The sequence below is a fragment of the Nocardioides sp. YIM B13467 genome, from assembly GCF_042788075.1.
Classification (GTDB): Bacteria; Actinomycetota; Actinomycetes; order Propionibacteriales; family Nocardioidaceae; genus Nocardioides.
On the sequence record NZ_JBHZPJ010000046.1, the window covers coordinates 2,718,382 to 2,774,332 of the forward strand.

Consider the following 55,951-nt stretch of genomic DNA (forward strand, 5'->3'; position numbering starts at 1 on the left):
CGCTCTCGGTGATCGAGTCGACGTCACCGGAGGGCACCAGCGACAGCACGATCTCCTCGGGGTCCTCCGCGGGCGCGGTGCTGTCCTCACTGCCGCCGCAGGCGGCGAGCGAGAGGGCGAGCGATGCGGCGGCACCGACCGCCAGCAACCGGTTCCTGGGGGTTCTCAACATTGGACAGACTCCTTGAGGGGGTGAGCTGCTATGAAGGATGACGGGTCACTCGACCAGTCCGTGACTGCGGGGTACAGGTCCACGAACGATCCTGCACGAACGTGGGCCGGTCCCTGCCGGCGGTCGAAGGCGTCAACGTATGCAGCAACACAACCACGCTCGACGGCGGGGGCAAGGTCATTGCGCCAGATGTCGCCGACCGACATCAACCACTCCGGCGTGTCGGCGGCACCGACGTGGTCGAGGAACGCGTCCAGGTGACCCTTCATCCTGGTCGGCTTGAGCGCGTCGGTGCACACCTCGTCGACCACGTCGCGTACGCCGAGGTGCTCCAGGATCGCGTCGAGCCCGCTGCCGCCGGGCGAGTTGGTCAGGATCACCCGGTGCGCGTCGATCCCGTCGAGCAGGTCGATGAGCCCGTCGGGCGTGCGGATGTCACCCGGTTGCTCGCTGATCGCCTCCCGGCTCGCGACGTACGCAGCGCTGAGCTGCTCCTCGGAGACCCCGGCCGCCAGGCCGAGGATCTTGACCGCCTCATAGCCGTCCTGAGCGCCTGTCAGCGTCTTCGGAGCGGTCTCCGGCAGTCTCTGCCCGAGGAAGGCCGCTGCGGTCTCCAGGAGCGCCTCAGGGGCGTCGGTGAGGTCTGCCACCCGGGTGGCATAGAGAAGTGCCGGTGTGTCTCCGAGACACACCGTGCCGTCCAGGTCGAGCACCAGCACAGGCCGAGGCAACGAGTCCACCTTCCAGGGCGGCGCGGGCCGTCGGGGTCGGCCCTGCGCAACGCGATTACGTGTTAGATGGAAAGTAAGTAAAGGGGCTGACGATGGCAAGCATCAACCGCATGATGTCGCACGCTAATTGCTGCAATGCACAACATCGACTCAGGCGAGTGCAGACCCCGCCCGGTATTCCTCGTAGGAGGTGTTCCAGTCGCCCCAGCCGTTGCTGAAGGTCATCTCGCGGTTGGTGCCGACGGTCTCGACGACGTCACCGCGGCGGGTCATGTCGTAGAGGAACTTGGCGTTCTCGTCGCTCATCCCGGTGCAGCCGTGGGAGACGTTGGCATTGCCCTGCTGCGCGACCGACCACGGCGCGCCGTGGATGAACTCACCGGAGAACGTCAGCCGCATGGCCCACTTCACGCCCTCCATGTTGTAGTACTCCCGGTCGCCCTGGTTGATCCCGATGGTCTCGGAGTTCATGGTCTTGCGCTTGAACTTCTCGATGATCACCTTCACGCCGCTGCGGGTGATGAACCCTTCCTTGCCGGTCGTGATCGGGATCGTCTTGATCTTCTGCCCGTTCTTGAAGACTTCCATCTGGTGGGTCTGCGCGTTGGCCCGGTAGATGTGGGCGTCACCGGTCTTGAACGTGATCTCGCGGTCCTTCTGGCCGAAGATGCCGCCACCGGCGGGGACCGAGTTGATGTTGAGCTTCACGTTGATCGTGGAGTTGGCCTGCCAGTAGGTGCGCGGGCGGTAGTGCACTTCCTTGTCGCTCACCCAGTACCACGACCCCTCCTGCTTGGGGGTCGACTCGACGATCATCTTCTTCTCGAAGGCGGCCTTGTTCTTCACCGGCAGGTCGTACGTCACGATGATCGGCATTCCGACGCCGACCGTCTCGCCGTCGAGCGGCGCGATCGACGGGAAGGTCTGGCGGTCCAGGCCGAGATCCTCCGTGGAGAACTTGATCTCGCTCGTCTGCTCCAGACCGTCGTCACCGGTGGCCGTGACCGCGAGGGTGTAGGAGGCGGTCGGCTCGAGCACCTCACCCGCGCTCCAGCTGAGCCCGTCCTCGGTGATCGTGCCCCGCACCTTGGTGCCCTTGGCGCCGGTCAGCATGACCTCGTCGAGACGCCCCTTGGCCACATCGACCTTGACGACCTTGTCGACCGCGACGCCGGTGGCGTTGTCCTCGATGTTGGGCGTGATCTGCACCGTCGGCTCGGCGGGCTTCTTGGGCTCCTTCGAGGCCGGGTCCGCCCCGCACGCGGCGAGCACCGGCGCGAGGGCCGCCGCTGCCGTGGTCAACAGCACCCGGCGACGGGCGAACACGGACGGGCGGCGAAACGGTGACTGCGTTGACACGGTGAGACTGCTCCAGACCTGATTCATTTACCCCGACGCCCTGAACCGGTACGTGGGCGCGATAACCCTACCGGGCATCACCAAGAGCTTCCCAAGAAGGGAAGCGGGGCCCGATCCATCTCGGATCGGGCCCCGCGTACGTTCATCTGCTCAGTGCTTGAACTCGCCTCGGTAGTACTCGAAGTTCCAGCCGGCGAGGGCCAGCAGGCCGAGCACGGCGGCGATGATGAGGAGCCACCACGCGGCCATCGCGACGGCGAGGACCACCAGACCGAAGGTGAGGCCGGCCCACAGCGGCCACCAGGAGAACGGCGGGAAGAAGCCGTACTCCCCGGCACCCTCGGCGATCTCGCCGTCCTCACGGTCCTCGGGACGCGGGTCCATCTTGACGGCGTGGAAGCCGAGGTAGACGGTGATCATCGCGAACAGCAGCGTGCACATCACCAGCGCCGAGGTGCCGGTCCAGTCGCCACCCTCCTCGGAGGCCGCGGTGACGAACCAGTAGGCCGGCGTGACCAGCACCATGAAGACGGTGCAGACCACGAACATCCAGGCTTCAGACTTCATCGTGGTCAGCCTTCCTTGTTGGAGCTGGTCGAAGCGAAATCGTCCTCATCGTGCTCGAGCGCGGCGATCTCCGGGTGGTGGAGGTCGAAGGCCGGGGACTCCGAGCGGATCTTCGGGATGGAGACGAAGTTGTGGCGCGGCGCAGGGCAGGCGGTGGCCCACTCCAGCGAGCGGCCCCAACCCCACGGGTCATCCACCTCGACCTTGGGGGCGTTGCGCGAGATGTAGAGGTTGTAGAAGAAGGGCAGCATCGACAGGCTCAGCAGGAACGCGCCCACCGTCGAGAACTGGTTCAGGAAGGTGAACCCGTCGCTGGGCAGGTAGTCGGCGATGCGTCGCTGCATACCCTCGACACCCAGCCAGTGCTGGACCAGGAAGGTCGCGTGGAAGCCGACGAACAGCAGCCAGAAGTGAACCTTGCCGAGGCGCTCGTCGAGCATCCGGCCGGTCATCTTCGGCCACCAGAAGTAGAAGCCGGCGAACATCGCGAACACGACGGTTCCGAAGACCACGTAGTGGAAGTGCGCGACCACGAAGTAGGAGTCGGAGACCTGGAAGTCGAGCGGCGGGCTCGCCAGGATGATGCCGGTCAGACCACCGAAGAGGAAGGTCGTCAGGAAGCCGATCGACCAAAGCATCGGGGTGTCGAAACTGACCGATCCGCCCCACATCGTGCCGATCCAGTTGAAGAACTTCACGCCGGTGGGCACTGCGATCAGGAAGGTCATGCCGGAGAAGAACGGCAGGTTGACTGCGCCGGTGACGAACATGTGGTGCGCCCACACCGCCACCGAGAGGATCGCGATGCCGAGGGTCGCGGCGACCAGGCCGATGTAGCCGAAGATCGGCTTGCGGCTGAAGACCGGGAGGATCTCGGAGATGATGCCGAAGAACGGCAGCGCGATGATGTAGACCTCGGGGTGACCGAAGAACCAGAACAGGTGCTGCCACAGGATCGGGCCACCATGGGCGGCGTCGAAGACGTGGGAGCCGAACTGGCGGTCGGACTCGAGCATCAGCAGGGCGGCGGCCAGGATCGGGAACGCGATCAGCGCGAGCAGCGCGGTGATCAGGGTGTTCCAGGTGAAGATCGGCATCCGGAACATGGTCATGCCCGGCGCCCGCATGCAGATGATCGTGGTGATGAAGTTGACCGAGCCGAGGATCGTGCCCAGACCGGCCATGTAGAGACCCATGATCCACAGGTCGCCACCGACACCCGGCGAGTACTGCGCGCTGGACAGCGGCGTGTAGGCGAACCAGCCGAAGTCGGCCGCGCCGGTCGGGGTGAGGAAGCCGCTGGCCGCGATCAGGCTGCCGAAGAGGTAGAGCCAGTAGCTGAACATGTTGAGCCGCGGGAAGGCGACGTCAGGTGCGCCGATCTGCAGCGGCATGATCACGTTGGAGAAGCCGAAGAACAGCGGCGTCGCGAAGAGCAGCAGCATGATCGTGCCGTGCATCGTGAACAGCTGGTTGAACAGCTCGTCGTTGACGACCTGCTGTCCAGGGAAGGCCAGCTCCGAGCGCATCAGCAGCGCCATCAGGCCGCCGATCAGGAACCAGACGAACGACGTGACCAGGTACATCTTGCCGATCAGCTTGTGATCGGTGGTGGTCAGCAGCTGGTAGATCTGCGTTCCGAGCGGCTTGCGGCCCTCGGTGACCGGGCGCGCAGCGGTGGCGGTCACTCGCCCTCCTCCTCGTGAGTGGGGATGTCGTCGGCGGGGCGGGTGGACTTGCCACCACCGAGCAGCGGGCGCTCGGCCTCGAAGCCGTTCTGCGCCAGCGTGTCGACGTAGGACTTGTAGTCGCTCTCGGAGAGGATCGCGACCTTGAAGATCATCCGGGCGTGGTAGACGCCGCAGAGCTCGTAGCAGGCGCCGCGGAAGGTGGTGCCCTCGATGAGGTCCTCCGCGCTCGGGTCGAAGGTGGCCGTGGCCTCCTTCGTGGTGATCGAGTAGTGGTTCACCCGACCCGGGATGACGTCCATCTTCATGCCGAAGTCCGGGATGCCGAAGTTGTGGATGACGTCGGCCGAGCGCAGGTTGAACCGCGTGGTGGTCTTCTCCGGGAGGACCAGCGTCGGGATGTGCGAGCCGGTGCCCACGACGTAGCCGTAGCTGTCGTAGGCGAACTCGTCGTCGACGAGGTTCTCGTCCGCGCTCAGGTCGGGCTCACCGATGCCGTGGTTGAAGGTCCACTGCCACTGCTGGCCGGTCACCTCGATCACGTTGGTCGGGTTGCCGTCATCCAACATCTCGTTCTGGACCTTGACGGTGTGATCGAAGAACACGATCACCATCAGGACCGGGGCGATCGTGTAGAAGATCTCCAACGGCAGGTTGTAACGCGTCTGGACCGGGACGTCGGAATCGCTGCGGCGCCGGTAGCGCCAGATCGCCCAGAAGATGAGCCCCCAGGTCAGGACACCCGTGATCAACGCGGCGATCCATGCGCCCTGCCACAGGGCGAGGTTGTGCTCCCCCTGCTCAGAACGTGGCTCGGGGAAGCCGAAACGCGCCGCCTCGTCCGAACAGCCACTCAGCAGGAGGGCGCCGGCCGTCAGCGTCGCCACCAGCGCACCACGTCGGGCGCGGGCGTGGGACGGAGTCGTTCCGGCCCCTGGCAAGTGCAGACCCACTACGAGCCTCTCTCTCATGCGAACACTCAGATGTCGGCAGACTACCGCGAGCGCCTCCGGATTCATCTTCAGGGGTTCCTCATGTCGCGTATGGCTACCGTTGGGTTCTGTGACCGACCGCTTCACCTACCTCGACGCCGCCTCGGCCGAACCGCTCCATCCCGCCGCGCGGGAAGTGCTGCTCGCCGCGGCGGATCAGGGGTACGCCGACCCCCGCCGCCTCCACCGGCCGGCCCGCAACGCCGGGCTGCTGCTCGCGAACGCCCGCGAGGTCGTCGCCGAGGCGCTGGGGGTGCGTCGAGATGAGGTGCTTTTCACATCCTCGGGAACCGCCGCCGTGCACGCGGGCCTCCTGGGGCTCGGATCACGTGGCATAGGTCACAGCGCCGTCGAGCACCAGGCCGTCATCGACGCCGCGCGTTGGTCGCAGCGCTCCCCCGTCACCGAGCTGGCCGTCGACGGCGAGGCCCGGGTCGAGGTCGCCGCCGTCCGGGACGCGGTGCAGACCGGGGACGTCGACGTGATCGCCGTCCAGCAGGCCAACCACGAGGTCGGCACGCTCCAGCCCCTCGACGAGGTCGCCTCCGCCGCCGGCCCGGCGTCCCTCTTCGTCGACGCCGGCGCCGCCATGGGGCGGCTGCCGCTGCCGTCGGTCGGAGATGCGATCGCAGGCTCCGCCCGCAAGTGGGGTGGCCCCGGTGGCGTGGGAGTGCTGGTCGTACGCCGGTCCGCCCGGTGGCGCTGGCCCTTCCCGGGCGATGAGTGGTCGCGTACGGATCAGGGGTTCACGAACATCCCCGGGGCGCTGGCGGCCGCGGCCGCGCTCCAGGCGGTCGTCGCCGAGCGCGAGGAGGTCAACGCCCGCCAGCACGAGCTGGTCGCACTGGTCAGGGAACGGGTCAGGACGGAGATCCCGGACGTGGACGTCGCCGGCCCTGCCGAGGGCCGACTCCCCCACCTGGTGACCTTCTCGGCGCTGTACGTCGACGGCGAGGCGCTGGTGACCGCGCTGGACCGCATCGGCGTCGGTGTCGCCAGCGGCTCTGCCTGCACCTCCGACACCCGCGAACCTTCTCGGGTGCTTGCTGCCATGGGAGCGCTGACACACGGTAACGTTCGGCTATCGCTGACCCGCGACACGACGCGAGAGGATGTGGAGCGCGTGCTCGACGCACTGCCCGGGATCGTCAAGGACCTACGCGCCGAGGCCGGGCTGTGAGCGCCCCGACGGTCACCCTCGACTGCCGCGGCCAGGCCTGCCCGCGACCGATCATCGAGCTCGGCCGCCACCTCGGCGACGTCGAGGTCGGCGAGGTCATCGCCGTCGCCGCCGACGACGTGGCCGCCCACCACGACGTACCCGCCTGGGCCCGCATGCGCGGCCAGGAGTTCGTCGGCGAGGCGGAAGCCGAAGACGGCGTACCCGTCTATCGGATACGCCGTCTGAGCTGAGCGGAAGGAATACCCGGTTAACCGGGTATTCCTGCACTTCTCTGGCGTTGCATTGCCCGAGAAGTGCAGGAATTGCCAGAGAAGTTCAGGCCTTGATGTGCGGGGCGATCTGGTCCGCGGCGGTGTCGCCGTAGGACTCACGGACCCGGGCGACGAACTCCTCGGCAGTGAAGGAGTACTCCTGCGGGCCGACGGTCTCGACGCAGTAGGCGGCGAGGACACAGCCGACCTCGGCGGCCTGCTCGAGCTCGCAGTCCCAGGCCAGCGCGGCCAGGAAGCCGGCCCGGAAGGCGTCGCCGACCCCGGTGGGCTCGACGGCGTTGACGTTCTTCGCGGCGGGCAGCTCGATCGCGTCCTCGCCCTTGCGCTGGATGCGTACGCCGTCCTTGCCGAGCGTGGTGACCTGGGTGCCGACGCGGGCGAGGACCTCGTCGGCGGACCAGCCGGTCTTCTGCTGGAGGACGTGCGACTCGTACTCGTTGGTGAACAGATAGGCGGCGCCGTCGACGAGCTCGCGGATGAGCTCACCGTCGCCGAAGGCGAGCTGCTGGCTCGGGTCGGAGATGAAGGTGTAGCCGCGCTGGCGGGCCTCCTGGGTGTGGCGCTTCATCGCGTCGGGGTCGTCGGGCGCGATCAGCACGAACGACGGCTCGCCGACCTTGTCGGCGATCGGGCCGAGCTCGATCTCGCGCGCCTCGGCCATCGCGCCCGGGTAGAAGCTGGCGAACTGCGCCATCGCGGTGTCGGTGGTGCACACGAACCGCGCGGTGTGCAGCGTCTCGGAGACGTGCAGGTGGTCGCAGTTGACGCCGTGGCGCTCGAGCCAGGAGCGGTAGTCGGCGAAGTCCTCGCCGACCGCACCTACGAGCACCGGCGCCAGGCCGAGGTTGGCCAGGCCGAAGGAGATGTTGGCGCCGACGCCGCCGCGGCGGATCTCGAGGTCGTTGACCAGGAAGCTCACCGAGAGCTTGTCGAGCTGGTCGGCGACCAGCGAATCGGCGAACTTTCCACCGAAGCTCATCAGGTGGTCGGTCGCGATGGAGCCTGCGATCAGGAGTGAACCGGACATGCGCGGAACCCTACCGGCGAGACCTCGGGCGACGTTAAGGCTCGACCGTAGACAGCAGATGAAATATTACCGCTGAGTCGGCCTTCTTCTACCCGTTGGTAGTGCTTACCGTCGTTTGCATGACAGACATGCGCGTTCCGTACGACGACCTCGACAGCCCCGCGCAGCTCTGCGCCGACTGCGCCGCCGCCGACAGCGCGCTGCGCCTGCCCGCGCCACGAGTGCGCGAAGCGGCCCGCCCAGCACCCGCAATGCGGATGCAGGCCCGCGAGCCGGGCGACACCGCCGTGCTCGAGGCCTGCGGACACGTCGCCGATGACCTCGCCCTGACCTGATGGTTTCGGCCTCCTGGAATGTGGAGGCCACCAAATACCAGCAGCCCCTGCCGCGTAGGCAGGGGCTGCTGACGTTCTGGGACTCAGTGGAAGGAGTCTCCACAGGCGCACGAGCCGGTGGCGTTGGGGTTGTCGATGGTGAACCCCTGCTTCTCGATGCTGTCCACGAAGTCGATCATGGCGCCGTTGAGGTAGGGAACGCTCATCCGGTCGACGACGACGGAGACACCGTCGAAGTCGGTGACGACGTCACCGTCGAGGGTGCGCTCGTCGAAGAAGAGCTGGTAGCGCAGGCCGGAGCAGCCACCGGGCTGCACGGAGATGCGCAGGCTCAGGTCGTCGCGGCCTTCCTGCTCCAGGAGGCTCTTCACCTTCGCGGCGGCAACGTCGCTCAGGTTGATGGAGTCGGCGCGGCGTTCGGTAGTCTGCTCGGTCATGTAGCTGGGCTCCCTGTGCGTGGGTGCGGGTGTGTCTTAAGGCTCAATCGTCGCACATCATCGGTTATTCCCGCTGGTCGGCGGACCACGTTCGGGCCACTCTGGCGGCGACCTGGACCAGGGAGTCGTACGCCTGGCCGAGCGCCTGCTCCTCGCCGACGCTGTCGACGAGCGAGTAGGCGGCGTCGATGCCGAGCGTACGCATCTCCCGCCCGCTCATGCTGACCTTGCCGGCCAGCACGATGCAGGGCCGCAGCGCCTGCTCGGCCAGTCTGGCTACCCCGGCCGGCACCTTCCCGGCCGCGCTCTGCGGGTCGAAGGAGCCCTCACCGGTGATCACCAGGTCGGTCCGGGCGGCCAGCTCGGGCAGCCCCAGCAGGTCGGCGACGACGTCGAACCCCGGCCGCCGGGTGGCACCGAGGAGCAGCAGCGCGAACCCGATCCCGCCGGCCGCCCCCGCGCCCTTCTCGGTCGCGGTCTTACGCGATGTGGCGGCGGCCAGGTCCTGGAGCACACCGTCCCAGCGGGGCATGGTCTCCTCGGCCAGCCCCTTCTGCTCGCCGTAGACCTTGATCGCGCCGAAGAGCCCGGTCAGCGGGTTGTCCACGTCGCTGGCGATCACCATCTCGAGGCCGAGCGGCTCGGGGAGCGTGACCTCGGTGATGCCCTCGAGTCCGGCGACACCGGCATCGAGCGGCCGGTCCGCAGTGGCGCCGAGCGCGGCGAGCAGCCCCGCTCCCCCGTCACTGGTGCCCGAGCCGCCGAGGCCGATCACGACCCTGCTCGCGCCGGCGTCGCGGGCGGCGAGGAGCAGCTGGCCCACTCCGTACGAGCTCGCCTGCTCCGCTCCCTTCCCACCGGTCAGGTGCACGCCGGCGGCCTGGGCCGACTCGACGTAGGCGGTCTCGCCGTCGACCAGCACCTGCGCGGTCACCGGCTCACCGTGCGGGCCCCGGACCTCGACCTCGTGGAGGTCGCCACCGAGGACGTCGTGCAGCAGCTCGAGGAATCCCGGTCCGCCGTCCGCCATCGGCGCGAGCGAGAGCTCGTCGCGGGGCGCCGTACGCCGCCAGCCCTCCGCGATCGCGGCGGCCGCCTGGGCGGCGGTGAGTGTGCCTGCGTACTTGTCGGGGGCGATCAGCACTCGCATGGCCGAAACCTACCCGCGCACGGAAGCACCAGGTGTTCCACCTGACGTTTTCAGTGTCGTAACCATTCCGCATGCGTCGCGTTAAGGTCGTTTCGTGCGGATCTTCGGGCGGCGCGGCGCCGGCGACTCAGAGACCAGGCGGATCAGCGGCTTCTGGAGCTGGTGGGCCCAGAAGGGCGCTCTGGCCTGCGGTGCGGCGCTGGACGCCGACGACCAGGACGCTCTCGTCGCACTGCTGGCCAGACGGATCGACGCGATCGAGGCCGGTCTGAGCTGGGAGGTCGGCCCCGGGCCGTTGGGCGGCCGGCTGCTCGTCGTCTCGGCCGGCGGCAACCCTGACCATCGTGCGCTGGCACGCCGCTGGCTGCTCGCCGCCCCCGAGCCCGACGGCGTCTCACTCTGGGAGTTCAGCGACCAGCGCCCGCCCGTCGACGATCCGGTCGAGGCGGTGCTCACCACCCCCGGCGGCGCCGCGATCCGGCTGGCCGACGTGCTCGTCACCGCCCGGCAGAACGGCGCTCACTTCGACCTCACCCTCTTCCACCCGGCCTTCTCCGACCTCGCCGACGACGCCCGTCTCCAGGTCGCCTTCCACGCCCTCGACACGACACTGGGCGAGTCCAGCACCGAGCTGTGGATCGGCGAGGTCGATACCACCACCGCCCGACCCCGCGACGGCTTCGGGCTCGACGGGCTGCGCGTCGCCGTACGCAACCTCCGCAAGGAGTACGTCGACCCCGACGGCAACCCGGCCTGGGTGCTGCTCCACGGGGAGAGCCCCCAGGGGCCGGTGATCGCGAGCGCGGTCGTGCCCCTGCACCCGGTCACCGCCCCCAATCTGACCCATCATGTCGGCGTGGTGGTCCCCTACATCGGCTTCGCCGAGCGGGGCCTCCCCTCGGCCGACGCCCTTCGCGAGCTCGGTCAGCTCGAGGACCGGCTCGCCTCGACCCTCGGCCCCGACGGCCGCGTCGTGGCGCACGAGACCACCAACGGCGTACGCCTTCTCCACGCCTACGTCGACCCCACCACCTCGGCCCCGCAACGGCTCGAGGAGACGGTCGACGGCTGGGTCCACGGCGACGTCGTCACCCGGGTCGACACCGACCCGGCGTGGGATGCCGTACGCCCGCTGCGGGCCTGATCCATACCACCATGTGACCCATGCCACGAGGGCGCCGAGCCGTCGACATGTATTATCGTCATCATGACGACTGTCGACCTCCCGCTGCTCCCCCTGGGGCGTGGCACCGACCTGAACTCCGAGCGTGGCGTCGAGTGCCCCGGCGATCTGCCGGCCGCCTCCGACCCCGACCTGGTCAAGCGCGCGCTCGCCGCCAAGGAGAAGCTCGGCGAGAAGGTGTTCGTCCTCGGACACCACTACCAGCGCGACGAGGTCATCCAGTTCGCTGACGTGACCGGGGACTCCTTCAAGCTCGCGCGCGACGCCGCCGCCCGGCCGGACGCGGAGTACATCGTCTTCTGCGGCGTGCACTTCATGGCCGAGTCGGCCGACATCCTCACCTCGCCCTCGCAGGCGGTCATCCTGCCCGACCTCGCAGCCGGGTGCTCGATGGCCGACATGGCGCGCCTGGGCCAGGTCGAGAAGGCCTGGGAGGCGCTCTCCGAGGCGGGCGTGGCCGAGCAGGTCGTGCCGGTGACGTACATGAACTCCTCCGCCGACATCAAGGCGTTCTGCGGGCGCCACGACGGCGTCGTGTGCACCTCCTCCAACGCGCAGGCCGTGCTGGAGTGGGCCTTCGACCAGAAGGACGATGCCAAGGTCCTCTTCTTCCCCGACCAGCACCTCGGCCGCAACACCGCCGTCCTCAAGCTCGGTGTGTCTCTGGGCGACTGCGTGGTCTGGGACCCGCTCAAGCCCGGTGGCGGCCTCAGCGCCGAGGAGCTGCGGGCGGCGAAGGTGATCCTGTGGAAGGGCCACTGCTCGGTCCACGGCCGCTTCTCCCCCGACACCATCGACGACCTGCGCGCCGAGATCCCGGGTGTGCAGATCCTGGTCCACCCCGAGTGCCAGCACGAGGTCGTCCTCAAGGCCGACCTGGTCGGCTCGACCGAGTTCATCATCTCGACCATCGAGGCCGCTCCCGCCGGCTCGGCCTGGGCGATCGGCACCGAGCTCAACCTGGTCAAGCGCCTCGCCGACGCCCACCCGGACAAGCGGATCGTCTTCCTCGACCGCACCGTCTGCTACTGCTCGACGATGAACCGCATCGACCTCCCCCACCTCGTCTGGGCCCTCGAGTCCCTGGTCGAGGGTCAGGTCGTCAACCGCATCGAGGTCGACCCCGACACCGAGCGCTACGCCAAGCTCGCCCTCCAGCGCATGCTCGACCTCCCCGGGCTCAGCCCAACTCAGGCACAGGACGACTGACTCGTTCGTCCGCCCGGCGCCGAGAAGGCGCCGGGTCAGGTGTCGTTGAGCCAGGCCAGGACGGCGAGCACGCGACGGTTGTCGTCGCTCGCCTGGGGCAGGTCGAGCTTGGTGAAGATGGAGCTGATGTGCTTGCCGACGGCCTTCTCGGTGACGAAGAGCCGGGCGGCGATGGCGGCGTTGGAGCGCCCCTCGGCGATCAGCGTCATCACCTCGCGCTCCCGCTCGGTGAGCCGGTCGAGCGGGCGTTCGCGGCGGGTGAGGAGCGCGGCGACGACCTCAGGGTCGAGGACGGTCCCGCCGCCGGCGACCTGGCGCACCGCCCCGAGGAAGGCGTCGACGTCGGCGACCCGGTCCTTGAGCAGGTAGCCGACCGCGCCCTCTCCCCCGGCGAGCAGGTCGCGCGCGTAGAGCGGCTCCACGTACTGGCTCAGCACCAGCACCGGAAACCCCGACCGCGCCTGTCTGACCTCGATCGCCGCGGTGATGCCCTCGGTGGTGAAGGACGGAGGAAGACGTACGTCGACCACCGCCGCGTCCACGTCTGGCCGGACCAGGGCCCGAGCCAGGGCGGGAGCGTTGTCGACGGCCTCGACGACCTCGATCCCGCCCGCTTCGAGGATCCGGGTGAGGCCGACGCGGAGCAGCGCCTGGTCCTCGCCCAGGACCACCCTCAGATCCGGCAAGGCACCTCCAGGGTGATCAGGGTCGGACCGCCGGAGGGGCTCTCGACCTCGACGGTGCCGTCGAAGGCGGCCAGCCGGGTCGCGACCCCGGCGAGCCCGTGCCCGGTCGCGTCGGCGCCGCCGCGGCCGTTGTCGCCCACGACGATACGCAGCCGCTGCCCGTTGTGGCTGCCGCGTACGAACGCCCGGTCGGCACCGGAGTGCTTGACCGCGTTGGCCAGGCACTCGGCCACCGCGAAGTAGGCCGCCGACTCGACCGGGTCGGGCAGGCGCCCGGGCAGCTCGATGGCGACGGTGACCGGCAGCGGCAGTCCGGCGGTGAGGGCCTGGACGGCTCCCACGAGGCCACGGTCGGCGAGCACGGGTGGCAGGATGCCGCGTACGACTCCACGCAGGTCCTCCAGCGCGGACACCGTGGTCTCGCGGGCCTCGCGCAGCAGCGCCGCGGCGGCGTCCGGGTCGGTCGCCATCAGCTTCTCGGCCAGCCCGACGCTCATCCCGACGGCGGCGATCCTGGCCTGGGCGCCGTCGTGGAGGTCACGCTCGATGCGGCGCAGCTCGGCCGCCGAGTGGTCCAGCGTCTCGGCACGCGTCGACTCGACCTTCTCCACCCTGGCGGCCAGCGTGGCGGCCTGTCCCTGACCGAAGATGCCGCGCTCGGCCAGCGCCCGCGCCCGGACCAGGCCCGGGGTCGTCACCCACCACGCCAGCAGCAGGGGACCGGTGAGCAGGAGCAGCAGCCAGGCCACCCAGGTGATGCCGGTGAACGCCAGGATCAGCCAGGTCAGCGGCACGGTCAGGAACGCCGCGGGCAGCAAGGAGAGCACGAAGCCCCCGGTCGCCGAGAAGCAACAGAAGGCGAAGTCGCGCCAGCGCGCCTTGTCCCGGAGCCACCGGAACGGCCGGGCGAGGACCGGCAGCGCACTCAGGTCCGCGTACGTCTCCGGGATGGTCTCCCCGAGGAGCATCCCGCTCACCCGACGATGCACCCCAGCGACGGCCTGGGTGGCCGGCACCGCACCCAGGGCGATCCCGATGCCGACCCCGAACACCAGCCCGAGCGGGATCGAGAGCACGGTGAGGATCGCCAGCACCAGGGCGGGGGCCATCATCAGGGCATAGCCCAGCGACAGTCCGGTCAGCCGGAGCCGCTCGACGAGCGCCTGCCCGCTGAACGGCTCCGGTCGCACGGTCCGGATCGGTGCGTCCCAGTCGGTCATCAGGAGTGAGCGTGACATCAGCGGGCGCCGGACGTCGTGCGTAATGCCCGGCTCGTCGCGCCGGCCGCGGAGGCCAGCGTGAGCACCACGGCACCGGCGATCAGCAGGGGCGGCAGCCAGAGCTGCGCGTCGGGGACCAGGCCTTCACCACGGACGTAGGCGAACGGGACGATCGTCGCCTGGGCGGCGAGCAGCCCGACGACGGTGCCGACCGCGGCGACCACGCCGGCCTCGGCGAGGATGGAGCCGCGCACCTGACCTGGAGTGGCGCCGAGCAGCCGCAGCCTGTGCAGCTCCAGGCGGCGGTCGGCGAGGAGGGCGGCGAAGGCGTTGACGACCATGATCGCGGCGAACGCGCAGATCATCGCGGTGACGACGTTGTTGAGCAGGTTGGCCGTCTCGAAGCCCTCAGCGACCTCCGGGGGCAGACCGGTGGGCAGCGTTCGCTCGTCGATCCCGACCAGCATCAGGATGCTGACCGCGGCCGCGGAGAGCACCATCACCGGAGCGAGCACCCCTGCAAGCAGGTGCGACCTGCGCGAGGTGTTGTACGCCGCCAGGTGACCGCTCGTGCCGCCCAGCAGCGGCCGCAGCACCCAGCTGCCGGCCCGCAGCAGCAGCGGTGCCAGCGCCGCGAGACCCACCGCGACCACAAGGCCGAGGGAGCCGGTCATCGCCATCGCCTCAGACGGGTCAGCGGCGTCCTTGCCCGTGGCCATGGTCATCGCGACCATGGACGCGGCGAGGCCGACAGCGACCACGGCCACCACCCAGCGCCACCAGGCGATCCGACCGGTGCCCGTCCTGGCTTCGGAGAGGGCGACCGTCGCCGGTCCCCGGGAGGCACGTGACCCGGCCATGCCGGCGGCGGCCAGGGAGACGAGCACGAGCAGGACGACCGTCGCGGCGAGCGCGGCCCAGCCGCCCGAGTGGGCGACCTGCTCGCTGACGACGCCGCCGGACTGCAGCAGGTCGAGGAGCGCTCGGCTGGTCAGGCTCGCCACGACGGCTCCGAGGACGGCGGCGACGAGTGCGACCAGGAGAGTCTCCGCCCGCACCAGGGCGCGGACCTGACGGGGCTCGGCACCGACGGTGCGCAGCAGACCGATCTCGACCTCGCGCTGCCGGACGGTGACCCCGACGGTGGAGACGATCGAGAAGAGCGCGATGACGGTGCCCCAGGCTCCGACCACTCCCCCGAGGATGAGCAGGGTCTCCCGCTCGGCGCTCGGCGTGCCGGGTTCGAGGGCGACCTGGATCAACGGCGTGAACGACCCCATCACGGCCGTGCCCAGCAGGATCGCGACGAAGGTCGCGGTCATGGCGGTGGCGCGGTGGCGCAGCGAGCGCAGTGCCAGGGTCAGCATCACACGAGCTCCTGCTCGGTCCGGGCGGTGAGCTCGTCGAGATGTGCCATCTGGCCGGCGACGGCCTCGGCGGCGGGGTTCTCCATCCGCCCCACGGCACGGCCGTCGACGAGGAAGACCACGCTGTCCGCGTACGCAGCGGCGACCGGGTCGTGGGTCACCATCACGACGGTCGCGCCGAGCTCGCGGACGAGGCTCCGGAGCAGGGCGAGCACCGAGGCCGCCGTGTGGGAGTCGAGGGCTCCGGTGGGCTCGTCGGCGAGGACGATGTCGGGACCGGTCACCACCGCCCGGGCGATCGCGACCCGCTGCTGCTGGCCGCCGGAGAGCTGTGCCGGCAGGTGGCCGATGCGATCGCCGAGGCCGACGCGGTCGAGCAGCTCGCGGATCCGGCGGCGGGCAGCCGCGTCGATCCGGCTCCCGGCCAACCGCAGCGGCAGTGCGACGTTCTGCTCGGCGGTCAGGTAGGGCAGCAGGTGGAAGCCCTGGAAGACGAACCCGATCCGCTCGCGGCGCAGCCTGGTCCGGTGCGCCTCGGTCAGCTCGGTGACGTCCTGGCCGGCGATGACGACCCGGCCGCCCGTCGGCTGCTCCAGCGCTCCGGCGCAGGTCAGGAAGGTGGACTTGCCGGAGCCGGAGGGCCCCATCACGGCGGTGAAGGTGCCCGGCGCGCAGGCCAGGTCGAGTCCGTTGAGCGCGTGCACGGCGGCCGCACCGGCGCCGTAGGTCCTGGTGAGGCCGGTGACCTCGAGGGCGGGTGTGGTCATGGGTGGCTCCTGGGGTTTCGGGTGGCTGATGTCACCCTTCGACGCTAAGGAACCTGCCGCTCACCCACGATGGGCCCAAGGAGCCGACCCGGGTAGGGAAAACCCCACCTCATCCTTCGGCCGAGCGCGGGAGGCGTACGGCGATCGTGGTGTCTCCGGGGGCGCTGGTGAGGGTCACGGTGCCGCCGTGGGAGGTGACGATGGCGTGGACGAGCGCGAGGCCGAGACCGGCGCCGCCGTCACGCTGACGGGCCTCGTCGGCGCGGGTGAAACGCTCGAACGCGCGCGGGACCAGGGCCGGAGGGAAGCCGGGGCCGTCGTCGTGGACGTCGAAGCCGTCAGGACGTACGCGGACGGTGACCGTGGTGCCGGCGGGCGTGTGCCGGCGCTCGTTGGTGAGCAGGTTGCTGATCACCTGGTGGAGGCGCTGGGCGTCGCCGGTGACGATCACCTCGGCGCCACCGGAGTCGGCGTCGGCCGGTAGCTCGAGCCGCCAGGTGTGCGAGGGGTCGACGACACGGGCGTCGTCGACGGCCTCCAGGAGGAGCCGGGTCAGGTCGACCGAGTCACGAGCGAGCGGGCGGCCCTGGTCGAGGCGCGCGAGCAGGAGCAGGTCCTCGACCAGTGCGGTCATCCGCAGCGACTCCTCCTCGACCTTGCCGAGCGCCGTCGGGACCGCTTCGGGTCGCTGCTGCGCCAGCTCGGTGTAGCCGCGGATGGTGGTCAGCGGGGTGCGCAGCTCGTGGGAGGCGTCGGCGACGAACTGGCGTACCTGCTGCTCGCTGCGGTGACGTTCGGCCAGCGAGGTCTCGACGTGGTCGAGCAGCGAGTTGAGCGCGGCGCCGACCTGGCCGACCTCGGTGTCCTCGTCGGTGAGCCGCTCGGGCACCCGCTCGGTCACCGAGACCTCGCCGGAGGAGAGCGGCAGGGCGGCGACGGTGTGCGCGGTGGCGGCGACCTCGCGCAGCGGGCTGAGCTGGCGGCGTACGACGACATAGCCGGCGCCCGCGGCGGCCAGGACACCGAGCAGGGTCAGCAGGGCCTCCCAGAAGATCAGGCTCTCGATCGTGTTGTCGACCTCGTCGGTCGATTGGCCGGTGACGAAGACCACCGTCTGACCGAGGGCGGGGGTGAAGACGGACTGGGCGATCACCCGGTAGGTGCCACGGTCGGGCAGCTCGATGTCGTGGGGGCGCGCGTCGACGCGTACGTCCGCCATCAGCTCCAGGTCAGCGGCGCTGAGCGACTCCATCTGGTTCGGGTCGAAGTCGCCGAAGTTGCCCTGCGCCTCACCGTTCTCGGGGAATGCCGCGATGACCGAGTCCGGTCCGATGTTGAAGTCGCCGCGCCGGCCCGGGTCGGCCACTCCGCGAGCCATGTCGTGTACGTCCCGGTCAAGACGGTCCATCAACGTCTCGCGCAGCGCGATCGTGGCGAAGGTGGCGATCAGGAGCGAGACGACCAGCACCAGGGCCACCGCGGTGATGACCAGGCGCGAGCTCAGCGGCGCGACCAGTCGCTTCAGCCGCTCGTTCACTCAGCGGCCTTCAGCACATAGCCCGCGCCGCGCATGGTGTGGATCATCGGGTCCCGCCCGGCGTCGATCTTCTTGCGCAGGTAGGAGATGTAGAGCTCGACGACGTTGGCCTGGCCACCGAAGTCGTAGGACCAGACCCGGTCGAGGATCTGGGCCTTGGACAGCACCCGGCGGGGGTTGCGCATCAGGAAGCGGAGCAGCTCGAACTCGGTGGCGGTGAGCGGGATCTCCTCCTCACCGCGGTGCACCTCGCGCGAGTCCTCGTCCATCGTCAGGTCGCCGACGCGGATCACCGAGTGCTCCTCGACCCGGGTCGCGCCGGCCCGCCGCATCAGCCCACGCAGCCGGGCGACGAGCTCCTCGAGCGAGAACGGCTTGATCACGTAGTCGTCACCGCCCGCGGTGAGCCCGGCGACCCGGTCCTCGACCGCGTCCTTGGCGGTGAGGAAGAGGACGGGTACGGCCGGGTTGGTCGACCGCACCCGGCGCAGGACCTCGAGCCCGTCGAAGTCGGGCAGCATCCAGTCGAGCACGATCGCGTCGGGGGCGAAGTCGCGGGCGGCGCTGACGGCCTTGGTGCCGGTGTGTGCCGCTGACACCTCCCAACCCTCGTAGCGCAGTGCCATCGCGATCAGCTCGGCGATATTGACCTCGTCGTCCACGACGAGAACGCGAAGGGGCGACCCGTCGAGGCGAGTCATGTCGGGGGTGGCGGCGGTCATGTCACCCATACTCCACCGCGAAACTGTGTGAACCCTGTGTAGCCTCTGTGCGTGTCATCTGGACGGCGGACCACCACCAGGGAAGCCGCCACCACCGCCGGAGAAGCCTCCAGACCCGCCTCCGGTGCTGAAGGCACCGCCGCCGCCGGAGGAATCGTCCGTGGTCGGTAGCGGGGTCGAGAGGTCGGCCAGCACGATCTCATCGCCCGCATCGATCCCTTCGGTCACCTCGACCGTGGTCGTACCCGTGAGGCCGGTGGTGACGCGTACGCTCTCAGGGTTCCCGTCCTTGTCGAGGACGGTCACGGCGCCGTTGGAGACGGCCGAGGCCGGGACGGTGAGTACGTCCTCGGCGGCGCCCAGGACGACCTCGACCGTCGCGGTGTTGCCGGCGAGCAGGTCCAGGCCCTCCTCGTCGAGCGTCACGGTCACCGAGAACACGCTGCTGCCCGAAGACGTGTCCGGCACCTTGCCGACCAAGGTGACCTTGCCGGGCAGGTCCTTGTCGACACCGGCCGGGGAGACCGTGGCCGTCTGACCCATCTGCAGCTTGCTCAGCTGCGCGGACGTGACCTCCAGCTCGACGCTCGTCAGTCCCTCGGCGATCACCGTGACCGCAGCGGCACCGGCGCTCACCGAGGAGCCTTCGCTCACGTCCACGGCGGCGACCGTGCCGTCCGCGGGAGCCTTGATCACCGCGGCTGCCAGCGCTGCCTTGGCGTCGATGACATCGACCTTGGCCTGGTCGATCTCTGCCTGGTCCTGGGCGATCGTCGCCGCCGTGACCGACTGGCCGGCGCCGCCCATACTGCCCTCGGCGCCGCCCTCGGCGCCGCCTTCCGCGCTGCCCTGGCCCTCCATGCCCTTCGGCGGGGTGCCCGCACCGCTTTGACCCTCCATGCCCCCTTGCTCCTGCTGGCCGGACATCTCTCCGCCGGGCTGGCCGGTGCCGCCCTGGGCACCGCTCCCCTGGGAACTCCCAGGCTGCCCCGATGACGAGCCGCCGGGAGTGCTGCCGCCGGTGCCACCGCCGCTCCCGGCGGAGACGAGGAGGTCGTTGAGATCAGCGCTCGCCTCGGCGAGCTTCGTGCCGGCGGCGTCCACCGCCTCCTTGGCCCGGGTCACGGAGCCCTGCGCAGAGCTCAACGCACCTTGTGCCTCACCGACGTCACCTTGCGCCTTGTCCTTGGCGCCGACGGCCTTGTCGAGGTCACTGCTGCACGTCGCAGCGTCGCCCTCCACGCCGCAGGTCGTCTTGGCGCTCTCCAGCGCCGACGAGAGCTCACCGAACGTGCCGTTGTCGGTCAGGCCCTGCAGCTTGTCGATGGCCGTCTCCAGACTCGTGTTCGCCTTCTCGAGCTCGCTGCTCGTAGTGCTGAGCTCCGTCTGGGCATCGGTGACCTTCGTCTGCAGCGCCTTGATCTGGGCGACGACGTCGGTGTCGCTGACCACCGTCGCAGTCGTGGTGGTGCCGGTCCATACCGCGGTCACCGCGCCGCCCGAGGAACCAGTGGTGGTGCTCGACGGGCTGGTCGTTCCCGATGAGGAGGACGAGGTGGTCGAAGAGACCCCGGAGACCTGAGCCTCCTTGTCGGACTCCAGCTGCGCCTTGGCTGCGGCGAGGGACGCCTCGGCCGTCTTGAGGTCCTTCTTCAGCGAGGTCTTGTCCAGCTTGGCCAGGGCCTGGCCCTCCTTGACGGTCGCGCCCTCCTCGAGGACCGAGGCCACCGTGCCACTGGTGCCGAAGCTGAGGTCGGCGCGGCCGTTCGGCGCGACCGTCCCGGAGAGCGAGAGGGTCTGCTCGACGTCGCCCGTCGAGGCCGCCGCGAGGCGGTAACCGTCGGCTGGGTCCGTCAAGGCGGCGTACGCCACGTAGCCACAGCCGGCGAGCACCGCCAGCGTCGCCACCCCCGAGGTGGCCTTGACCCAGCGAGCCGCGGGCCGCCTCACGACGACGCCCCGTCCTGCGAGCCGCCGCCACCGCCCGGGAAGCCACCGCGACCGAAGCCGATGGAGCACTCTCCGTCGACCGCGTCGGAGACCTCGATCCGCTCGGCGCTCACCGCGCCGGTGTCATCGGAGGTGCCGGTGGCGGTGACGCAGCGCCCGATGGTCAGCGCAGTGGCGTCGGCCGTCTTGGTCGTCGTCACCGTGGTCTCGCCGGTCGTGGTCACCGTCACCGACGTGGTCTCGGGCTCAGCGCCCTCCTCGGCCTGCGGGTCGAAGCTCATCGCGGCGACGGTGATCGTGTCGCCGGAGACGGCGGTAACCTCACCCGACGTACCGAACCTGCCACCGGCTCCCGGACCACCTGAGGGCATCCCGCCCTCCGGCATGCCCGACGGCATCCCGCCCTCCGGCATGCCCGACGGCATCCCACCCTCGGGCATCCCCGAGGGACGGCCACCCCCGAAACCGCCCTGGCAGGACCCGTCGCTCTTCTCGGTGACCCGGACCGACCCAGCGGTCACCACGGTGTCGGAGCTCTCCGAGCCGTCGGCCGGGGTGACCGTCACGCACAGCCCGGCCTTCACGTCGGAGAGGCTCCCGGCGACCTGCTGGCTGATCGTGGTCTCGTCGGTGTAGGTCACGGCCGTCTGGCTGTCGTTGCCCTGCACCTGGATGGTGGAGCCGTCGGCCGCGGCGATCTTGCCGGAGGCTCCCGGCATCCCGCCGCCCTGGCCGCCGCCCTGTTGACCGGACCCCTGAGTGTCGGCCGCGGGCGGGTCCTGCCCCGTGTCGTCGGAGCCGCAGGCGGTGAACATGAACAGCCCGCCCACGGCGATGGCTGCCAAACAGATGCGCTTCACAAGTTTTCCTTCGTACGTCGAGATGGGTGCGTCACTCGCTGCGGAGTGCGTCGATCGGGGTCAGGCGCGCGGCGCGGGTCGCGGGGTAGACCCCGAAGCCGATGCCGAGCGCGAGGGAGGTGGCCAGGGCGGCGACGGTGGCCACCAGGGAGAGCGAGACCGGTTGGTCGATCAGGTCGGGCAGGCCCCACGCGCCGACGGAGGCGATGATGATGCCGACCACCCCACCCGCCAGGCCGAGAAGAGAGGCCTCGACCAGGAACTGGTTGCGGATCACCGACGGGGTGGCGCCGAGCGCCTTGCGCAGCCCGATCTCGCGGATCCGTTCGGTGACCGAGACGAGCATGATGTTCATGACGCCGATGCCGCCGACGAGCAGCGAGATCGCCGCGATGCCGCCGAGGAGGACCGTGAGGGTCTCGTTGGTGGCGTTGGCGGTCTCGACCAGCGAGTCCTGCGACGAGATGGTGAAGTCGGCATCGGCCGCGCTCACGTCGTGCAGGTTGAGCAGCAGCGCGTTGATCTCCTGGTACGCGGCCGAGAGACCCTCCTCCGAGGACGCCTCCACGTAGATCGTGGACACGCTGGAACTGGAGGATCCGGTCAGCGCCTTCGCCGTGCTGATCGGGGTGACCGCGGTGTCGTCCTCGGTCGAACCAGACGAGGAGGAGCCGCTCGAGGCGAGCACGCCGATCACGGTCAGCTGGGTGCCGCCGACGCTCACGGTCTGCCCGACCGGGTTGGCCGGTCCACTGAACAGCTCCGCGGCGGTGTCGGAGCCGAGCACGACCACCTTCGCCCCTCGAGAGACCTCCTGTGAGGTGAAGAAGCGTCCAGAGGAGAGCTCCCGCTGGCGTACGTCGGGCCAAGAGGTGGTGGCACCGACGAGCGACGTGGTCCAGTTGGTCGTGCTGGTGTCGAGCAGCGTGTTGGACGAGGTCACCGGGGCCACTCCCTTCACGTCCGGCGCCGCCTCGTCGTCCGCGATGGCGTCGGCGTCCTGGAGGGTCAGCGTGGACGCGGACCCGAACCCGCCGCGTACGCCCTCGGAGCTGATCGTGCTGCCCGGGGAGACGATCAGGAGGTTGCTGCCCAGTGCGCTGATCTGCGACTTCACCTGGTCCTGGGCACCCTGGCCCAGGCCGACGGTGAGAATGACCGAGGCGATTCCGATCACGATGCCGAGCATGGTCAGCATCGACCGCAGCCGGTGGGAGCGGACCGCGTCCCAGGCGGTGCGGAAAGTCTCGGCCCAGCTCATGCCCGTCGGCGTCCGCGCGGCGACCGAGGTGTCGCGACGTCGTCCCGTGATCCTCATCGCGCCCCCACCAGGTCGTCGGCGGTGATCAGGCCGTCACGGATGGTCAGGTTTCGGCTGGCCCGGGCCGCGACGTCGTGCTCGTGGGTGATCAGCACGATCGTGCGGCCGCTGCCATGGAGCTCGTCGAGAAGACCGAGCACGGCCGTGGTCGAGCCGGAGTCGAGGTTTCCGGTGGGCTCGTCGGCCAGGATGATGTCCGGCTCGGTGACCAGCGCCCGGGCCACGGCGACCCGCTGCTGCTGACCGCCCGAGAGCTCACCGGGCCGGTTGTCGACCCGGTCACCGAGGCCGACGCGCGTGAGTGCCGCCACGGCACGCTCGCGCCGCTCGGCCCTGCCCAAGCCGGCGTACACCAGCGGCAGCTCGACGTTTCGCCAGGCCGCCAGGCTCGGCAGCAGGTTGAACTGCTGGAACACGAAGCCGATCCGGCGGTTGCGTACGTGGGCGAGCTCGGTCTCCGACATCGTCGAGACGTCCTCGCCCCCGAGGTGGTAGCTCCCCTGCGTGGGTACGTCGAGGCAGCCGAGGATGTTCATCAACGTCGACTTTCCCGACCCCGATGGGCCGACCACGGCGACGTACTCTCCCGCCGTGATCCGCATATCGACCCCACGCAGTGCCTCGAACTCGATCGAACCGGAGTGGTAGGTCTTGCGTACGCCCTCCAGCGACACCACCGCTTCGGTGGGCTCGGGGATCACGTCGAACGCGCTCACTGGCCACCGCCGCCCGGGAAGCCGCCGCCGCCGGGGAAACCGCCGCCGCCCTCGAAACCGCCGCTGGGGAACTCGCCGCCGCCTGGGAAGCCGCCTTGACCGCCCTGACCTCCCTCGCCGCCACCGGTGGGCCTGGTGAACCCCCGCATCTCGACGCTGTCGCCGTCCTCGAGTCCCTCGGTGATCTCGGTCGTGGCGCCGTACACCTCGCCGATCTTCACCTCGGTCTTGACCGCCTTCCCGTCGACGACCTTGTCCACGTACGTCTTGTCGTCCTCGGTCCGGATGGCGGCGCTGTTCACGGTGAGCACGTTCTCGCGCTGCTTGACCGTGATCGCTGCGGTGACGCTGGTGCCGGGATAGACGTCCTCGACGTCGCCGGTCACCGCGATGGTGACCGGGAACACCGCGGCGCCGGTCGAGCTGGACTCGGCGACCTGCCCGATCGTGGAGACGGTGCCGTAGATGTCCTCCTCTGCTCCGTTGAGGGTGAGCGTGGCCTGGAGCCCCTGCTTCACCGTGGCCGCGTCGTCGGCGCTGACGGTCGCCTCGACGACGAACGAGTCGGTGGAGACGACCGTGACGGTGCCGCTCGAGTCGGTGGCGCTGTCGCTCGAGGAGTCCGATCCTGAGTTGGTGGCCCCGGGCATACTCCCGCCGCCTCCGGCAGCGCTGTCGCCCGAGCCGGAGCTGCTGCTGGAGGATGAGGAGCCGGAGCCGACGGTGTCGCCGACCTCGATGTCGAACGCCGTCACGGTGCCGGAGATGGTGGAGCGCAGAACGGCGTCCTTCACCGCCTGCCGAGCGCTCTCCAGGTCAGCCTCGGCGGAGACCACGGCGGCCTCGTCAGAGGCGAGCTGTACGTCGGAGGCACCCGAGTCCTGATCGGTCTCGTGCTGCTCCTGAGCAGCTGTCAGCGCGGACTCCGCCGCAGTGCGGGACGCGATCAGCGACTCGTCGTCGACCTCGGCGAGCGGCTGGCCCTTCTTGACGACGTCGCCCTCGGCGACGTGCACCTTCGTCACCGTGCCCGAGACCTCGAAGGTCAGGTCGGCGGTCTCGGCCGCCTCGACGGTGCCGCTGGCCGACACCGTCTGCTTCACGGTGCCCGAGGACGCCTGCACCGTCATGGTCTGGGACTGCGTGGTGTCCTCGCGGGTGAGCGCCCAGGCGCCCGCTCCGCCACCGACCACCACTGCCGCCACCCCGGCTGCGAGCAGGATCCGGGCCGTACGTCCCAGCCTCCGCCACCGCTCCGTGAGTCTCTTGCGCACCACACTGCCTCTCTCCTACGCCCCGGCGGCGCCGGAGGCCTGACGAGAGGACTGTCGTGTGCGTGGCTATGCGGGAGGTCGGCTCCGGCTGTGGGGAGCCTATGAATCAGGCGCGTCGTCGGCCCGGCGGGCGGTGTGGACCATCAGGTCCGCACGCACCTCCACCTGCTCGGGGAGGACCGCGGCCAGGTCGGCGAAGAGTGCGGACCGGTCGGCGGCCGAGAGGAGCCGGATAGCGGAGATGGTGTCGAGGTGGCGCACGTAGTCCGCACGGGCAAGGGTGAAACGGCGCGGCACCTCCCGCTGACGTACGTCGCACAGCCGGTCGTCGGCCAGCATCTCGTCTCCGGGGAACAGCATCGGCGCGTCAGCCGCGGACGGCGGCGGCAGGTGGCGTCCCTCCGGGGCGTACGCCGCGATCATCTCGTCCTCGATGACCGCGACCTCGTCGTCGGCCAGCACGAACGGGCCGCCGAAGAAGGCCACCGCTCCCCCGTCGCGGACCAGGGCGGTGGCCAGGTCCCACCGCGTCGCCGGTGCCGTCCAGTGCCAGGCGGCGGCCGCGTAGAGCAGGTCGAACGGCTCGTACGCAGCCGGGTCGAGCTCCTCCAGAGCAGCGTGCACGGTGGTCACCGGCAGGCCTGCGCACTCGCGCCGGAGCACGCCGAGCATGTCCGCGTCGGGGTCGGTGGCGACCACCTCGATCCCGGCGGCCGCGAACGTCCGGGTGGCCTTCCCGGTGCCGGCACCGATCTCGATCGCCCGTCGCACCGGACCGTCGGCGACCTCGCTCACCAGCGCGACCAGATCCTCGGGGTAGCCGGGACGGAAGCGCTCGTAGTCCTCCGCCACCGCTCCGAAGCTCCGTGCCCGTTCCATAGGTCTCAGAGCCCGGGGGCTCCCCAGACGGCGAGCCAGCGGGAGAGGTCCTTCTCGACCGGCAGATCGCCCTCGATCGCGCTGCGGACGTTGATCTCGAGCAGGTTGTCGCGCTGCTGCGGGCCGGTCGGGACGAACGGGTAGAAGGTGCCCTGCTTGTAGAGGTAGATCAGGCCGACGCTGCGCCCGTCGGCGCCCGTGCTGTCACGAAAGGCGATCAGCGAGCAGAGCAGCCCCGGGCCGAAGCCGTTCATCTCCAGGGTGGTGTTGACCGCGTGGAGGTCGGTGACCAGGCCGGTGATGTCGGGGTTGTCCGGGTCCAGCGGCTCGTGGTCGACGCTGAGCCAGGTGAAGCCGAACTCGTCGACGCTCGTGGTCACCGTCGGCGCGCCCTCGGAGGCACCGAGCAGCTCGACGATGTCGCTCTGCGTGCCGGCGAACCCTGCGCCGGCCGCGGCCCGGTAGCAGACCGCTCCGTCGCCGGTCGGGACCAGCCCGAGCGAGGTCTGCATGGTGAGCGCGGCGGTCGGCACCGCGAACAGTGCGTCGAGGTTGGCCTGCTTCGGTCGCGTACGACCCGTGATGACGTCCCAGAAGCCCACGTCGCCGACCCTACTGGGTCGGGCGGCCGAGCTCGGCCTCGATCCGGGCGAGCTGCTCCAGGCGCTGCTCCAGCGAGGGGTGCGTCGAGGTGAGCGTACGCAGCGACTGGCCGCTGATCGCCGGCGCGATGAAGAACGCGTTCATCGCCTGCGACGACCGCAGGTCCCGGCTCGGGATCGCGGAGATCTCACCGGTGATCTTCTGCAGCGCACTGGCCAGCGCGCCCGGCTTCATGGTCAGCTGCGCGCCGGCCCGGTCGGCGGCCAGCTCGCGGTAGCGCGACAGCATCCGCAGCAGCAGCCACGACACGGCGTAGACCGCCAGCGAGACCAGCAGCACCACCAGCCAGACCGGGAGACCGTTGTTGTTGTCGCGGCGGCCGCCACCTGCGTACGCACCGTACTGGGAGCCGCGGCTCAGCATCCCGGCCACGATGCCGGCCGAGGAGGCGACGGTCATCACCAGCACGTCGCGGTGGGCGACGTGGGAGAGCTCGTGGGCGAGCACGCCCTCCAGCTCCTCGGCGGTCAGGCGCTGCATGATGCCGGTGGTCACCACGACCGCGGACCGCTTCGGCGATCGGCCGGTGGCGAAGGCGTTGGGCATGTCGGTGTGCGCGATCCCGACCCGCGGCTTCGGCATGTCGGCCAGCGTGCACAGCCGGTCGATCATCGCGTGCAGCTCGGGCGCCTCCTGGGCCGACACCTCGCGCGCGCCCATGGCGCGCATGGCGAGGGTGTCGGAGGCGTACCACTGCCACCAGGCGATGCCGAGCCCGACGATGCCGATGATCGGCGCCCACTGCGCGGGCATGACGAACATCAGCGCCACGATGAGCCCGACGAACAGCGCGCCGAGCAGGAACATCACCGTGGTCATCCGGACGGTCAGCCCGGCATCACCCTGGAAGCGTGACATGTTTCTAACCGGGGATGAGGCCCTCGTCGCCGAGCATCTCGGAGACCTCGGCGAGCGTGGAGCCGGGTCCGGGAATGATCAGGTCGGAGGAGTCGATCGCGTCGATCGGGTGGGCGGTGCCCAGCGAACGTACGCCATCGAGCAGCGCCTCCAGGGCCGCGTCGAAGACGGCCGCGTCGGTGCCCGCGCAGGCGGCCTCGACCGCGGCGTCGAGCTCGTTGAGCTTGTCCACGGCGGCCTCGTCGAGGTCGTACTGCCCCTCGCCCAGGATGCGTACGATCACTGCTCGGCCTTCTTCTCGGTCGACTCCACGTCGATGACCGGCGCGTTGGCGTCGGCACCGGGCAGCGCCTGGGTCTGCTGCGGGGCGTTGATGCCCTTGAGCGCGGCGAGCTCGGCCTCGACGTCGCTGGTCGAGCTGAGCGCGTCGAGCTGGCGGGTGATGTCGTCGGAGGGACCGGCGGTGAGGTCGTCGAGGGCACCGGAGGCGAGCAGCTCGTCGACGGCGCCGGCGCGAGCCTGCATTTCCAGGGTCTTGTCCTCGGCACGCTGCATGGCCATGCCGACGTCGCCCATCTCCTCGCCGATGCCGGAGATCGCCTCGTTGATGCGGGTCTGCGCCTCGGCGGCGGTGTAGGTCGCCTTGATGGTCTCCTTCTTGGTGCGGAAGGACTCCACCTTGGCCTGCAGTCGCTGCTGCGCGAGGGTGAGCTTCTCCTCCTCGCCCTGGAGGGTGCCCAGCTGGGTGTTGAGGTCGTTCATCTGCTGGGTGAGACCGCTCTTGCGCGTGAGGGCCTCGCGGGCGAGGTCCTCACGGTTCATCTCGATGGCCTTCTGGGCCTGCTGGGTGAGCTTGTCGGACTGCTGCTTGAGCCCGTTGATCTGCAGCTCGACGCGCTTGCGGCTGGTCGCGACGTCCGCGACACCGCGGCGCACCTGCTGCAGCATCTGAAGCTGCTTCTGGTAGCTGTAGTCGAGCACCTCCCGTGGGTCCTCGGCCTTGTCGAGCGCCTTGTTTGCCTTCGCCTTGAAGACCAGGCTCAGCCGCTTCATCACACTCATCGGTTCCCTTTACGCCTCTCATATGCGGCCGACCGCCGGCCGCCCCGCGTCGTCGCTTGCCGCTGGACTCTCGTCGTCCTAGGACAAGTGTTGCCTCTCACCTTAGGCCGGGTCCACAAAACTCGCTGTCAGGGTCCTTCGGGATATCCTGTATGTGTCCCAGCCAACAGTAAGAGGTCCCTCCGTTGTTCGGTCGTAAGTCCCCCGCCCCGCAGGTCGTCGAGCCCGAGAACCCGGTCAAGGAGACCGGTAAGGGTCGTCCGACTCCTTCGCGCAAGGAAGCGGAGGCGGCCCGCAAGGCGCGCCTCAAGCAGCCGCGCTCCCGCAAGGAGATCAACGCCGCCAACCGCGCCCAGCGCTCCGAGCAGGGCGACAAGATGCGCCAGGCGATGAAGACCGGCGACGAGCGCTACCTTCCGCTGCGCGACAAGGGCCCGGTCAAGCGGTTCATCCGCGACTGGATCGACGCCCGGTTCACCTTCGCCGAGATCGTGCTCCCGGTGCTGATCATCGCGCTCGTGGTGCCCTACATCAGCCTCGAGCTGGCGATGTACTCCCAGCTCTTCACCCTCGTCGTGATGGCCACCGTGATCATCAACCTGATCGCGCTGCGCTTCCTGCTCCGCAAGGAGCTCAAGCGCCGCTTCCCGGACAACGACCTCAAGGGCACCACCTACTACGCGATCATGCGCGCCATCCAGATCCGCCCGCTGCGCCTGCCCAAGCCGCAGGTCAAGATCGGCTCCCAGCTCCCCGACGACTACCGCTGAGGCTCGCCGGACCCGGGAGGGTCCTCGATCTCGCAGATCAGGCTGGCGCCGCCGGCGCGGTGCTGGAAGCTCCAGGCGCTGGCCAGATCGGTGAGCTTGTCGGCGATGAAGGGCTCCGGCGCCGCTGCGGGCATCGAGGTGAGGGTCCAGACCGTGGCGAGCTCGACCCGGGTCGGCGTGCGCCACGCCAGCTTGACCCAGATCTCGCCGGGCAGGTTCGAGATGGCCACATGGACGCCGAAGGCGGCGAGCACCTCGAGCCGGTTGGCGGCGCGGTCGCCGACGACCCGTGAGTCGGTCCACGCCCGTACCTGGCTCATCGCCTGGTCCGGCGTCAGCAGATCGACTGCATCCTCGCGGTCGGTCTCGTGGACGTGGTTGCTCATCAGTTGACCTTTCGGGTGGGGGTTGGTGTTGCCGGAGCCGTCTGGATGTCCCAGATGGTGTCGAGGCCCCCTCGTCTGAGCCGTCCGGCAAGCGCCGGATCGGCGTTCCGGAGACGCAGGGGCACGCCACGCGTCCCGCAGCGCCGCTTGGCCCACAGCAGCGCCGCGACGGTCGTCGAGGAGAACTTGGTCAGACCTGCCAGGTCGACCACGACTGCCTCAGGACCGCCCGCGAGCATCTCCGCCAGCCGCCAGCGCAGGTTGTGGATCGCCCGCAGGCAGGTGGCGTCCGAGAACGGGACGACGACGGTCTCGTCGACCGGGTAGAAGTCCGCCTCGCTCATGTCCCCCACACTGCCCAGGATGTATGGAGGTCCTTTCGCAGTTTCGTGTCAGTTTCGTGTCACTTCGGGGGGGCAGGCAGCAACGGGTCTGTGCCCTGACCGCTCGGGTGAGACGATGCGAGACGTGCAAGAGGCAGCGAAGCGAGTGCTCATCCTGGAGGACGACTACGGGCTGCGTACCTCCCTCCGACTCTTCTTGGAGCAGGAGGGTTACGCGGTCGGTGAGGCAGACGACGCCGAGGTCGCCCTCGATCTCGACGCCGTCGAGCCGTTCGACGTCATGCTCGTCGACCTGATGCTCGGCGGCATCGACGGATTCACCTTCATCCGCAGCGTGCGCCCGCGGACCACCGCTCCGATCATCGTGATCAGCGCTCGCGACGGCGCCAAGGACGTGATCGCGGCGCTCGAGGCGGGAGCCGACGACTACGTCCGCAAGCCGTTCGACGTCGCCGAGGTCAGGGCCCGGATCAAGGCCGCCCTGCGGCGCCCGGACTACCCACTCGTGCCCTCTTCGGGTGGCTACACCCCGATCGGGGGCATCGTGCTCGACTCGACGGACGGACCGCTGGTCTTCGACCCGGCGGCCGCCACCCTGCGCCGCGGTGCGGAGGACCTGCATCTCACCAGCACGGAGTTCAAGCTCCTGCTGGCGCTGACGGCCAGCCCCGGCCGGGTGATGACCCGCGAGAACCTGGTCAGCCAGATGTGGCCGGAGGGTCACCACGGCGACGTCCGGGTCGTCGATGTGCACGTCAGCCGGTTGCGCAACAAGGTCGACAGCGACCCGGCGGCCGGCGGCGTCATCTCGACGGTCCGCGGACTGGGCTACCGGCTGGATCCGCGATGATCCGGTGGCCGGCCAGGCGCGGGCTGCGCGCCAACGTCGTGGCGGCGTTCGCTGCCGGCGCACTGCTGATCAGCCTGATCCTCGCCTTCAGCACCTACTTCTCGGCGCGTCACTACCTGATCGTCCAGCGCGAGCGGAACGCACTGCAGCAGGCCTACATCGACGCTGCCCTGGTCAAGGAAAGGCTGCGCACGAACGGCGTGAACGTCGCCGAGGTCCTGTCCGAGATCGCCCCGCCGAGGCGCACCACGGTCTTCGTCCACCAGGACGGCCAGTGGTACTCCTCCGATCTCACCACGAGGGTCCACGACGCCACGAGCAACGTCGCGACCAGCGTCGAGGCCGGAGACGTGGCGCTGTCCTGGACCGACACCGGCGGCCGGCCCAACGTCGTGGTCGGCGTCCCGCTCGAAGGGGTCGACGCCGACTACTACGAGGTCACCCACGCCAAAGAGCTCAGCGAGACCCTCGACACGATGGGTTACGCGCTCGCGATCTCCGCGGCCATCACGACCCTCGCCGGCGGAATCCTGGGGTGGTACGCGGCCCGGCGGGTGCTGCGGCCACTGCGGCAGGTCGCGCTGGCCGCCGCCCGAATCTCCGCCGGAGAGCTCGACACCCGGGTCGAGGCGACCGACGACCCCGATCTGGCCACGCTCACCGGGTCGTTCAACACCATGGTCGACACCGTCGTCGAGCGCCTCGACCATGACGCCCGCTTCGCGGCCGACGTCAGCCACGAGCTTCGTACGCCGGTCGCCACCCTCACCACCAGTCTCGGTGTCCTGCAGGGCGACAGCACGCTCTCGCCAAGCTCGGCGACCGCCGTCGGGCTGATGGCCGGCGAGCTGGACCGGTTCCGCGGTGCGCTCGAGGACCTGATCACGCTGGGACGACTCGACGCGGGCGTGCGCGAGTCGGAGTGGGAGGTGCTGGGTGTCGCGGACCTGGTCGCCGCGACCCTTGCCGAGGCCGAGATCGGCGGCAGGGCCACCGTCGACGTCCCCGCGGACCTCGCGATCTATGCCGACCGGCTCCAGGTGCACCGTGCGCTGGCCAACCTGGTGCGCAACGCGGAGACCCACGGTTGCGGCCTGACCGCGGTGCGCGCGATCGCACGCCGCGGCTACGCCGAGATCCATGTCACCGACTCCGGTCCCGGCGTCCCCGCCGCCGAACGAGAACGCATCTTCGACAGGTTCGCCCGGATGGGCGCCCGCGGCGCGACCACCGGGAGCGGGCTGGGGCTGAGCATCGTCGAACAGACCGCGCAGCTCCACGACGGCTCGGTCTGGTGTCGCGAGGCCGACTCCGGCGGCGCCGACTTCGTGCTCTCCTTCCCGCTGGCGCCCACGGCGAGGACCGCCTCGGGTCGAGAGGCGACATGAGGGCGGTGCGTACGTCTTGGGCGGCGGGCGCCGCCGGCCTCCTCCTGCTCGCGGTGGTGTCGTGCGGAGTCCCCGACGACGACGAGGTGCGCACCGTCGACCCTTCGGACGTGCCGTACCACCTGCTCGAGGACGTGTACGACGTCCCCTCTGGCGCGGCGAACGGTCACGCCGGTCCCCGGCTCTACTGGGTCGACGCCGAGGACCGGCTCGTCGGCCGGCCCGCGGCGAGCTTCTGCGCGAAGACCCTCGCGGGTGTCGCCAGGGACATCCTCGGCCAGCTCGGCGACGGGCCCTCGGCGCGCGACCTGGGCTCCGGCCTGGGCACGGCCCTGCCGCCGGACAGATGGCTGAAGCTCGTGGCGATAACCCACCGCACCGCCCACCTCCGCGTCTCCATCGACGACACGATCGCCACCAACCGGGTCGTGCTCGCAACGGCGCAGACGGTGCTGTCGCTGACCTCGATCCCCGGCGTGGACCGGGTGGAGATGGAGTACGACGCCGGGCCGCTCCAGGTACCGCGGTCCTCGGGTGAGCTCGCCGACGGACCGTTGCGGCACGACGACTATCGCAGCCTGCTCGCCGACCCCGCCGAGCAGCCCAAGGACGAGCCGCTCGAACCCGGCGACCTCTGCCCGGGCTGACCTGACGCCCCGCCGGTCTCAGACGAGACCGAGGACCTCCTCCAGGCCGATCGTGAGCCCCGGCCGCGAGCCGATGCCGCGGATCGCGGCGAGTACGCCGTGGGCGAAGGAGGCGTGCGAGAGCGAGTCGTGACGGATCGTCAGGAGCTCGCCGACACCGCCGAGGATGACCTCCTGGTGGGCGACCGATCCCGACATCCGCAGGGAGTGGACCGGGATGCCGTCCACAGAGGCCCCACGGGCCCCGTCGAGGGCCGAGGTGGTCGCGTCGGGCGCCGGGCCCACCCCGGCCTCGCGGCGCGCCGCAGCGACGAGCTCGGCGGTCCGGCGTGCCGTACCCGAAGGAGCGTCGGCCTTCCGCTCGTGGTGGGTCTCGACGATCTCCACCGACGGGAAGTGGGCGGCGGCGAGCTCGGCGAACCGCATCATCAGCACCGCGCCGACCGAGAAGTTGGGCACCACCATCGCGCCGACGCCCGGGTTCTTCGCCAGCCAGACCTCGAGCTGCTCGACGCGGTCGGGCCCGAAGCCCGAGGTGCCGATCACGGTGTGCACGCCGTGGGACAGACAGAACTCCGCGTTGCCCATCACCGCCTCGAGCGTGGTGACGTCGACGGCCACCTCGGCGCCGGCGTCGGTGATCGCCGACAGCTCGTCGTCTCGACCGATCCTGGCGACGAGCTCCAGGTCATCGGCGGACTCGACTGCCTCGCAGACCGCCGAACCGAGCTTGCCACGTGCACCGAGAACAGCCACCTTAGTCATGAGGCCACACCTTATCGATCACGCTCCAGCAACGATCGACCACCATCCGGTGAACAATTCGCAAGGCTCGCCATGAGCTTGTCGAAGGGGCTGTGAGCGGAACCGTAGGAGGATCTGGCAGTCTTGGACCCATGGTGGTGCAGACGATCCCTGCTCGGATCCGTTGGGCCGTTGATTTCATGGACATTCAACCGAACGATCATGTCCTTGAGATCGGCTGTGGCCCGGGGGCTGGTGCCGAGCTGATCTGTAGCCGGCTGGAGACCGGAAAGCTGTTTGCGATCGATCGCTCGGAGTCGGGTGTCGATCGTACGAAGCGACGCTGCGCGAAATACCTGGAGGCAGGACGCCTCACGGTCCGACAGATCGACCTCGCGACGCTGCGGGTCCCGGTCAAGCGGCTGACGAAGGTGTTCGCGTTCAACGTCAACCTGTTCTGGGTGCGTGACGCATCCGCCGAGATAGCGCTGCTCCACGAGCGCGTGCTCCCCGGCGGCACGGTCAACCTCTTCTACGAGGCCACCCAGCGCGAGCAGGTCCCCGAGATCATCGAGAAGTCGAGCAAGGCCCTGGCCGACGCCGGGTTCCGCGTCTCCATCGTCGACTCCAAGGTCCCCGCCGCCGTCGGGATCATCGGCAAGCGCTGACCCAGATCACGCCGAGACGACTGGAGCGAGGTCGAGCGGCGAGCTTGCTCGTCCGCTCGCGCCGAGCGAAGGAGTAACCGCGCGAAGCGCGGAGTCGGGTTGTCATGACAANGCGAACCCACGACCCACATCGAGAAGAACTGCGACCCGCCGCCGTAGGCGTGCCCGAGCGCCCGGCGGGCGCCGTCGACCTGGTGCTCGCCGGCCCGGCCCCGGACCTGCAGGGCGGCCTCGGCGAAGCGGAGCATGCCGGAGGCGCCGATGGGGTTGGAGGAGAGTACGCCGCCGCTCATGTTGACCGGGAGGCTGCCGTCGAGGGCGGTCTCGCCGGCCTCGGTGAGCTTCCAGCCCGAGCCCTCGGCGGCGAAGCCGAGGTTCTCGAGCCACATCGGCTCGAACCAGGCGAACGGCACGTAGATCTCGGCACAGTCGATCTCGCGGGCCGGGTCGGTGATCCCGGTCGCCTTCCACAGCGCCGCCGCGGCCTCGCGGCCCGCCTGCGGGTTGACCTGGTCGCGCTCCGCGGCCGAGGTGGGCTCGGAGCGCATCACGGTGCCGTGGATCCAGGCGGGTGCCTCGTACGTCTTGGCGACGTCCTCGGCGGCGATCACCATCGCGCAGGCACCGTCGGAGGACGGGCAGGTCTCGTCGTAGTGGATCGGGTCCCAGAGCATCTGCGAGGCCAGGACCGACTCGACCGTGGTGCCCTCGTTGTGGAGATGCGCATAAGGGTTCTTCAGCGCGTTGTTGCGGTCCTTGGCCGCGACGATCGCGCCGATGTGCGAGGGCGCGTTGGCGCGGCGGATGTAGGAGCGTACGTGCGGGGCGAAGTAGCCGCCCGCGCCGGCGTGCACCGGCATCACGAACGGGATCGGCACGGAGAGTGCCCACATCGCGTTGGACTCCGACTGCTTCTCGAAGGCGACGGTGAGCACCTTCTTGTGGACGCCGGCCTGCACCAGCGAGGAGGCGACGATGGCGGTCGACCCGCCCACCGAGCCGGCGGTGTGCACCCGGAGCAGCGGCTTGCCGGCCGCGCCCAGCGCCTCGGCGAGGTAGAGCTCGGGCATCATCACGCCCTCGAAAAGGTCCGGTGCCTTGCCGATGACGATGGCGTCGACCTCGTCGAGGGTCAGCCCGGCGTCCTCGAGGGCCCGGTCCATCGCCTCACGGCACAGCCCGGCCATCGAGACGTCCTCGCGCTTGGCGCGGTGGTGGGTCTGGCCGATCCCGATCACGGCCGCGGGAACCTTGCTCACTTGCCACTCCCGTTCTCTTGGGCTTCCATCACGCACACGAGGTTCTGCTGCAGTGCCGGACCGCTGGTCGCGTGCCCGAGCACCTTGTCGGCCGACCCGTCCCAGATCCGCTTGGCTGCCTCGCCGATCCGGATCGCGCCGGCGCTGAACATCGGGTTGGCGGCGAGCGCGCCCCCCGAAGGACTGATCTGTACGTCATCACCCAGCCCGAGCGCCGAGCGCAGGACGAGCTCCTGGTGGCTGAACGGCGCGTGCAGCTCGGCGACCTGGACACCCTCGGTGCCGCCCACGGCGGCAGCTGCCCGCTGGGCCGATCCGGATATCGTCAGGTCGCGCGTGCCGAGGTGGAGACCGTCGGAGCTGTGCGCGATGCCGGTGATCCAGGCCGGACGCTGGTTGGCGTCGTACGCCCGGTCGCCGGCGGCGAGCACGATCGCGGCCGCGCCGTCGGTCACCGGAGCGCAGTCGTGCTTGCGCAGCGGGTCGGCGAACATCGGCCGGGCGAGCAGCTCGCTCACCGAGGAGCCACCGGCCCGGACGGCGTACTCGTTCTTCTCCGCATCGGTCAGCGACCGGTTGGCGACCTCGGCCAGCGCGGCCTCGTCCCAGAGCCCGGCGTCGAGCCCGAGCCGCGCCTGGAGCGCGGCCAGGGAGACGGTGTCGGGCCACAGCGGCGTCATCGTGTAGGGGTCGAGCTGCAGCGACAGCGTCCGGCGCAGGACGCCCGCCGACGCCTTGCCGAAGCCGAAGACCAGCGCGGTGTCGACCTCGCCGGTCTGGATCTTGATCCAGGCCTCGTAGAGCGCCCAGGCGGCGTCCATCTCGACGTGCGACTCGTTGACCGGGGGCAGCACCCCGATCGCGTCGATCGCGCTCACGAACGAGAACGACCGGCCGGCCAGGTAGTCGGAAGAGCCCGAGCACCAGAACCCGATGTCCTTCTTGGCCCATCCGGTCTGCTCGTAGCACTCGGCCAGGATCGGCACGAGCAGCTCGGCCATGCTCGGCGACCCGTCGAAGTCCTTCATCTGTCGCTGGGCGAACCCGACGACGGCAACGTCTCTCACTGAGCGCTCCTCACAGGTGGTGCTTGTAGCTGTCGAAGTCCGCGTCCGGCTCACCGGTCGGCGCGAAGTGGCTGATGTTCTCGATGCTGGTGCCCCACTCGTCGCGCGGCTTCCAGACCGCCTTGACCCGCATCCCCATCCGGACCTCTTCGGCCGGGATGTCCAGGATCAGGTGCTGCAGCGCGATGTCGGCGCCGTCGAGGAGGACGTACGCGGAGACGTACGGCGGTTTGATCTTCTGTCCCAGGAACGGGACGTTGACGACGCAGAACGTGGTCACCGTGCCGACGTGGGAGAGCTCGATCTCCTCCGCGGTCGGCACCCCGTCGGTCGGGCAGGCGCCGCGCGGCGGGACGTAGACCTTCCGGCACTTCGGGCACCGCTGGCCCAGGATCCGGCCTTCGGCCAGGCCGCGGAAGAACGATGACTCCTCCGGCGAGGCCGCGTAGTGGTAGTCGAGGCTGACCGGGGTCACGATCAGGCTGACGTCCTCGCCTCCGGCGGGTGCCGGGGTGCCTGGCTGGTCGCCGCCGTCGGCCTCGAAGACGAGGTCGTTGACCGAGCCGGTCCGCTCTTCGGCCCATCTGGCTCGGACCTTCATCCCGGTCTCGATGTCGTCGGGGGAGGCGACGTCGACGGCATGCAGCCACGGCGTGTCGGCGCCGTCGATGGTGATCAGGGCGTATGCGAACGGCCTCTCGAACGGCTGGCCGGCGACGGGCTCGCTGACCCAGGTCCACGAGGTGACCGTGCCGGTATCGGGGAGCTCGACGAACTCGCTCACGGCCTGGTGCGTGACCGGGTCGTACTCAGGGGGTGGGACCGCGACTCGACCGTCGCCGAGCCGGCCGCCGACGATGGTGGTGTCTCGCAGTCCGGTGAGGAAGCGGCCGATCACCGGGCCTGTGGATCTGGTGTAGTCGAAGGCGACCGTCACGGGTGCCTGAAGAGTGCGACTCATGCCGCCACCTCCGTAGCGCACGCGCCAGAATACGGAGGTGGCGGCAAGAGGGCTTCGATGGTCACTCGCTGACGCTCGTTCATGACAGAAAGTGAAACACGTTCTAGTATTGGCCACAACCCGTAAGAGGCGACGAAGGAGTCGATGAGAGTGAAGCTGGGGCTACAGCTGGGCTACTGGGGAGCACAGCCACCGACCGGGGTCGGCGAGCTCGTCGCCGCCGCCGAGGAGGCCGGGTTCGACGCGATCTTCACCGCCGAGGCCTGGGGGAGCGACGCGTTCACGCCGCTGGCGTGGTGGGGCCGGGAGACCTCCCGGGTCCGTCTCGGCACCTCGATCGTGCAGATGTCCGGGCGCACGCCGACCTCCATCGCGATGCACGCGCTGACGCTCGACCACCTCTCCGGCGGCCGGTTCGTCCTCGGGCTCGGCGTGAGCGGTCCGCAGGTGGTCGAGGGATGGTACGGCCAGCCGTTCGGCAAGCCGCTGGCCCGCACCCGCGAGGTCGTCTCGATCATCCGGCAGGTGCTTGCGCGGGAGGCGCCGGTGACCAACGACGGACCGCACTACCCGCTGCCCTTCACGGGCGAGGGCTCGGTCGGGCTCGGCAAACCGCTCAAGCCGATCGTGCACCCGCTGCGCGCCGACATCCCGATCTGGCTCGGCGCCGAAGGTCCCAAGAACGTGGCCCAGACCGCCGAGATCGCCGACGGCTGGATCCCGATCTTCTACACCCCCAGATCCGCCCCGATGTACGCCGACTGGCTGGCCGAGGGCTTCGCGAGACCCGGGGCGCGGCGTACTGCCGACGACTTCGAGATCGCCGCGACCTGCCATCTGCAGATCGTCGCGGACGCGGAGGAGAAGCAGGCCGCGCTCGAGGCGATGAAGCCGTTCGCGGCTCTCTACATGGGCGGGATGGGCGCCAAGGAGCAGAACTTCCACAACCAGGTCTTCGAGCGGATGGGCTACGCCGAGCTCGCCGGGCAGGTCCAGGCGCTCTACCTGACCGGCGAGAAGGAGAAGGCCACCGCACTCATCCCCGACGAGCTCGTCGACGACCTGCACATCATCGGCACCGAGGACGAGGTACGCGACAAGGTGGCGCAGTGGGAGGAGACCGGTGTGACCACGCTGCTGCTGAGCCTCGGCTCGGCCGCCGACGTCCACCGCATCGCCGAGGTGCTCGGATGACGGCTGCGCGCATCTCCGGGACAGCCCGCTGATGGCGGTCTACGCCGTCACCGGATCGGCCTCGGGCATGGGTGCCGCCGTGGTCGCACGGCTCCTCGCCGCCGGTCACCGGGTCGTGACCGTCGATCTGCGCGATGCTGACGTCGTCGCGGACCTGTCGACGCCGCAAGGCCGGCGCGACGCGGTCGAGAAGGTGCTGGCCGCCGTCGGTGGCCGGCTCGACGGCGCGGTCCTCGCGGCCGGGCTCGGGCCGGCGCCGGGGCGCGAACGGCCCGCCCTGATCACGCAGGTCAACTACCTCGGCGTCGTCGAGCTCCTCGAGGGCTGGCGCGAGGCGCTCGCCGCCACCGGGAACGCCAAGGTCGTGGTCTTCTCCAGCAACTCGACCACCACGATGCCGCTGATCCCCGCACGGGCGGTCGCGGCGCTGCTCGAGGGCGACGCGGAACGGGCGCTGAAGGCGTACCGGATCTTCGGGAAGGGGGCGCCGGCGATGGCCTACGGCGCCTCGAAGGTCGCCGTGACCCGCTGGGTGCGGCGCCGCGCGGTCGAGCCGGAGTGGGTGCAGGCCGGGATCCGGCTCAACGCGATCGCGCCGGGCGCGGTGCTGACGCCGCTCCTGGAGAAGCAGCTCGCCACGCCGGGGGAGGCGAAGGCGATCCGGTCGTTCCCGGTCCCGGCCGGTGGCTTCGGCGACCCTGGGCTGCTCGCCGACTGGGTGATCCACATGCTCGGCCCCGCGGCTGACTTCATGGTCGGCAGCGTCGTCGTGGTCGACGGCGGCACCGACGCCTGGTTCCGGGCCGACGACTGGCCGCGGCCGGTGCCCGGCAGGCGGCTGCGGAGCTATCTGCGCAGGATGCGTGAGTTCAGGAAGGTACGCGCGTGACCGACTCCACGACCGACCCGCTCGCTCCGGCGACGCTGGGTCCGGTGACCCTGCGCAACCGGGTGATCAAGGCGGCGACATTCGAGGGAGCCTCGCCCCGGGCGTTGGTCTCGGACCGGCTGATCGACTACCACCTCGCCGTCGCCGAGGGCGGCGTCGGAATGACCACGGTCGCCTATCTCGCGGTGTCCCCGGAGGGACGTACGCATGCCGACTGCATCTACTGGCGCCCGGAGGCGCTGCCCGGCCTGCGGCGGCTGACCGAGGAGGTCCACGCGACCGGCGCCAAGATCTCGGCCCAGATCGGTCACGCCGGCCCGGTGGCCAACGCCAAGTCCAACGGGGTACCGTCGCTGGCGGCGACGCGGTCGTTCAACGCGCTGGGGATGGCGTTCAACCGCGCTGCGACCGCGGCGGACCTCGCCCGGGTCGTCGAGCAGCACGGCGCCGCGGCCCGGATGGCGGTCGAGACCGGCTTCGACGCGATCGAGGTGCACCTGGGCCACAACTATCTGCCCAGCTCGTTCCTCAGTCCGCGCCTCAACTCGCGCACCGACGAGTTCGGCGGGTCGCTGGCCAACCGGGCCTCGTTCCCGCGCCGGATCCTGGCCGCGGTGCGGGAGGCGGTAGCCGACGTGGGTGGCGGCCGGGTCGCCGTGCTGGCCAAGATGAACATGCGAGACGGCTACCGCGGCGGGTTCGACCTGCCCGAGTCGATCGAGTTCGCGCGGCTGCTCGAGTCCGATGGTCACCTCGATGCACTCGAGCTCACCGGCGGCTCCTCGTTCATGAACCCGATGTATCTCTTCCGCGGCGATGCTCCCTACCGCGAGATGGCCGCCAACATGCCGCTGCACCCGGTGATCCGGATGGGCATGCGGATGGTGGGCAAGGGCTTCTTCAAGGAGTACCCCTACAAGCCGCTCTACTTCCTCGACAACGCCCGCGAGTTCCGCCGCGCGCTGAGCATGCCGCTGGTCCTCCTCGGCGGGGTCACCGACCTGACCGGGATGCGGACCGCGATGGACGAAGGCTTCGAGTACGTCGCGATGGCCCGCGCGCTGCTTCGCGAGCCGGACCTGGTCAACCGTCTCCGAGCCGACCCTTCGGCCGTGTCGCGATGCACCCACTGCAACCTGTGCATGTCGACCATCTATCCGGGGACCCACTGCCACCTCGATGCCGAGCACGTCTACGGTGAGGCTCATCCGATCCAGGAGACGAGGACCTAGATGTCGATGCACTACGGACGAGCCCACCACCCGCAGGCTCCGGCCGGATACGTCCACGACGACATGACCGACGCTGAGGTCAAGGAGCGCGAGGCCACGCTGGTCCCGCTGACCGACTCGGTGCGCAGGCTCGTCGATGCTGTCGTACGCACCCAGGTCGCGGACTCGGTCCTCGACGACGTACGCCGCCGGGTCGAGGTGCTGACCGATGAGCTGCTCGCCGAGGCGCTGCCCGGTCCGCACGGGGTCCGGTTCGGCGCGGACGGCGCCTTCCGCAACTACGGCAACCCGGTGGTCGGGAAGGGCAACGCCTTCGCCCCGCCGCTGGCGGTCCAGCGCGACGGCGAGGACGTCTGGGCCGACTTCTCACTCGGGCCGGCCTACGAGGGCCCGCCGGGGCTGGTCCACGGTGGTGTCTCGGCGCTGATCCTCGACCAGCTGCTCGGCGAGGCCGCCTCGGCGGGTGGTCGCCCCGGGATGACCGGCACCCTGACGATCGTCTACAAGCAGGGGACCCCGCTGGGTCCGCTGCGTGGCGAGGCGCGGATCGCGTCGACCGAGGGAGTGAAGGCGGTCGTACGCGGCCGGCTGCTGACCCGGCCGACCGACGGCTCCGAGCCGGTGGTGTGCGTCGAGGCCGAGGGCATCTTCATCCTGCCGCGCTGGGCACGCGAGGCGATGGCCGCCGTCGACCGGGACCACGTCGGCGACGCCTGATCGGCTCCCGACGCAGCAGCCTCCCTCAGGGCTAGAACACGTTCTAGTTTCGCGGTAAGGTGCGGGCATGGATACCAGCCGCATCGGTCCCCACAACGGTCATCTGATGGTCTCGGCGCTGGAGCGCCACAAGAGCCGTCCGATCATTCATCTCGGCGACGTGAGTCTGACCGGGGCGGAGGTGGCGGCGCGGATCAGCCAGTACGTCCAGGCCTTCGAGGCGCTCGGAGCCGGCACCGGCTCGGCGACCGCGCTGCTCGCGCTCAACCGCCCCGAGGTGCTCTTCATCCTCGGCGCCGGCCAGACCCAGGGATTCCAGCGCACCGCGCTGCACCCGCTGGGCAGCGCGGAGGACCAGGCGTACGTCATCAACGACGCCGGGATCACCGGTCTGATCATCGACCCCTACTTCGCCGATCGCGCGGTCGAGCTGCTGGAGATGTGCCCGGGGCTGAAGCGGGTGCTGACCATCGGGCCGGTCCCGCCGCAGCTCGCGGATGTCGGCGTCGATCTCGTCGCCGCCGCGGAGACCTATCCGGTCGAGCCGCTCGCAGCGAGGCTGCTCCCGCCCGACCACGTCACCTCGATCACCTATACCGGCGGGACGACCGGGAAGCCGAAGGGCGTGATCGGGCTGTCCGGGTCGTTCGCGACGATGACCCAGGTGCAGCTCTCGGAGTGGGAGTGGCCCGAGGCGCCCCGGTTCCTGATGTGCACACCGCTCTCGCATGCCGGTGCCGCCTTCTTCGTGCCGGTGGTGATCAAGGGCGGCACGCTCTTCGTGATGCCGAGGTTCGACCCGGCCGCCGTCCTGGAGACCATCGAGCGCGAGCGGATCTCCTCTCTCATGGTGGTCCCGACGATGCTGTACGCGCTTCTCGACCACCCGGACTCCCGCACCCGCGACCTGTCGTCGCTCGAGACCGTCTACTACGGCGCGTCCGCGATCAACCCGGTGCGCCTGGCGGAGGCGATCGAGCGGTTCGGGCCGATCTTCGCGCAGTACTACGGCCAGTCCGAGGCGCCGATGGCGATCACCTACTTCGCCAAGGGCGACCATGTCGACGCCGACGGGAAGCCGCTCACCCATCGGCTCACCTCCTGCGGCCGGCCGTCCGCGCTGGTCCGTACGGCCCTGCTCGACGCGGACGGCCAGCAGGTCGCTCCTGGCGAGCCCGGCGAGATCTGCGTCGCCGGACCGCTGCTCTCCGGTGGCTACTGGCAGCTTCCGGACGAGACCTCGGCAACATTCAGGGACGGCTGGATGCACACCGGCGACGTCGCCCGGGAGGACGAGGACGGGTTCTGGTACATCGTCGACCGCACCAAGGACATGATCGTCACCGGCGGCTTCAACGTCTTCCCCCGTGAGGTCGAGGACGTCATCGCGACCCATCCCGCGGTCGCCCAGGTCGCCGTCATCGGCACCCCGCACGAGAAGTTCGGCGAGGCAGTCACCGCCGTGGTCGTCCCTCGTCCCGACGCCGTCCTCTCGGACGAGGTCGTCGCCGAGATCCAGGCCCTGGTCAAGGAGCGGAAGGGCTCCGTCCACGCACCCAAGTCGGTCATCGAGATCGACGCGATCCCGATGACCGCCCTCGGCAAGCCGGATAAGAAGGCCCTCCGCGCCCGCTTCTCGCAGTGACGTACGTCAGGGGTAGCGCACCGCGTACCGCAGGTGGGTCACTCCGCGCCCCTCGAGGCGCCGGGTGAGCTCGAGCTCGACGGGCCCGACGCCGTCGTCGGGGAAGAGGCGGCGGCCGGCGCCGAGGAGCACTGGCACCAGATGGATCTCGATCTCGTCGAGCTGCCGCGCGGCGAGGAGCGACTGGGCGACGCCGGCGCCGTGTGCCATGACGGCCTTGTCGCCGGACGCCTGCCGAGCCTCGTCGGCGCACCGGTCGACGTCGGTGAAGTAGCGGGCGCTGCCCGGCGGGACGTCGTCGGGATGATGGGTGAGCACGTGGATCGGCACGCCGTCGTGGTGGTCGCCGCCCCAGCGGTCGGCCAGCTCATACGTACGCCGCCCTGAGATCAGCGCCCCCGTGGCGAGGTATTCGCGGAAGACGTCGCCGTTCACGCCGGCACCATGACGGTCGTCGAGCCAATCGAATATCCGCCCGCCGTCCCGGCCGAGCCCCTGTCCGTGGCGATCGTCAGGGCCGGTGACGAACCCGTCCAGGGTCATCGACATGGACAGACGGACGGGTGTGCGTGAGGTGCTGGACATGGATCCTCCTGGTGGTGGTCAGGCACCGCGGACGGCGGCGCTCACCAACACCACGATCGAGATCCTGCCGATCCGACACGATGAGCTCGGCGCTCCCGCTACGCTGCCTCCTGATGTCAGGCGCGTCGGCAACGGGCTATGGGGTCCTCGCCAAGACCCTGCACTGGCTGACCGTCGCTGCCTTCGTGCTGCAGTTCGCGGTCGGCTATGCCATGTCGACAGAGACCGACTGCGACCCGTCGGGGGAGGACCGCAGCGGCGGTGACACCTCCGACGCGGAGGAGGAGCAGATCGACCGCCTCGAGGAGGCCTGCGAAGCCCGGGTCGGCGACGAGGGCTCGCTCGGCGCTGCGTGGTCCGACCTGTGGGGCGGAAGCATCGGCGTCGACGGCATCAGCCTGCCCGAGCTGCACATCCTGCTCGGCCTGGCCGTCCTGCTTCTCGGCGGTCTTCGGGTCGCTTGGCGCATGGTCGCCCCGCTACCCCCGTGGGCCCCGCGACTCACCGCGGCCGACCGGCGGCTGGCCCATGTCACCGAGCGGATGCTGCTCTCGCTTATGTTCGTCGTCCCGCTCACCGGCCTCGCGCTGGTGGCGGTCTCCGACGACCTGGTCGCGCTGCACATCGCCGCCCACATCGCGTTCTTCGTCGCGCTCGGCGCCCATCTGCTGCTGGTGCTGCGGCGGGGGCTGCTTCCGCGGATGCTGCCAGGGGCTGCGTACGTCTCGAAGGACAGGGTCTGAGCCTCAGCGTCCCTTGAACTCGGGCTTGCGCTTCTCCAGGAAGGCCTTGGGGCCCTCCTTGGCGTCCTCGGAGGCGAAGACGGCGGCGCCGACCTTGGCGTCGTCGGCCCAGGCCTCCTCCTCGTGCTTGCCCTCGGACTCGCGCATGGTGCGAAGGATCGCCTGGACGGCCAGAGGCCCGTTGGCGGCGATCATGTCGGCGAGCTCGTGGGCCTTCTCGAGCGCGGTGCCGTCGGGGACGACGTGGCCGATCAGGCCGAGCTCCTTGGCTTCGGGGGCGAGCAGCGTACGCCCGGTCAGCAGCAGCTCGGCGGCGACGGTGTAGGGGATCTGACGGGGGAGACGGACCGCGGAGCCGCCCATCGGGTAGAGCGACCAGCGGGCCTCGGCGACGCCGAACTTGGCCGACTCGCCGGCCACCCGGATGTCGGTGCCCTGCAGGATCTCGGTGCCGCCGGCGATGGCGGGGCCCTCGACGGCCGCGATCAGCGGCTTGGTGAGCCGGAAGCCCTTGAGCAGGCCTTTGATCACCGACGGGTCGAAGCCCTCCGCGAACGACTCCGAGGGCGGCTTCTCGTCGGCCTTCTTCAGGTCCATCCCGGCGCAGAAGTAGCCACCCGCGCCGGTCAGGATGCAGACCCGGATCTCGGGGTCGGAGTTCACCCGGTCCCAGGCGTCCTCCATGATCCGCAGCATCTCGGAGGAGAGGGCGTTGCGGCGCTCGGGACGGTTCATCGTGACGATGAGCTTGTGGCCGTCCTGCTCGACGATCGCGTGCGGCTGAGCAGAAGTTTCTGTGATCGGCATAACACCAGACCCTAGCGGAAAACTGAAACGTGTTCTAGTCTCGCAGTCATGGCGCTGAACCTTGCTGACCTCTTCGAACACGCCGTCGACGCCGCGCCTGAGAAGGTGTCGGTCCAAGTCGGCGACCGCAAAGTGACCTACGCAGAGCTCGAGCGTGAGTCCAACAAGCTGGCCCACTACCTGGCCGGCCAGGGGATCGGGAAGGGCGATCACGTCGGGCTCTACTCCAAGAACTCCGTCGAGCACGTCATCGCCCTGCTCGCGATCCTCAAGATCCGTGCCGTGGCTATCAACGTGAACTACCGCTACGTCGCCGGCGAGCTGGAGTACCTCTTCGGCAACGCCGACCTCAAGGCCCTGGTCCACGACCGCGTCTACGCGCCGCTGGTCGCCGAGGTCTCCCCGAAGCTGGAGGGGCTGACGACGTTCGTCGCCGTCCCCAACCCGCTCGAGCCCCACGACGACTCCGACCTGAGCCCGTTCGGCGGCGTCACGCTCGAAGAGGCCCAGGCCGGGCAGTCCGACGCGCGAGACTTCGGCGAGCGCAGCCCCGACGACATCCACGTCATCTACACCGGCGGCACCACCGGCTTCCCCAAGGGCGTGATGTGGCGCCACGAGGACTTCTGGCGCGTGCTCGGCGGCGGCATCGACTTCATGACGGGCGTACCGCTGGAGGAGTACGACCAGTCCAAGCAGGCCGCCGGCGACGGGCTCATCACCCTGCCGCTCAGCCCGCTGATGCACGGCGGTGCCCAGGCAAGCCTGCTGATGCACCTCTTCGCCGGCCAGGTGACGATCCTGGAGCCCAAGTTCGACCCGGTACGCACCTGGGAGATCGTCGACCGCGAGAAGGTCCAGATGATGTTCATGACCGGCGACGCGATGGCGGTGCCGCTCATCGACGCGTACGAGGCCGGTCCCGGCAACGGGCAGAGCTTCGACGGCCAGTCGCTGTTCGCCATCGCCTCCAGCGCCGCGATCTTCTCCAAGTCGGTCAAGGAACGCTGGATGAGGGCCTTCCCGAACGCGGTCTTCACCGACTCGATCGGCTCGACCGAGACCGGCTTCCAGGGCACCGGGCTGCAGGACGCCTCCGCGCTCTCGACCGACGGCCCCGTGGTGACCGCGGGTGCCCACACCGCTGTGATCGGCGACGACGGCCACCCGCTCGACCTCGCCACCGACGTCGGCAAGATCGGCCGCACCGCCCGCAAGGGCCATGTGCCGGTCGGCTACTACAAGGACCCCGAGAAGTCGGCGAAGACCTTCGTCGAGATCGACGGCATCCGCTACGCGATCCCGGGAGACTACGCCCGGATCGAGACCGACAACCGCCTCACCCTCCTCGGACGAGGCTCCAACTGCATCAACACCGGCGGCGAGAAGGTCTACCCCGAGGAGGTCGAGGCCGCCATCAAGGCGCACCCCGACGTCTACGACACGCTCGTCGTCGGCATCCCGGACGAGCGCTACGGCCAAGCCGTCGCCGCGGTCGTCCAGCCGCGACCGGGCGCGACGATCGAGCTGGAGGGGCTGCGTACGTTCCTGCGTGCTCACCTGTCCGGCTACAAGCTGCCGCGTGCCCTGACCATCGTCGACGAGGTGCCCCGCAATGCCACGGGCAAGGCCCAGTACCCCAAGGCCAAGGAGATCGCCCTGGCCACCCAAGCGACCGCAACAGAGCAGGACCCCGAAGGAGCAAAGGCATGATCCGTACGGCACTGTGCGAGGCGTTCGGGATCGACTACCCGATCTTCGCCTTCACCCCATCGGAGCACGTGGCCGCGGAGGTCTCCAAGGCCGGCGGGCTGGGCGTGCTGGGCTGCGTACGCTTCAACGACGCCGAGGAGCTCGACCGCACCCTGACGTGGATGGACGAGAACACCGACGGCAAGCCCTACGGCGTCGACGTGGTCATGCCGATGAAGGTGCCGACCGAAGGCACCTCGACGGACCTGTCGGCCTACATCCCGGCGGAGCACACCGAGTGGGTCGACAAGACGCTGCTCGCCCTGGGCGTACCGCCGCTGCCGGAGGGGGAGGGGCGCGAGGGCGTGCTCGGCTGGCTGCACTCGACCGCGCGCTCACACGTCGACGTCGCGCTGCAGCACCGGCCGGTGCTGATCGCCAACGCGCTCGGCACCCCGCCCAACGACGTGATCGAGAAGGCCCATGAGCACGGGGTCAAGGTGGCCGCCCTCGCGGGTGCCCCGAAGCACGCGGTGTCGCACGTCTCGAACGGCGTCGACATCATCGTCGCCCAGGGCTACGAGGCCGGCGGGCACACCGGGGAGATCGCCTCGATGGTGCTCCAGCCCGACATCGTCGACGCGGTCGGGCCGGACGTGCCGGTGCTGGGTGCCGGCGGGATCGGCTCGGGCCGTCAGATCGCCGCGTCGCTGGCGCTCGGTGCGCAGGGCGTCTGGACCGGCTCCATCTGGCTCGGGACCTCGGAGTACCGCAACCTGAACACCCACGCCGGCTGGGAGAGTGCCTTCACCCGCGCCACGTCCGCAGACACCCGCCGGATGCGGATCTACACCGGCAAGCCCGCCCGGCTGCTGAAGTCGAAGTGGACCGACGCCTGGGAGGCCGAGGGCTCACCGGCGCCGCTGCCGATGCCGCTGCAGAACCTGCTCGTCTCCGACGCCCACAACCGGATCAACGCCGCCGGGGATCCCGACGTCGTCGCGATGCCGGTCGGGCAGATCGTCGGCCGGATGAACGAGGTACGCCCCGTCGCCGCGGTCATGGCCGACCTCATCGCCGAGTTCGAGGCCACCGTCAAGCGTCTGGACGCTATCGCCGAGGGATAGTCGGAAAGCACCACGAAGGCGGGGGGTCNTGTCGATACGGGCCACCGGCGGCCAGTACTTGTCGGGGTCGATGCCGCGCGGGAAGACGGCCTCCTCGCGGGAGTAGGCACGGTCCCAGTCGCCGACGAGGGCACGAGAGGTGTGCGGGGCACCGCGCAGAACCGAGTTCTCGGCGGTCCACTCACCCGAGGCGACCCGGTCGATCTCGCCCTTGATCGCGATCATCGCGTCGATGAACCGGTCCAGCTCGCCGAGGTCCTCGGACTCGGTGGGCTCGACCATGAGCGTGCCGGCGACCGGGAAGGACATCGTCGGGGCGTGGAAGCCGTAGTCGATGAGCCGCTTGGCGACGTCGTCGACCGTGACACCGGTCTCCTTGGTGATCGGCCGCAGGTCGAGGATGCACTCGTGCGCGACCAGCCCGGTCTCGCCGCGGTAGAGGACCGGGAAGTGCTCGTTGAGGCGCGAGGCCACGTAGTTGGCCGACAGCACCGCGGCGGACGTCGCCCGGGTCAGACCCTCGGCGCCCATGAGCCGGACGTACGCCCACGAGATCGGGAGAATGCCGGCCGAGCCGTACGGTGCCGCCGAGATGGCGCCGATGCCCGAGCGCTTCGAGGTGTCCGGGTGCAGGGAGTGCGAGGGCAGGTAGGGCGCCAGGTGGGAGCGGACCGCGACCGGACCGACGCCCGGACCACCACCGCCGTGCGGGATGCAGAAGGTCTTGTGCAGGTTCAGGTGGGAGACGTCGCCACCGAACTCGCCGGGCTTGGCGTAGCCCAGGAGCGCGTTGAAGTTGGCGCCGTCGATATAGACCTGACCGCCGGCCTCGTGCACCAGCGAGCAGACCTCGGTGATGCCCTCCTCGTAGACCCCGTGCGTCGAGGGGTAGGTGACCATGATCGCGGCGACGTTCTCGCCGTGGGCGTCGAGCTTCGCCCGCAGGTCGTCGAGGTCGACGGTGCCGTCCTCGGACGACTTCACGACCTCGACCTTCATCCCGGCCATCACGGCCGAGGCGGCGTTGGTGCCGTGCGCGGAGGAAGGCATCAGGCAGATCTTGCGGTGGCCCTGGCCCTGGGCGTCCAGGTAGCCGCGGATCGCCATCAGGCCGGCGAACTCACCTTGTGAGCCGGCGTTCGGCTGGATGGAGACCTCGTCGTAGCCGGTGACCTCGGCCAGCCACCCCTCCAGCTCCCCGACCAGACGCGTGTAGCCGGCGGCGTCCTCGGCGGGCACGAACGGGTGCAGGTCGGCGAAGCCAGGCAGCGAGATCGGCTCCATCTCGGTGGTCGCGTTGAGCTTCATGGTGCACGAGCCGAGCGGGATCATGCCCTTGTCGAGCGCGTAGTCACGCGCGGCGAGCTTGTGCAGGTAGCGCAGCATCTGGGTCTCGCTGTGATGCGCGTTGAAGACCTCGTGGGTGAGGTAGTCGGTGGTGCGCAGCAGCCCGTCAGGCAGCGCGCTGGCCGTGGTGCGGTCGATCTCGTCCAGGTCCGCACCCGAGACGCCGAAGGCGTTCAGCACGGCCGACAGGGTCGAGCGAGTCGTCGCCTCCGAGGTCGAGATGCCGACGGTGTCGGCGTCCACGAGACGAAGATGTACGCCGAGACGACGCGCCGCGGTGACGACATCGGCCGCCCGACCGGGGACGGTCACACCCAGCGTGTCGAAGAATGTCTCCGAGACCAGCGGGAGCCCGGCCGACTTGAGCGCAGCGGCCAGGACTGCGGCGTAGCGGTGGGTCCGGGTCGCGATCGTCCGCAGCCCGTCGGGGCCGTGGTAGACGGCGTACATCGAGGCGCCGACGGCCAGCAGCACCTGGGCGGTGCAGATGTTGGAGGTCGCCTTCTCCCGGCGGATGTGCTGCTCGCGGGTCTGCAGCGCGAGACGGTACGCAGGCCGTCCCTCGGCATCGACGGAGACGCCGACGAGACGACCGGGCAGGTGCCGCTCGATCCCCTCGTGGACGGCCATGTAGCCGGCGTGCGGGCCGCCGTAGAAGAGCGGGATGCCGAAGCGCTGGGTCGAGCCGACCACGACGTCGGCGCCGAGGGTGCCGGGCGCCTCGAGGACGGTGAGAGCGAGCAGGTCGGCGGCGACGACGGCGAGCGCGCCCCGCTCATGGGCGGCCTCGATGACCGGCTTGAGGTCGGGCACGCGACCGGAGGCGCCCGGGTACTGCACCAGCACGCCGATCACGTCGCCCTCGGGCAGGCCCTGCGAGAGGTCGGCCACGACGACCTCGAGGCCCATCGCCTCGGCGCGCACCTTCACGACCTCGATCGACTGCGGCAGGGCGTCGGCGTCGATGACGAACGGAGCCCCGCCATTTTTCTGGGAGACCTTGCGGTTGGCCCGGTGCACCAGCGCGAGCGCCTCGGCGGCCGCGGTGCCCTCGTCCAGGAGCGAGGAGTTGGCCACCGGCAGGCCGGTCAGGTCGCCGACCATGGTCTGGAAGTTGATGAGCGCCTCGAGGCGGCCCTGGGAGATCTCGGGCTGGTAGGGCGTGTAGGCGGTGTACCAGCTCGGGTCCTCGAGCACGTTGCGACGGATCACCGGCGGCGTCACGGTGGCGTGGTAGCCGAGTCCGATCATCGCCTCGCCGGGCTTGTTGGAGGCCGCGATCTCCCGCGCCAGCGAGGCGACCTGCGCCTCGCTCAGCGCGGCCGGCAGGTCCAGCGACTCGATCGAGCGGATCCCGGCCGGGACGGCGGCGTCCATCATCGCTGCTACCGAGTCGTACCCGAGCCGCGCGAGCATGGTCGCCTCGTCGGCGGCCGAGAGTCCGACGTGGCGCTCCACGAACGGGGAGGCGGCGTCGAGCTCGGACAGAGTGGGCGTGTCGGACACAGTGGCTCCTGAGGGCATCTAAGACAACTCGTACGCCCTCCCCCTCTGTCACCGCATCTGCGCCGCTTCAGAGTTGCCTGGTCCGCACAGTCGTGGATGCCTGAGAGTTTCCGGGGAGGAATTGCCCCTTCGGCGCCCCTTCGAGAGGAGCTCTCCCGTGCGGGATGGTCAGCACCACCAGCATAAACGACTCGACCCCGAGGCCCCGCCTCTGCGGGACCTCGGGGTCGAGTGTTACGTGAGGTTTACGTCACCCGGCGTTGCGCGCCGCGCGGCGGGCGGAGAGCTCGTCGGACACAGAGGCGACCTGCTCGCCGTCCTCGGTCGTACGCTCGCTGGGGAGCTCGGAGAGCGTGCCCTCGATCTCGCGCCAGACGCCACCGATCGCGATGCCGAAGACGCCCTGCCCGCCCTGGAGCAGGTCGATGACCTCGTCGTTGCTGGTGCACTCGTAGACCGAGGCGCCATCGCTCATCAGCGTGACGCGGGTCAGGTCGTCGGTGCCCCGCTCACGCAGGTGCTGCACGGCAGCGCGGATCTGCTGCAGTGAGATGCCGGCGTCGAGGAGCCGCTTGATGACCTTGAGGATCAGGATGTCTCGGAAGGAGTAGAGCCGCTGGGTGCCGGAACCGGTGGCCCCGCGCACGCTCGGCTCGACGAGACCGGTGCGAGCCCAGTAGTCGAGCTGGCGGTAGCTGATCCCCGCAGCGTTGCAGGCCGTGGGCCCGCGGTAACCGGTGTCGCTCGGCAGGGGCGAGACATCGTCGGTGAAGAGAAGGCCCTGCTCGTCAGCCTGCTCCGCCGCGCGTTGCGCGTCGTCGGCGCCGTGGCCGGGCTTCTGCTCGTGGTCGAACACGATGTCCTCCATCGTCTACTCCGTTGTGCGTAACTCCACTCGGGGAATGAACGGCTGCGGCGGGGGGACCACATCGTTGGAGTTACAACAGAGACAACTACAAGGTAAGCGCCGCAAGGGCCCTGGTCAAAGAACCCCCTCCGGCGTGTCGTCGGGGCTAACCCTCAAGTAGAGCTTTAGCCTTTCGGCGCCTGGCGGTCGCAATCAGTGCGGTCAGCACCAGCACGCCGGCTCCGACGAGGAGACATGCCTGCATCCCAGAAAGGGTGAGGATCCCGGTCGCACCGGCACCCAGACCACCGAAGACGGCGACCGCGATCGCGCCGCCGGTCTGCCGGAACGTGCTCAGCGCGCCGGTGGCGACACCCACCCGGGCGGGCTCGACGGCATCGATCAGGTCGGCGGTGACGAGGGTGATCGCCAGCGCGCCGCCGGTGGCGAGCGGGACGAGCAGCACCAGGACCAGCCAGACCGGCGTGGTCGTCGAGAGCGGGATCAGGGCGAGCATCCCCACCGCGAGGATCAGCTGGCCGCCGACGATGAGCGGGTGCCGGCCCACGACGTACGCCAGGCGCGGCGCCACGACGTTGGCGCAGGTGGTCATGGCCGCCGGGATGACGAACATCAGCCCCGCCTCGGCACCGCTCCAGCCCCGCACCTGCTGGTAGTAGAGCCCGAGCAGGAAGATCCCACCGTAGAACCCGAAGTTGATACCGAACCCGGAGACCAGCGCGACCGCCACCCTGCCCCGAGCCACCAGGCCGAGCGGCAGCACCGGCGCCGCGGAGCGGTGCTCGACCACGACGAAGGCACCCGCCGCCGAGACCGATATCGCCGCCGCGAGCAGCGCGCCCGCGTGCCAGCCGCCGTGGCCGGCCTCGATGACGGCGTACGTCAGAGCCGACAGCGCGACCACGGCGAGCGCCTGGCCAGGGAGGTCGAGCGGCGACCGGCGCCGCACCGCCCGGATCCGCAGACCGGCCAGCAGGGCCACGATGAGGATCCCGACCGGGACGTTGACCAGGAACACCCAGCGCCAGCCGGCGTACTCGCTGAGCAGGCCTCCGGCCACCGGACCCAGCGCCATCGCCGCCGATCCGCCGACGGTCCACACGGCGATGGCCTGACCCCGGGCCCGCGCGTCGTCGTACGCCACCCGCACCAGCGCCAGCGACGCCGGCATCACCAGCGCGGCGGCAGCACCCTGGAGCACCCGCGCCGCGATGAGTGCCGGCATCACCGGAGCGGCCGCGCAGGCCACGGAGGCGACGGTGAACAGCACCACCCCCAGGGCGTAGGCCCGGACCGGTCCGACGCGGTCGGTCACCGCGCCCGCCGAGAGCATCAGCGCCGCGAACATCAGCGTGTACGCGTCCACGACCCACTGCAGCCCGGCCATCCCGCCACCCAGGTCCCGGTGCAGATAGGGCAGCGCGATGTTGACCGCGGAGACGTCGACGGTGATCACCGTGAACCCCAGGAGAGCGGCGAGCAGCGCTCGAACGCTCCCCGCCGGCGCCGCTGCCGGGCCTCCGCTCGGCACCTCGTGGGCAACTGCGGTCATCGTGCTCCTCCTCCAGGTCGTTGTCCCCGAAAGTCTGGTCTCGCCTCGCGCGCAGAGGCAGACCGCGCGACGCCGGGGTGTCGCCAGGGGTGGGTGTGACACGGCCCCTCACCCGAGCCGGACCTGCGGCACACTGGTAGGGATGAGCGACATGGCTGCGACCGAGCTGGGGCGCTACCTGCGCGCCCGCCGAGCACGGGTGACCCCGGAGGAGGCAGGTCTGCCCGCCGGCACCGGCGTGCGGCGTACTCCTGGGCTGCGACGCGAGGAGCTCGCTGCTCTCGCGGGCGTGTCGGTCGACTACTACACCCGGCTGGAGCGAGGACGGGAGACCAACCCGTCGACGGCCGTCCTGGACTCGCTGGCTCGCACACTGCGCCTCACCGGCGATGCCCATCAGCGCCTGCACGAGCTGGCCGAGGTCGCCTCGGGACGCGTCAGCGTGCCGCAGGCGACGACCGACACGACCGTACGTCCCTCGGTGCTCGTCATGCTCGAGACGCTGCGCCCGCTGCCCGCCTTCGTGTTCAGCAGGCACAACGACATCTTGGCGGCCAACCGGCCGGCCCGGCGGCTCTACCCGGGTCTTTGGGACGGCCCGCGGGAGCACCGGAACCTGACCCGCTACCTCTTCCTCGACCCGATCGGGCGACACCTGCTCGACCCATGGCACCAGACGGTGACCAGCTCGGTCGCCAACCTGCGCGCCGTCGGCGGCACCGACGTCGACTCACCCCGCCTGGCCGCGCTGGTGGGCGAGCTCCTGCTCAAGTCGCCCGAGTTCGCCGCGATCTGGGAGCTCTACGACGTGTGTGAGCGCAGCGGCGGCACGAAGACCTTCGAGCATCCGCGGGTGGGCCGGATGACGCTCACCTACGAGGTCATGCAGCTGGCCCGCACCGGCGGTCAGCGCATGATCGTCTACCAGGCGGAGGCAGACACGATCGATGAGAAGGCGATGCTCGCGCTGAGCGAGTGATCCAGCCCTAGTGGGACTCGAAGTCCTCGGGCGTGATCTCGTCGAGGAACTCGCGGAACTTCTCGATCTCGTCCTCCTGCTCGGCCGGGACAGCGAGCCCGGCCTCGTCGAGAACCTCGTCGGAGACCACGATCTTGGTCCCCGTACGCAGCGCCAGCGCGATCGAGTCCGAGGGCCGCGCGCTCACCTCGACACCCGAGGCGAAGACCAGGTTGGCGTAGAAGACGCGGTCGGTGACCGAGGTGATCTGCACCTCGGTGAGCTCGTTGCCGGTCGCCTCGAGCACGTCCTTGAGGAGGTCGTGGGTCAGCGGCCGCGGCGGCACCACGCCCTGCTGGGCGAAGGCGATGGCGGTCGCCTCCACCGCGCCGATCCAGATGGGCAGGTATCGCTCACCCGCCACCTCGCGCAACAGCACGATCGGCTGGTTGGAGGGCATCTCCACTCGGACTCCGAGCACATCGACCTCGCGCATGACATCCACCCTACCCGTCTCCGGGTCGCGACAGCAGCCCGGTTGACCGGCGACATGAACCGAGTCAGCGGTCGCGCAGTCCCGACTTCACCAAGGTGGCGTGCATACGGACCGCCAGCGAGGCGATCTCGCTGCCGATCTCCTCTGCCCGGCCCTGCGCTCCGGCGTTCCCGGGGCGCCGCAGCGGCGCCACGATCTGCTCGATGAGACCGACCTCGCGGTCGGCGGCGGCCTTCATACCGCGCAGGTGACGAGGCTCGATGCCGAACTCGGCCAGCTCCTTGGCCGTGCGCGCGATCGCGAGGGCGTCGGTGTCGTAGTGACCGCTGCGCAGCGGCACCACCAGCGCCATCTTCTCCAGCTCGGTCAGCAGCGCGTCGTCGACCTCGGCCACCTTGAGGAGCTCGCGTCGCGAGATCCGCATGTTGTCCGTACGCCGGAACGACTCCGCCCCCGGCGCGCCACTGGGCGTCAGGGCCACTGTCGGGACCGTTGGCACGGTCGCCTCGATCGCCGGCGGCTCGAGGCCGCGGTCGATCGCGTCGAGGTGCTCACCGATGACCTTGAGCGGCAGGTAGTGGTCGCGCTGCATCCTCAGGACATAGCGCAGCCGCTCCACATCACGGCGGGAGAACTTGCGGTAGCCCGCGGGCGTACGCTCCGGCTTGATCAGTCCCTTGTCCTCGAGAAACCGGATCTTCGGGATGGTGACCGTGGGAAAGTCCGGACGCAGCTGATCCAGGACCTGCCCGATGTTGAGCCGCTCCCCCGAGTCGCTAGCCGGCCGTTGTGGGTCAGGCATCGCGGCGGCGGCCATCGGCTACGCCCCTTCGTGTCCGGCGTAGAAGACGAGCCGGAACTTGCCGACCTGGACCTCGTCGCCGTCCTTGAGGACGACCTTCTCGATCCGGTCCCGGTTGACGTAGGTGCCGTTGAGGCTGCCGACGTCGGAGACCTCGAAGGTGTCGCCGGTGCGCGCGAACTCCGCGTGGCGACGCGAGACGGTGACGTCGTCGAGGAAGATGTCGCTGTCCGGGTGACGACCCGCGACCACGGTGTCCTGGTCGAGCAGGAAGCGGCTTCCGGCACCGGGACCACGCTGCACGACGAGCATGCCGTTGCCCCGCGGCAGGGCCTCGACGGTGGCCGCCTCGACCGGGCTCAGCACCCGGTCAGAGGTGTCGGCGTCAGCCCCGAGCTGAATCGTCGAGGTCTGGTCGGTCCCGGTCAGGCTTACGCCACACTGCGAGCAGAACCGCGCTTCGTCGGGGTTCTGGCTGCCGCAAGCGGGGCACACGGACATTTTTGAGCTCCAGGTTCAT

Annotated in this window: 56 protein-coding genes, 2 pseudogenes and 1 riboswitch (1 of these 59 cut by a window edge); of the genes and pseudogenes, 19 read left to right on the plus strand and 39 right to left on the minus strand. The window is 69.9% G+C overall.

The genetic code is table 11. The features are described 5' to 3' along the window. The 6 genes from phnD to ACFX43_RS20100 all read right to left on the minus strand — a co-directional run. Positions 1–172, minus strand: the start of a protein-coding gene (phnD, locus tag ACFX43_RS20075) for a phosphate/phosphite/phosphonate ABC transporter substrate-binding protein (RefSeq protein ID WP_378833412.1). The gene continues 806 nt to the left of window position 1, outside the view; 172 of the gene's 978 nt are visible here — the first part of the coding sequence; it begins with the start codon at positions 170–172; its stop codon lies beyond the left edge, outside the window. Continuing rightward, complete coding sequence (locus tag ACFX43_RS20080; protein ID WP_378833415.1) at positions 166–903, minus strand: HAD family hydrolase; 738 nt, start codon at positions 901–903, stop codon at positions 166–168. Before ACFX43_RS20080 ends, phnD begins: the two co-directional genes overlap by 7 nt. A 150-nt stretch (positions 904–1,053) precedes the next feature. After that, positions 1,054–2,262 (minus strand): Ig-like domain-containing protein, encoded by a 1,209-nt coding sequence (locus tag ACFX43_RS20085; RefSeq protein ID WP_378833422.1) that lies wholly within the window; start codon positions 2,260–2,262, stop codon positions 1,054–1,056. A 150-nt stretch (positions 2,263–2,412) separates the two neighbouring features. After that, entirely contained in the window at positions 2,413–2,829 is a 417-nt protein-coding gene (locus ACFX43_RS20090) for a cytochrome c oxidase subunit 4 (RefSeq protein ID WP_378833427.1), read from the minus strand. Between the two features lie 5 nt (positions 2,830–2,834). After that, on the minus strand, positions 2,835–4,517 hold the full coding sequence (gene ctaD / locus ACFX43_RS20095) for a cytochrome c oxidase subunit I (protein WP_378833432.1): 1,683 nt from the start codon (positions 4,515–4,517) through the stop codon (positions 2,835–2,837). Beyond that, on the minus strand, positions 4,514–5,404 hold the full coding sequence (locus ACFX43_RS20100) for a cytochrome c oxidase subunit II (protein ID WP_378833435.1): 891 nt from the start codon (positions 5,402–5,404) through the stop codon (positions 4,514–4,516). Before ACFX43_RS20100 ends, ctaD begins: the two co-directional genes overlap by 4 nt. 175 nt (positions 5,405–5,579) lie before the next feature. On the opposite strand from ACFX43_RS20100, the gene ACFX43_RS20105 reads away from it, so the two are divergent. After that, positions 5,580–6,689: a cysteine desulfurase family protein gene (locus tag ACFX43_RS20105; protein ID WP_378833439.1), complete on the plus strand. Its 1,110-nt coding sequence runs from the start codon at positions 5,580–5,582 to the stop codon at positions 6,687–6,689. Further along, complete coding sequence (locus ACFX43_RS20110) at positions 6,686–6,922, plus strand: sulfurtransferase TusA family protein (RefSeq protein ID WP_378833443.1); 237 nt, start codon at positions 6,686–6,688, stop codon at positions 6,920–6,922. The genes ACFX43_RS20105 and ACFX43_RS20110 overlap by 4 nt, the downstream gene beginning before the upstream one ends. A gap of 85 nt (positions 6,923–7,007) precedes the next feature. On the opposite strand, the gene ACFX43_RS20115 is transcribed toward ACFX43_RS20110, so the two are convergent. Continuing rightward, positions 7,008–7,991: a carbohydrate kinase family protein gene (locus ACFX43_RS20115; RefSeq protein ID WP_350843680.1), complete on the minus strand. Its 984-nt coding sequence runs from the start codon at positions 7,989–7,991 to the stop codon at positions 7,008–7,010. 119 nt (positions 7,992–8,110) lie between these two features. Here ACFX43_RS20115 and ACFX43_RS20120 point away from each other — a divergent pair, with 119 nt between their 5' ends. Then, positions 8,111–8,326: a hypothetical protein gene (locus ACFX43_RS20120; protein ID WP_378833447.1), complete on the plus strand. Its 216-nt coding sequence runs from the start codon at positions 8,111–8,113 to the stop codon at positions 8,324–8,326. An 83-nt stretch (positions 8,327–8,409) separates the two neighbouring features. Here ACFX43_RS20120 and erpA read toward each other — a convergent pair whose 3' ends face one another. Together erpA and ACFX43_RS20130 are read right to left on the minus strand one after the other, a co-directional pair. Then, positions 8,410–8,763, minus strand: a complete 354-nt coding sequence (gene erpA / locus ACFX43_RS20125; protein WP_008363173.1) for an iron-sulfur cluster insertion protein ErpA — start codon at positions 8,761–8,763, stop codon at positions 8,410–8,412. 64 nt (positions 8,764–8,827) lie between these two features. Further along, positions 8,828–9,913, minus strand: a complete 1,086-nt coding sequence (locus ACFX43_RS20130; RefSeq protein WP_378833455.1) for a glycerate kinase — start codon at positions 9,911–9,913, stop codon at positions 8,828–8,830. 94 nt (positions 9,914–10,007) lie between these two features. Between ACFX43_RS20130 and ACFX43_RS20135 the strand changes: the two genes are divergently transcribed. Both ACFX43_RS20135 and nadA read left to right on the plus strand, forming a co-directional pair. Next, the gene (locus tag ACFX43_RS20135) at positions 10,008–11,057 is read left to right on the plus strand and encodes a DUF695 domain-containing protein (RefSeq protein ID WP_378833460.1); all 1,050 of its coding nucleotides are present in this window, start codon (positions 10,008–10,010) and stop codon (positions 11,055–11,057) included. A gap of 63 nt (positions 11,058–11,120) precedes the next feature. Then, positions 11,121–12,305: a quinolinate synthase NadA gene (gene nadA / locus ACFX43_RS20140; protein ID WP_378833467.1), complete on the plus strand. Its 1,185-nt coding sequence runs from the start codon at positions 11,121–11,123 to the stop codon at positions 12,303–12,305. Between the two features lie 35 nt (positions 12,306–12,340). Here the strand turns inward: nadA and ACFX43_RS20145 are convergent, their stop codons facing one another. The 16 genes from ACFX43_RS20145 to ACFX43_RS20220 form a co-directional block, all read right to left on the minus strand. Further along, complete coding sequence (locus tag ACFX43_RS20145; RefSeq protein WP_355231118.1) at positions 12,341–12,982, minus strand: response regulator transcription factor; 642 nt, start codon at positions 12,980–12,982, stop codon at positions 12,341–12,343. After that, on the minus strand, positions 12,979–14,211 hold the full coding sequence (locus tag ACFX43_RS20150; protein ID WP_378833474.1) for a histidine kinase: 1,233 nt from the start codon (positions 14,209–14,211) through the stop codon (positions 12,979–12,981). Before ACFX43_RS20150 ends, ACFX43_RS20145 begins: the two co-directional genes overlap by 4 nt. 17 nt (positions 14,212–14,228) lie before the next feature. Further along, complete coding sequence (locus ACFX43_RS20155; protein ID WP_378833481.1) at positions 14,229–15,578, minus strand: FtsX-like permease family protein; 1,350 nt, start codon at positions 15,576–15,578, stop codon at positions 14,229–14,231. After that, positions 15,578–16,345: an ABC transporter ATP-binding protein gene (locus ACFX43_RS20160; protein ID WP_378833494.1), complete on the minus strand. Its 768-nt coding sequence runs from the start codon at positions 16,343–16,345 to the stop codon at positions 15,578–15,580. Before ACFX43_RS20160 ends, ACFX43_RS20155 begins: the two co-directional genes overlap by 1 nt. A 109-nt stretch (positions 16,346–16,454) precedes the next feature. After that, entirely contained in the window at positions 16,455–17,882 is a 1,428-nt protein-coding gene (locus ACFX43_RS20165; RefSeq protein WP_378833499.1) for a sensor histidine kinase, read from the minus strand. Beyond that, a complete protein-coding gene (locus ACFX43_RS20170) occupies positions 17,879–18,604 on the minus strand; it encodes a response regulator transcription factor (protein WP_378833505.1) in 726 nt (241 codons plus the stop codon). Before ACFX43_RS20170 ends, ACFX43_RS20165 begins: the two co-directional genes overlap by 4 nt. Before the next feature lie 54 nt (positions 18,605–18,658). After that, a complete protein-coding gene (locus ACFX43_RS20175; RefSeq protein ID WP_378833509.1) occupies positions 18,659–20,554 on the minus strand; it encodes an HlyD family efflux transporter periplasmic adaptor subunit in 1,896 nt (631 codons plus the stop codon). Then, positions 20,551–21,414, minus strand: a complete 864-nt coding sequence (locus tag ACFX43_RS20180; protein WP_378833511.1) for a hypothetical protein — start codon at positions 21,412–21,414, stop codon at positions 20,551–20,553. The genes ACFX43_RS20175 and ACFX43_RS20180 overlap by 4 nt, the downstream gene beginning before the upstream one ends. Positions 21,415–21,445: 31 nt before the next feature. Continuing rightward, positions 21,446–22,732 carry an ABC transporter permease gene (locus ACFX43_RS20185; protein ID WP_378833516.1) on the minus strand — a complete coding sequence of 429 codons (1,287 nt, stop codon included), beginning with the start codon at positions 22,730–22,732 and terminating at the stop codon, positions 21,446–21,448. After that, entirely contained in the window at positions 22,729–23,451 is a 723-nt protein-coding gene (locus ACFX43_RS20190; protein WP_378833525.1) for an ABC transporter ATP-binding protein, read from the minus strand. The genes ACFX43_RS20185 and ACFX43_RS20190 overlap by 4 nt, the downstream gene beginning before the upstream one ends. Then, positions 23,448–24,725 carry an efflux RND transporter periplasmic adaptor subunit gene (locus ACFX43_RS20195; RefSeq protein WP_378833532.1) on the minus strand — a complete coding sequence of 426 codons (1,278 nt, stop codon included), beginning with the start codon at positions 24,723–24,725 and terminating at the stop codon, positions 23,448–23,450. Before ACFX43_RS20195 ends, ACFX43_RS20190 begins: the two co-directional genes overlap by 4 nt. Positions 24,726–24,824: 99 nt before the next feature. Further along, a complete protein-coding gene (locus ACFX43_RS20200; RefSeq protein ID WP_378833536.1) occupies positions 24,825–25,577 on the minus strand; it encodes a class I SAM-dependent methyltransferase in 753 nt (250 codons plus the stop codon). A gap of 32 nt (positions 25,578–25,609) precedes the next feature. Next, the gene (locus tag ACFX43_RS20205) at positions 25,610–26,206 is read right to left on the minus strand and encodes a hypothetical protein (RefSeq protein WP_378833539.1); all 597 of its coding nucleotides are present in this window, start codon (positions 26,204–26,206) and stop codon (positions 25,610–25,612) included. A gap of 10 nt (positions 26,207–26,216) precedes the next feature. Continuing rightward, positions 26,217–27,125, minus strand: coding sequence for a zinc metalloprotease HtpX (htpX, locus tag ACFX43_RS20210; protein WP_355017991.1), 909 nt, complete (start codon positions 27,123–27,125; stop codon positions 26,217–26,219). A 4-nt stretch (positions 27,126–27,129) separates the two neighbouring features. Next, a complete protein-coding gene (locus ACFX43_RS20215) occupies positions 27,130–27,408 on the minus strand; it encodes a hypothetical protein (RefSeq protein ID WP_378833546.1) in 279 nt (92 codons plus the stop codon). After that, positions 27,405–28,187, minus strand: coding sequence for a PspA/IM30 family protein (locus ACFX43_RS20220; RefSeq protein ID WP_378833552.1), 783 nt, complete (start codon positions 28,185–28,187; stop codon positions 27,405–27,407). The genes ACFX43_RS20215 and ACFX43_RS20220 overlap by 4 nt, the downstream gene beginning before the upstream one ends. Positions 28,188–28,372: 185 nt before the next feature. Between ACFX43_RS20220 and ACFX43_RS20225 the strand changes: the two genes are divergently transcribed. Next, positions 28,373–28,957 (plus strand): DUF3043 domain-containing protein, encoded by a 585-nt coding sequence (locus tag ACFX43_RS20225; RefSeq protein WP_378833556.1) that lies wholly within the window; start codon positions 28,373–28,375, stop codon positions 28,955–28,957. On the opposite strand, the gene ACFX43_RS20230 is transcribed toward ACFX43_RS20225, so the two are convergent. Together ACFX43_RS20230 and ACFX43_RS20235 are read right to left on the minus strand one after the other, a co-directional pair. After that, complete coding sequence (locus ACFX43_RS20230) at positions 28,948–29,343, minus strand: hypothetical protein (RefSeq protein ID WP_378833559.1); 396 nt, start codon at positions 29,341–29,343, stop codon at positions 28,948–28,950. The two genes, ACFX43_RS20225 and ACFX43_RS20230, sit on opposite strands and share 10 nt — an antisense overlap. Beyond that, positions 29,343–29,687: an STAS domain-containing protein gene (locus ACFX43_RS20235; RefSeq protein WP_378833568.1), complete on the minus strand. Its 345-nt coding sequence runs from the start codon at positions 29,685–29,687 to the stop codon at positions 29,343–29,345. The genes ACFX43_RS20230 and ACFX43_RS20235 overlap by 1 nt, the downstream gene beginning before the upstream one ends. Positions 29,688–29,802: 115 nt before the next feature. Here ACFX43_RS20235 and ACFX43_RS20240 point away from each other — a divergent pair, with 115 nt between their 5' ends. From ACFX43_RS20240 to ACFX43_RS20250, 3 genes are read left to right on the plus strand one after another with little or no spacing between them, the layout of a single operon-like run. Further along, positions 29,803–30,537 (plus strand): response regulator transcription factor, encoded by a 735-nt coding sequence (locus tag ACFX43_RS20240; protein WP_378833572.1) that lies wholly within the window; start codon positions 29,803–29,805, stop codon positions 30,535–30,537. Beyond that, on the plus strand, positions 30,534–31,925 hold the full coding sequence (locus tag ACFX43_RS20245; RefSeq protein ID WP_378833576.1) for an ATP-binding protein: 1,392 nt from the start codon (positions 30,534–30,536) through the stop codon (positions 31,923–31,925). The genes ACFX43_RS20240 and ACFX43_RS20245 overlap by 4 nt, the downstream gene beginning before the upstream one ends. Positions 31,926–31,930: 5 nt before the next feature. After that, entirely contained in the window at positions 31,931–32,572 is a 642-nt protein-coding gene (locus ACFX43_RS20250) for a GerMN domain-containing protein (RefSeq protein WP_378833582.1), read from the plus strand. 18 nt (positions 32,573–32,590) lie between these two features. Here the strand turns inward: ACFX43_RS20250 and dapB are convergent, their stop codons facing one another. Next, positions 32,591–33,337 carry a 4-hydroxy-tetrahydrodipicolinate reductase gene (dapB, locus tag ACFX43_RS20255; protein ID WP_378833585.1) on the minus strand — a complete coding sequence of 249 codons (747 nt, stop codon included), beginning with the start codon at positions 33,335–33,337 and terminating at the stop codon, positions 32,591–32,593. Positions 33,338–33,516: 179 nt separating this feature from the next. Between dapB and ACFX43_RS20260 the strand changes: the two genes are divergently transcribed. After that, positions 33,517–33,984 (plus strand): class I SAM-dependent methyltransferase, encoded by a 468-nt coding sequence (locus ACFX43_RS20260; protein ID WP_336738557.1) that lies wholly within the window; start codon positions 33,517–33,519, stop codon positions 33,982–33,984. A 122-nt stretch (positions 33,985–34,106) separates the two neighbouring features. On the opposite strand, the pseudogene ACFX43_RS20265 reads toward ACFX43_RS20260, so the two are convergent. From ACFX43_RS20265 to ACFX43_RS20275, 3 genes and pseudogenes are all read right to left on the minus strand, one after another. Beyond that, positions 34,107–35,279: pseudogene (locus ACFX43_RS20265) on the minus strand (thiolase domain-containing protein); the annotation flags it as partial. After that, positions 35,240–36,310: a thiolase domain-containing protein gene (locus tag ACFX43_RS20270; RefSeq protein WP_378833587.1), complete on the minus strand. Its 1,071-nt coding sequence runs from the start codon at positions 36,308–36,310 to the stop codon at positions 35,240–35,242. The pseudogene ACFX43_RS20265 and the gene ACFX43_RS20270, both read right to left, overlap by 40 nt. 10 nt (positions 36,311–36,320) lie before the next feature. Further along, on the minus strand, positions 36,321–37,271 hold the full coding sequence (locus ACFX43_RS20275) for a Zn-ribbon domain-containing OB-fold protein (RefSeq protein WP_378833592.1): 951 nt from the start codon (positions 37,269–37,271) through the stop codon (positions 36,321–36,323). Positions 37,272–37,415: 144 nt separating this feature from the next. Here ACFX43_RS20275 and ACFX43_RS20280 point away from each other — a divergent pair, with 144 nt between their 5' ends. The 5 genes from ACFX43_RS20280 (at position 37,416) to fadD8 (ending at position 42,948) form a co-directional block, all read left to right on the plus strand. Further along, a complete protein-coding gene (locus ACFX43_RS20280) occupies positions 37,416–38,465 on the plus strand; it encodes an LLM class F420-dependent oxidoreductase (protein WP_378833596.1) in 1,050 nt (349 codons plus the stop codon). A 31-nt stretch (positions 38,466–38,496) separates the two neighbouring features. Next, a complete protein-coding gene (locus ACFX43_RS20285) occupies positions 38,497–39,354 on the plus strand; it encodes an SDR family oxidoreductase (protein WP_378833602.1) in 858 nt (285 codons plus the stop codon). After that, positions 39,351–40,586: an NADH:flavin oxidoreductase gene (locus tag ACFX43_RS20290; RefSeq protein ID WP_378833605.1), complete on the plus strand. Its 1,236-nt coding sequence runs from the start codon at positions 39,351–39,353 to the stop codon at positions 40,584–40,586. The genes ACFX43_RS20285 and ACFX43_RS20290 overlap by 4 nt, the downstream gene beginning before the upstream one ends. Continuing rightward, the gene (locus tag ACFX43_RS20295; RefSeq protein ID WP_378833613.1) at positions 40,587–41,303 is read left to right on the plus strand and encodes a PaaI family thioesterase; all 717 of its coding nucleotides are present in this window, start codon (positions 40,587–40,589) and stop codon (positions 41,301–41,303) included. Between the two features lie 67 nt (positions 41,304–41,370). After that, positions 41,371–42,948 (plus strand): fatty-acid--CoA ligase FadD8, encoded by a 1,578-nt coding sequence (fadD8, locus tag ACFX43_RS20300; protein WP_378833620.1) that lies wholly within the window; start codon positions 41,371–41,373, stop codon positions 42,946–42,948. A 6-nt stretch (positions 42,949–42,954) separates the two neighbouring features. Here fadD8 and ACFX43_RS20305 read toward each other — a convergent pair whose 3' ends face one another. Next, a complete protein-coding gene (locus tag ACFX43_RS20305; protein WP_378833628.1) occupies positions 42,955–43,533 on the minus strand; it encodes a dihydrofolate reductase family protein in 579 nt (192 codons plus the stop codon). Between the two features lie 113 nt (positions 43,534–43,646). Between ACFX43_RS20305 and ACFX43_RS20310 the strand changes: the two genes are divergently transcribed. After that, entirely contained in the window at positions 43,647–44,276 is a 630-nt protein-coding gene (locus ACFX43_RS20310; protein ID WP_378833632.1) for a cytochrome b/b6 domain-containing protein, read from the plus strand. Between the two features lie 3 nt (positions 44,277–44,279). Here the strand turns inward: ACFX43_RS20310 and ACFX43_RS20315 are convergent, their stop codons facing one another. After that, positions 44,280–45,083, minus strand: a complete 804-nt coding sequence (locus tag ACFX43_RS20315; protein WP_378833636.1) for a crotonase/enoyl-CoA hydratase family protein — start codon at positions 45,081–45,083, stop codon at positions 44,280–44,282. 48 nt (positions 45,084–45,131) lie between these two features. On the opposite strand from ACFX43_RS20315, the gene ACFX43_RS20320 reads away from it, so the two are divergent. After that, positions 45,132–46,796: an acyl-CoA synthetase gene (locus tag ACFX43_RS20320; RefSeq protein WP_378833642.1), complete on the plus strand. Its 1,665-nt coding sequence runs from the start codon at positions 45,132–45,134 to the stop codon at positions 46,794–46,796. Beyond that, positions 46,793–47,794 (plus strand): annotated as a pseudogene (locus tag ACFX43_RS20325) (nitronate monooxygenase); the annotation flags it as partial. The gene ACFX43_RS20320 and the pseudogene ACFX43_RS20325, both read left to right, overlap by 4 nt. Here ACFX43_RS20325 and gcvP read toward each other — a convergent pair. The 3 genes from gcvP to ACFX43_RS20340 form a co-directional block, all read right to left on the minus strand. After that, a complete protein-coding gene (gene gcvP / locus ACFX43_RS20330; protein WP_378833648.1) occupies positions 47,687–50,773 on the minus strand; it encodes an aminomethyl-transferring glycine dehydrogenase in 3,087 nt (1,028 codons plus the stop codon). The pseudogene ACFX43_RS20325 and the gene gcvP overlap by 108 nt on opposite strands. Positions 50,774–50,832: 59 nt before the next feature. After that, positions 50,833–50,923, minus strand: a riboswitch (glycine riboswitch). Positions 50,924–51,005: 82 nt separating this feature from the next. After that, entirely contained in the window at positions 51,006–51,623 is a 618-nt protein-coding gene (locus tag ACFX43_RS20335; protein ID WP_378833652.1) for a MerR family transcriptional regulator, read from the minus strand. Between the two features lie 145 nt (positions 51,624–51,768). After that, entirely contained in the window at positions 51,769–53,175 is a 1,407-nt protein-coding gene (locus ACFX43_RS20340; protein ID WP_378833658.1) for an MFS transporter, read from the minus strand. Positions 53,176–53,317: 142 nt separating this feature from the next. Between ACFX43_RS20340 and ACFX43_RS20345 the strand changes: the two genes are divergently transcribed. After that, the gene (locus tag ACFX43_RS20345; protein WP_378833664.1) at positions 53,318–54,154 is read left to right on the plus strand and encodes a helix-turn-helix transcriptional regulator; all 837 of its coding nucleotides are present in this window, start codon (positions 53,318–53,320) and stop codon (positions 54,152–54,154) included. Between the two features lie 7 nt (positions 54,155–54,161). On the opposite strand, the gene ACFX43_RS20350 is transcribed toward ACFX43_RS20345, so the two are convergent. The 3 genes from ACFX43_RS20350 to ACFX43_RS20360 all read right to left on the minus strand — a co-directional run bounded on the left by ACFX43_RS20350 (position 54,162) and on the right by ACFX43_RS20360 (position 55,932). Next, entirely contained in the window at positions 54,162–54,629 is a 468-nt protein-coding gene (locus ACFX43_RS20350) for a bifunctional nuclease family protein (RefSeq protein ID WP_091042032.1), read from the minus strand. 64 nt (positions 54,630–54,693) lie between these two features. After that, on the minus strand, positions 54,694–55,446 hold the full coding sequence (locus ACFX43_RS20355) for a MerR family transcriptional regulator (RefSeq protein ID WP_378833681.1): 753 nt from the start codon (positions 55,444–55,446) through the stop codon (positions 54,694–54,696). A 3-nt stretch (positions 55,447–55,449) separates the two neighbouring features. Beyond that, complete coding sequence (locus ACFX43_RS20360) at positions 55,450–55,932, minus strand: FHA domain-containing protein (protein ID WP_160023650.1); 483 nt, start codon at positions 55,930–55,932, stop codon at positions 55,450–55,452. Positions 55,933–55,951 lie beyond the last annotated feature (19 nt).

Bases quoted from the DNA above. Each gene is read 5' to 3' on its own strand.
- ACFX43_RS20280 (WP_378833596.1), top strand. From the start codon at position 37,416: ATGAGAGTGAAGCTGGGGCTACAGCTGGGCTACTGGGGAGCACAGCCA.
- ACFX43_RS20305 (WP_378833628.1), bottom strand. From the start codon at position 43,533: ATGTCCAGCACCTCACGCACACCCGTCCGTCTGTCCATGTCGATGACC.
- ACFX43_RS20170 (WP_378833505.1), bottom strand. From the start codon at position 18,604: ATGACCGCCGCCACCCCCGACATGACTCGCCTCGACGGGTCGCCCCTT.
- ACFX43_RS20230 (WP_378833559.1), bottom strand. From the start codon at position 29,343: ATGAGCAACCACGTCCACGAGACCGACCGCGAGGATGCAGTCGATCTG.
- ACFX43_RS20340 (WP_378833658.1), bottom strand. From the start codon at position 53,175: ATGACCGCAGTTGCCCACGAGGTGCCGAGCGGAGGCCCGGCAGCGGCG.
- ACFX43_RS20360 (WP_160023650.1), bottom strand. From the start codon at position 55,932: ATGTCCGTGTGCCCCGCTTGCGGCAGCCAGAACCCCGACGAAGCGCGG.
- ACFX43_RS20310 (WP_378833632.1), top strand. From the start codon at position 43,647: ATGTCAGGCGCGTCGGCAACGGGCTATGGGGTCCTCGCCAAGACCCTG.
- fadD8 (WP_378833620.1), top strand. From the start codon at position 41,371: ATGGATACCAGCCGCATCGGTCCCCACAACGGTCATCTGATGGTCTCG.
- ACFX43_RS20260 (WP_336738557.1), top strand. From the start codon at position 33,517: ATGGACATTCAACCGAACGATCATGTCCTTGAGATCGGCTGTGGCCCG.
- nadA (WP_378833467.1), top strand. From the start codon at position 11,121: ATGACGACTGTCGACCTCCCGCTGCTCCCCCTGGGGCGTGGCACCGAC.
- ACFX43_RS20285 (WP_378833602.1), top strand. From the start codon at position 38,497: ATGGCGGTCTACGCCGTCACCGGATCGGCCTCGGGCATGGGTGCCGCC.
- erpA (WP_008363173.1), bottom strand. From the start codon at position 8,763: ATGACCGAGCAGACTACCGAACGCCGCGCCGACTCCATCAACCTGAGC.
- ACFX43_RS20245 (WP_378833576.1), top strand. From the start codon at position 30,534: ATGATCCGGTGGCCGGCCAGGCGCGGGCTGCGCGCCAACGTCGTGGCG.
- ACFX43_RS20295 (WP_378833613.1), top strand. From the start codon at position 40,587: ATGTCGATGCACTACGGACGAGCCCACCACCCGCAGGCTCCGGCCGGA.
- ACFX43_RS20350 (WP_091042032.1), bottom strand. From the start codon at position 54,629: ATGCGCGAGGTCGATGTGCTCGGAGTCCGAGTGGAGATGCCCTCCAAC.
- ACFX43_RS20130 (WP_378833455.1), bottom strand. From the start codon at position 9,913: ATGCGAGTGCTGATCGCCCCCGACAAGTACGCAGGCACACTCACCGCC.
- ACFX43_RS20315 (WP_378833636.1), bottom strand. From the start codon at position 45,083: ATGCCGATCACAGAAACTTCTGCTCAGCCGCACGCGATCGTCGAGCAG.
- ACFX43_RS20150 (WP_378833474.1), bottom strand. From the start codon at position 14,211: ATGACCGACTGGGACGCACCGATCCGGACCGTGCGACCGGAGCCGTTC.
- ACFX43_RS20160 (WP_378833494.1), bottom strand. From the start codon at position 16,345: ATGACCACACCCGCCCTCGAGGTCACCGGCCTCACCAGGACCTACGGC.
- ACFX43_RS20275 (WP_378833592.1), bottom strand. From the start codon at position 37,271: ATGAGTCGCACTCTTCAGGCACCCGTGACGGTCGCCTTCGACTACACC.
- htpX (WP_355017991.1), bottom strand. From the start codon at position 27,125: ATGTCACGCTTCCAGGGTGATGCCGGGCTGACCGTCCGGATGACCACG.
- ACFX43_RS20235 (WP_378833568.1), bottom strand. From the start codon at position 29,687: ATGAGCGAGGCGGACTTCTACCCGGTCGACGAGACCGTCGTCGTCCCG.
- ACFX43_RS20115 (WP_350843680.1), bottom strand. From the start codon at position 7,991: ATGTCCGGTTCACTCCTGATCGCAGGCTCCATCGCGACCGACCACCTG.
- ACFX43_RS20355 (WP_378833681.1), bottom strand. From the start codon at position 55,446: ATGGCCGCCGCCGCGATGCCTGACCCACAACGGCCGGCTAGCGACTCG.
- ACFX43_RS20345 (WP_378833664.1), top strand. From the start codon at position 53,318: ATGAGCGACATGGCTGCGACCGAGCTGGGGCGCTACCTGCGCGCCCGC.
- ACFX43_RS20320 (WP_378833642.1), top strand. From the start codon at position 45,132: ATGGCGCTGAACCTTGCTGACCTCTTCGAACACGCCGTCGACGCCGCG.
- ACFX43_RS20220 (WP_378833552.1), bottom strand. From the start codon at position 28,187: ATGAGTGTGATGAAGCGGCTGAGCCTGGTCTTCAAGGCGAAGGCAAAC.
- ACFX43_RS20335 (WP_378833652.1), bottom strand. From the start codon at position 51,623: ATGGAGGACATCGTGTTCGACCACGAGCAGAAGCCCGGCCACGGCGCC.
- ACFX43_RS20090 (WP_378833427.1), bottom strand. From the start codon at position 2,829: ATGAAGTCTGAAGCCTGGATGTTCGTGGTCTGCACCGTCTTCATGGTG.
- ACFX43_RS20185 (WP_378833516.1), bottom strand. From the start codon at position 22,732: ATGAGGATCACGGGACGACGTCGCGACACCTCGGTCGCCGCGCGGACG.
- ACFX43_RS20155 (WP_378833481.1), bottom strand. From the start codon at position 15,578: ATGCTGACCCTGGCACTGCGCTCGCTGCGCCACCGCGCCACCGCCATG.
- dapB (WP_378833585.1), bottom strand. From the start codon at position 33,337: ATGACTAAGGTGGCTGTTCTCGGTGCACGTGGCAAGCTCGGTTCGGCG.
- ACFX43_RS20240 (WP_378833572.1), top strand. From the start codon at position 29,803: ATGCGAGACGTGCAAGAGGCAGCGAAGCGAGTGCTCATCCTGGAGGAC.
- ACFX43_RS20120 (WP_378833447.1), top strand. From the start codon at position 8,111: ATGACAGACATGCGCGTTCCGTACGACGACCTCGACAGCCCCGCGCAG.